Genomic DNA, 57,479 nt, shown 5'->3' on the forward strand with positions numbered 1-57,479 from the left:
CGGGCAACATTGGGGGTGACATCGAGATCGCATTTGGGATCCGGCTCGCGATAATTCGCGCTCGGCGGCACAACACCCTCTTGGATCGCCATCACACAGGCGATCATTTCGAGCGCGCTCGCTCCCCCGAGGCAGTGGCCGTGTGTGGACTTGGTGGAGGAGACGGACAGCGAGTTAGCATGGTCACCGAAGACGCGCCTGATCGCCGCCGTTTCGATTTCGTCGTTGGCCTTGGTGCCGGTGCCGTGCGCGTTTAGGTACTCCACATCCTCGGCATTCAGCCCGGCATCGGCAAGGCAGGCGCGCATCGCCGCTTCCGGTCCATGGACAGCCGGCGCGGCGATGTGGAAGGCATCGGCGGAAAGACCGATGCCTGCGATCTCGGCAAGGATCGTGGCGCCGCGCGCCGTGGCATGCTCATAGCTTTCCAGCACGGCCATGCCCGCACCCTCGCCCAGCACCAGGCCCCTCCTGTCGGCGGAGAAGGGCCGGCAAGTATCCGGAGCGAGGACGCGCATGGCGTCCCATGCCTTCAGCACAAAGAATACGAAGGGCGCGTCGGTGCCTCCGGCAAGCATCACGTCAGCCCGCCCGTACCTGATCTGGTCGACGGCCGAGGCGATCGCATGGTTGGCCGAGGCGCAGGCGGAGGTGGCGGCGAAGACCGGCCCGCGCAGGCCGAGGCTCATGCTGACATGGCAGGCAGCCGCGCTCGGCATCCCCTTTACCCCAGTCAAGAGATCCACGCGCGCCGCGCCGCCCAGAAGAAGGGCGCGGTAGGCCTTTTCACTCGCTTCCCAGCCACCGAAGCCGACGCCCACTGTGGCGCCGAAGCGATGAGCATTTCCTTCATCGCAGGAAAGTCCGGCCTGGCGCATGGCTTCCTGCGCCGCAAGCACGGCAAGCAGGCTGCAGCGGGCCATGGAGACGAGTTGCCTGGGGTCAATGTCGTGCTCAGGCAATGCTTTGATCTCGGCGCCGATTATGCCCTCCAGACCATGAAGTTCTGAATTGACAATCGGGCCGATGGCCGAGCGGCCTTCGCGCATGCCTGTCCAAATCGAGGCGGCATCGGTGCCTAGTCCGCACAGCCCGCCTATACCGGTGATGACAACGCGTCTGTCCATCAAGCGGCCTTGGCAAGCAAGCCGCGGATAGCTTCCACGATGCCGCCGACATTCTGGACACCCGACCAAGCCTCGGCCGAGTTCATTTCGATCTTGATGCCATAGGCCTGCTCCAGGTCCCAGAGCACGTCCGCTAACCCCAGTGAATCGATGCCGAGACCAGTCAGTTCCGTCGTAGTCGTTATTTCGCCGACGGATAGCTTGGGCCCCTCACCATTCTCTGACTCGACGCGTTTCTTTATTATGGCAATGATTTCCGTCGTGAGTTGATCACTCATTTCCGTTCCTTTCCATTTCAGCTATTTTGACGTGGGCGCGGCGCCATGCCTCTGCCAGCTGCGTCGCGAAAATCGTCCCTGACTTTGTGCCACTCACGAGCACCAATTGATTATAGAGTTTGGTCTGCGGCGTAGGGGTCGATGACGGAGAGCGTTGCCGCCACCCGATTTAGCGCCGGCACACCGAGCATCTCGGATGTGCAAAGTGGACCGTCGTCAAACGGCTCGGCCGCCTTTTACCGGGTTTGGGTGAAGACCCTAGTCAGTCCTAGTTCTCCGGAAGAAGTCGGAGAGGAAACGGTCGGCCAGCTACAACTCATTTCCCAGCACAACTTCCGTCGCACGTCTGAGCTCATGGATAGATTTTCCTTTCCGGCTCTTTTTTGCAGTCGTCACACGATAGTGGTAGCGGGTGATCAGTGTGTGTAAGGTGCTGTCGTCAGATGCGAGATTCCGGAGGATTGATAAAATCGTTTGTTTCGATGAGACGCATCTACGCCGTGGATACATTTCAGCGATCTGCCCTCTGGTTGGAGACAATGCTACAGACGCATACCGCATGGGCACTCCAGGCAAAAGCTCGGCACGTCTCGGGCGCTGCTACATGCTCGGCGCCTCACACTCGCTCTCCGATTTCGACGAAGCGCTGGCGGATAGCGCAAGGCCCAAAGGTCACCGATCCGCAGGGCGGGTTCATGCTGTGAGTCCGGCTTGCGAACACCATCGATCCTGTCGCTGTCTCAGACCTGCATCGCCAGGACATCGTGATCGCTGAAGGAAGATGTTCAGCGCTATCGGCGAGAAAGAGTTGCGACAAGCCGAAATTCCGACCGGCCAATCCCGCAGGCTGGAATTCGAAAACGGAGCCACGAAGATCGGGGACTTTGCCTTCTGTCGAACTCTGTCGGCGGCCCGCTTCACTTTCAGCGTCGAAAGAGGCCGCTGCCTAGCCTCAGGCACCTCCGCAAGTACTCGGCAGCGCCGCCAGATAGGGCCAACCCGTCGAACCGAAGATCCGCAGGCGCATTTCCCGCCCAGGCGAGACTAGACGCCTCTCTTGTTTCCCCAGAGCATAACGTGCAGCTGCGGCAACACGCGCGCTTCGAACCACCTGTCGCGTGTCACCTTTTCCACAAGCCACTCCATGCGTTTGATTATTCCGTCCAGGTCGACAGGTGCGTCTTCATTGCCAGGGCGCGGTGGCGTGTGATTGCCGGGCTGCAGATAGACCGGAAGGCGCGGAAATCGCGCGGCGGCGTCTTTGGCGTAGGCGTAGTCACTCTCGTCGAAAACAACGAGCTTGAGCACGATTTGCGGCTTCTCCTGCGCCGCTTCTATGCACGCCTCGAATGCGGCCCAATCCGTCCTCATCTCGCTTGACGGCGGCTTTGGGCTGAGAACCAGCACGTCAAGATCCGCAAACCAGTCCCTGGCCACCGAACCTTGCGTTTCCAGCGCAAAACGGTAGCCTTCACCATGGCCAAGCTTGAGCAGTGCACCGAACGGCTGAATGGCCGGATTGCCGCCCGACAGCGACACCATCACTGGCCGGCCATCGGAGAGCCCAACGACGCTTTGCCATACCGTATCGATTGGCATCATCTCCCATTTGTGACGGAATTGGTTATCCACCGCATGGAGGCTGTCGCACCAGGAACACCGGTAGTCACACCCGCCGGTTCTGATGAAGACTGTAGGCAAACCAATTAGCACTCCCTCGCCCTGCACCGTGGGCCCAAATATCTCGCTCACACGGATTGCGGGGCGCGTGTCCCTCACGGCCGGTATTCCGCCCAGGTTTTCGGGGTTTCGCTCACCCGCACGGCCGTGGTTTCCGGCAGACGTGCCTTGCACCATTCGTAGAAATGTCTGGCCAAGTATTCCGCCGTGACTTGCTCATGTTCCAACACTTCGTTGAGGTGCCTATGGTCGAGGCCCTCGTCGATATAGCGTTTGAGCGGCGCCAGATCGTGATAGTCACGCACGAAGCCGTGCGCGTCCAGGTCCTTCGCCGAAAGCTCCACTTCGACGATGTAGTTATGCCCGTGCAGGCGCGCACACTGATGATCGGGTGGCAAGGAGGTGAGCTGGTGCGAGGCCGAGAAGTGGAACTCCTTGGTAATGCGGAACATCAGGCGCTCCTCCTCCGCAGCGCCTCGAGCCAGAAGTCGGCGTCTTCGTAGTCGGTTGGATCAGCATGCCCCGCGAGATGAAACGCCTCGCGCCGCTCCACGCACGTCCCGCACCGTCCGCAGTGACGCTCGCCGCCCTTGTAACACGACCAGGTCTCCGCAAATGGGGTTCCGAGTCTTGCTCCATCCGCGACGATGTCACCCTTCGTAAGGTTGACGTAAGGGGTATGAAGGCGAATCTGCGCGAAGCCGTCGAGCGCGCGGTCTTGCATCACCTGGAAAGCTTCGATGAAGGCCGGACGGCAATCTGGATAGATGAAATGGTCCCCACCATGTACGGCCATCGCCACCGCTTCGGCCTTGTGCGCGGCGGCAAGACCGAAGGCGATTGCCAACATGATGGCGTTCCGGTTCGGCACCACCGTGATCCTCATGGTGTCTTCGGCGTAGTGTCCGTCCGGCACGTCGACATAATCGGTCAGCGCTGAACCGGAAAGGCCGCCCCCGATTTCGGGGATGTTGATGATCTGGTGCATAGTGTTCAGTCGCTCCGCGCACAGAGCGGCGAAGCTCAATTCTTTCCTGTGCCGTTGGCCGTAATCGAAAGACAGGAGGCCGGCGAGTTCGTGCTCCGCTGCCACGCTGTGAGCAAGGGCAACGGAGTCCAATCCGCCGGAGCAGATGACGAGAGTCTTCATTTTGGTATCCTTGTTTTGACCGGGTAAGGCTGCGACCGGAGATTTCTCTGCGCTCCTCCTACCTGAGCGAGTCAGCGTTGTGAACCCTTTGGGAGTCTTATGCGCTGACGTGTCGTGGTGCAGAAGGTATGCATCTGTGGGTTTTTGCATCCACCTGGGCGTCCGAGCAACTGGCATCCAGGATCTGTAGCGCGCGGATGTGTCACGGCCAGGGAGAGCGCGACGATCACGTTCCGGCGCACGGCCGCTTCCCAGTGAACTTCTTCATCTTGCAGGGATTGGCGCGAAAGTGTTCCGCCGATGCGACTGCTTGGCGGTCAGAGCGCGAGAGCCGGAAAGCGCAATCGGCGCCTGCCCGAACTCTGCACAGAGACACGCCTCAACGCGCTTGCCGCCGTTTTAGAGCGGCTCGTTGATTATCGAACTTGGAGGTCGAGTGCTCGCGCAGCTCCACGGGCAAGGCGGGCGCTTCGGTGAAAGCGCCAATGCCGTTGCCGCCCCGTCGTCTAAAATCGACGTATCAGCGATGATAACTTGGATGATGCGGTTGCCGGTGATTCCGTTCTTTGATCATCCTGTCGGCAGCGGAACACCAATTCAGTTGATTCGTCCGCGACCTGCTCCCCGATAGACCCAACGGGCAACGAGCCTTCCCCCTGATCAGGCCGCGTCCAATATGTCCGCCTCAAGAATTCCCACGGGCAGGGACAGCGATTTCGCGATCCGATCTCGATAACCCTTGTTGTATCTCAGACCGGACTCAATGTTCAGAATTTCCTCAGCGGCTAACCCGCAGGCCACCGCCAGGTCGTCGACGGAGTATCCAAGGTGCTCACGATATGCACGGATGATGTGGGTTCCCTCCAACATAGCCTTCAAGACTGGCTCGGGAATGCGCGAATCTTTCATATACCACCTCGAAGGAGAGCAAAGGCGCCTGACAGCACGGGAGAGTTCCCCGCGAGTTGGCGCTCGTAGCAAGTCGAATAAATGGACATTGACCGGTTCGGTCTCGTCCATGGGCAACCTGACTGGCGGCCGGACCGCTATATGGCGGTTCAACTGCTTCTGATCAAGTCCGAAGAACCTGCCTGTCCAAGATGGCCATCGATGCGGCTGAGCAGCTCAGCAATCTCGCCCACTTGTGCGAGCGGTAGATGCGTAACCCTGTGGCCTGTTGTCATCTCTCCAGTTGTTGGATCATTTGGATTGTAGGCGCTGATAGAAATTCCTGGAATACTCGACCGAAACCAGCTGCTTCGGCTTGATGCCTCTTCCCAGGATCGCCTTGGTGATGACGCCGGTTCCTGCATCGAGCTCAAGAACTGGCATCCTGGACGCCGCGTTAATGACACTTGCCATACGGCGTGCGGCATGAGCAGACGTTGGCATGAGCGCGCCCACTCTTCTTTTAACCTTTTTCCAGCCTCTGAAGAATTGAACCTCTTCTTCGAATTTCCTGCCGAGGCGCTGCTTCAACTGAAACACACGTCTCATCGGCTCCCTCTCCTCATCCACAAGCCACCACCGGTCAGTCCAAGTCGACCAAGGCTCTCCCAATCAGATTGCCTTCAGATATGACTAACTTTCTCTGGGCAGCCTGCCTGAGACGCTCCAGCATGCCGCCGCTCCGCTGAACACGGGGCTGCGCGGCGGACACGCGAACGTGACTGCTGAAGCAACCACGACCAGCTATTGGCCGCGGGTGGACATCACTGCGAGCTCTACGATCTCAACTACGCCTCGTTCGACGACATTCGCGACGAGTTGCTGGGTGCCTGTCCACCCTGGCTCCCAGACCTGACGTGTTGCCGGCTATCTGTGGTGCTGTCTGTGATGGACGCATGTTAAGGAGCGCTGCCGCACCGGGGTTAGCCAACTCGAGCCATAATTGCGGATTGAATCGCGGTTGCGGTATATAGGGAAGCATCTAACGACAGATTCCCAAACGCCGGTTGACAAAGGAGGTAGTTTGCACCTGCCGCTTCCAGCTGATCAAGAAGAGCTTGTCCCGCAGAAGCTGCCGTTCCTACTACGCACAGTTCCTTCTCGATTGCTGCATCGAAGGTCAGCGGCAGGTTTGGTGGAGTGGGCATGCCATTGAGATCGTAAAGGAATTTAAAGCTCTTGAGCCACCGTTCGTAAGCTGGTGCGGCGAGTGAACGTGCATCTGTTTCAGAACGCCCAATCACGACCATTCGGAGCAATCCAAGAAATGGCGCTTGGTCGTCCGCCTCACCGGTGTGCGCTCGACCGGCGCGGAAGGCATCAGTGATTGTGCGAACAGAAGAGGAAGGTCCCACGCACGCGATGTTCACGCCATTCGCAGCGGCCCAGGCTGCTGACTCCGGTCGATTCGTGGCGATCCAAGTCGGCGGATGTGGACGCTGATGAGTTCTTAGCGTCAACGGAACGCTGTTCAACTCAAAATGGCGGCCTTGATAGGATAGCGTGCCGCCTTTCAGCGCATTGATAAGAATTTCGCTGGCTTCCGCATAGTGGTCTGGCGCCGCGTCCGAGCCAATCCCAAAGTAGCCCAATTCAATCGGGAGCGAGCCGCGACCTATCCCAAGTTCGAGCCTGCCACCGCTCAATTGGTCCAGCATACAGATCTCTTCGAACGCGCGTAGCGGATGATAGAGGGCAAGCAGCATTACCAACGGGCCGACACGAAGGCGCCGGGTTCGCTGGGCTACGCTCGACAAGAACAGATTCGGTGATGGACCTCTCCCATGTGGGGTACAGTGGTGCTCTGCGAGATGATATGCATAGAACCCAAGGTGATCGCACGCTTCCGCTAACATCAGGCGATCTTCGTACTGTCGGGCGATATCGAGGCCGTCCTCGTCCAGATGATCGAAAATGCCGACAGCCAGGTCTGAAGGAAAGGCCTTATCCATGATATTGTCTCCAACTTTCGACGCAAAAAGTCCAATTGCTCGCGTATTCAAGCAATTCAAGAACCTATCGGTTGTGTAATTGTGCGTATTGTCGCCTGCGCAATGCTATACGCAGATCCTTATGCTATCTAACGCGCCGATCTTGACATATTAACTATTCTACTAATAGGTCTAGCGGCACAAAGAAATGCATCCATCTGCTCTTTTGTACCGATGCTGACGCGGATGTCATTTTCCAAACCTTTATCGGGAAAGACGGCAACAAGTATTTTTTTCCTTGCAAAGGCTGATTGCCACCATGAGCCGTCCTGTCCCGTTGGCACGCGGGCTAGCAAGAAGTTGGCGTGAGAAGGGATTACGGAAAATCCAAGTTGCGACAGCGCGCGCGTCACTCGCTGTCGTTCTTGCTTGATGTGTCTGTGGTTGTCTAGATAGGCGGCGCGGTGCGCAAGGACGCTGATACCAACCGCATGCCCGACCACATTCATGTTGAAGACGTTCTGGATGTTGCGTAGCCTGCCAATAACTTCAGGGTGACCGAAACCGAAACCGACGCGAATGCCGGCGGCAGCATAGCTTTTGGAAAATGTTCTTAAGACCAGAAGGTTCGAATAGCGATTGATGAGGCATAGAGCATTCTCGGGTGCAAAGTCGACGTAGGCCTCATCCAGCACGATCAAGCGGTCCGATTTCGCTACCAGGCATTCGATATCGGCCACCGGAACGAACGTTCCGGTCGGATTGTTCGGATTGGCCAACAGAATGAACTTGGCGTCCTTTGCAGGACCGAGGAGCAATTGCTCGATAGGCAAGGAATGGTCTTCACTAAATTCGATTTCGACAAATTGAGCACCCTGCAAAGTGGCAAGTTTGCGGTTGAGCGAAAAACCTGGCGACATCATCGCCACGCTATCCCCCGGGGCAAGGAAAGCTCTGTAGACAAGTCCAAGCAGTTCAGATGATCCGTTGCCGGCGATTACCTGATCCATGGAGACATGGTAGGCATCGGCGGCTGCTTGCCTCAGGCTAATGTTATCGTCTTCCGGATACAAATACTGACTTTCGAAAGCTGAAATCGCACTTTTCATTATGATTTCCGGAAGCGGGAATGGGTTCTCATTCTTGTTTAGTTTTACCCAACTTGAATCTGGTGCTGGCCCATCGGATGGCAGAGCATCTAACTGTCTCGCCACTTGCGAAAGAGACGAAAGCACACTCTGAAGTTTTGCATCGGCCATGTTTTTCTCCGTTTCAGTCGTAGAGGGAATCCGGATGAGCTGATGGTCTAGAGCACATGGCCGACCGACGGTGCGTTCACACCGCCTTTGTCAGCACATTGATCTCGTGAGGTGGGGCGGCCTGTCCTCCCGGGTCGAATTGGCCCGACGCTCCGCATCCACTCGTCACCGCGCCAAGGCTGCGCCAAGCCACCAAAGCTTGATTTGTCCCTGATATTTTTGCCTCGGTCGTCCTTTCACGGACGCTTGATTTGATGCGGTATTTCCTCAGCGTGTATCCAATCTGGCGCGGCGTCAGTCCAAGCAGGCTCCGCCTTTGCCTGCACCGAGCCACAACTCTCCAGGGCCGCGATGACACGCTCGCGATTTGACATACTCGCACCTTTAAAGAGGCTGTGCTGGCAGGCGCCAGCAGTGCCTGATCGCTGACGACGGACGGGACCGTAGCGGCCGCCCAAGGAGCAGCATCATTCGGCTGCGTGGCCGGCCTGGCTGGCATCATCGGCCCCAGTTGCAGCACCATTTTGCCCGGTCCGCTCTTCCACGGCGCCGCGGAAGAAACACTGTCCGTGGCAGCAGTCAAAGTCGTTTCTGCCGATTGACGCTCCCGCTGCCTGGAACAGGCGATGCAGCTTCACTATCTGCCCAACCAGATTGGCGATTGTGGTAGGGAGGCGGAGGTCGTAGTCGAGGAGGGAACCTGATTTATTGTCCAGGATGCGGTCGATGGTCAGCGTGCCCACGACGTTCGCATCGACGCGAATGGGTACGCCGATGAACGACACTTTCATGTTGTCGGACGCCCCGAGCACGTCCTTGTCAGCGGCGTTGAACGCCGGATCCACCGTTTGGTTGCGGATTTTGAGGTTGTCACCCGGTCGGGGGGAAGCGCGAAAAACGCCATGGCCGTAAGTCGGGGCGCCGCGATGTCGTCGAGTGCACGGCGGGGCGATATCTGGCGCATGGGCTTCCTTTCATGAATCGCGACCATCGACTGACTTTTGCCCGCCGCAACCGCACGTTGATTCACGAGACCGGAATGGGGCGGGAGAGTCAATCGAGCTTTCTTTCATTCGCGAAAGGAAAATCGGCGCTCATGATAGAATTCCATCAGTTTCATGCATCTCCGGTGGATGATATCGAACGGCGAATGTCTGCCCCGGCGTCTCCGCGTTCCGATGCTGATGGCCGAGGACATCAGCGCAATCAGCTCCTGGCAAAGCTGGCGCAGTGGCGTGGCGACCGCCATCGCGCCATGTCATCTGCGAGCCGCGACTCCGGCGTGGTTTCATTCACAATCCCGACGAGGTCTTGACCTTTGCCCTCCTCGCGGAGCGCCTGATGGCCCCCTGCCCCGCGGACCATATAGAAGCGCGCGAGATCCAGGCTGCCGTCCATGAGATTCCAGCGTGGTCTCGTATGTGATCTGCCGCTTCCCGAGGTTCACGAGCGTATCAAGCACCTGGAAACTCGGCGCGTCGTCACGGAAAGGAGCGAAAGCCGATTTCGCGGTGCTCGTACCCTTGGAAGCGGTGGCTGCCGACGAGCTCGCGCCGATCCCCATCGGCTCAAACCAGCCCCCGCTTAAGGGTCAGTGCCGGATCGAACCACCTTGCATCGCGCTAGAAGGAAATCAGGCGCGACGCCCGCAAAGCAAAAACGGCGGGCATTAGAAGCAGCTGATCCGCTTCACTCCAACGACGACGGGATCCGGCCCGGTCAAAATGCTTTGGCCAATTTGCGGCGGGCTTGATCAGTTGAGAAGATCCATTTGATGCGGCCGCCGTGTTAGTTCGCAGGCCGCGACCTAGGTTTGAGGGAGGCGCGAGCTGGAGCATTGGTCAGGCTGAGAGGTGCTATGCCGACAGGCCGAGAACCGGTTGCCATAACACCGGTCCGTTCAGACGTCCCTTCCAGCGGATGCGCAAGAGGCTGGCGTGGGAAATCTCGAGAAATCCGGCGACGGCCTCTGTGTTGCCGACCGGCTTCGGCTGTCCGATGCGCGACAACGGCCACGTTGCGAGACGCAGGATCCGTTCCATGCGCGTATCGGTAACTGTCACAATCCGAGTGAGATTGTTCGCCAAGCCAAATTCGATCATGCCGGCGAAGAGCTCGTAGGTCGCTTGCGCCAGTCCACCAGCCTTAGGCGCCGATGGAGGCAGATCGAGTGCGAAACGACTGCTCTCCCAAATGTCGGCACTCGCGGGCGCGGCACTCTCACCCAGCAGCATCGGAAAGCTGTCGCGCAACATTGTCGGACCGGTAGTCGGCAGAAGACGGACGCAACCGCAAATTCGCCAGTCGGATCCCTTGAGAAGCAGATAGATGGGGTTCAGGCTGTCAAATGCGTCTGTTTCCATCTCGCTCTCGGTCTGGACTTCCCAATCCAGCCTTTCCTTGAAGACCCGATGCCTCAGCCCGTGCATTTCCTTGAGCTCGTTCGGAAACTCGCCGTAGAGTTCAGGTGTTATCAGCTGCATCATTTGTCGCCTCCGCGCAGGATGTGTTCCCGCCATCGAAGAGCAAAGCCGACATTGATGCAGCCTGTAGACCTTTACAGCTATCCGAAGAAGTCAGGCTCTCCACTGACGGGAAGCAGTCAGCCGCGCCACGCCCTGGTTGATGGTTCGCACGCCAAGCTTTGCCTTGGCGTTTTCCAGATGGAACGTCACGGTGCGTTTAGAGACGCCGAGGATCTGGCTGATATCCCAGGCCGACTTACCGCGCGCCGCCCATTTCAGCGATTCAAACTCCCGCGGCGTCAGCGTTATGCCATCCACCACGCGGTCTTCGGCTAGCCTACGCCGGGCATGTGTATGAAAGCTGATTGCGACCAGCTGCAATGCCTTTTCGTAACGTGTGAGTGACCTCAAAAGAGGCGGACGGGACTGGTCGGAAGCGAAGGTCAGCGCCGCAAACCGGCCGCGATGGTCATGCAGCGACATGGTCAATCCGCCGCGGATCCCAAAGTGAGCTGCTTTTTCCAGAATTTCTTGCTGCGAGGGCGGCAGACACCGGTGGGGTCGTTCCACGCCCCAATCAAAAGTATCCCAGCCTTGCAGCCCGCGAAGAATCACCGGATCGTGGCTGTGGTAGCGCAGTTGGAGATAGTGCGATGTCCAGGATGAAGGATAATTTGAAATCAATTGCGGCGTCTGGCCGGAGGCGGACGGGTAGCTGAAATAGGCGAAGAGCGGAAAATCGAATCCGGCTGCGGCGGACGCCATTGCCTCATGGAGATCGTCAGCATCGACACTTGCAGAGAGTTGCTCGACGAAGTTTTCAAACACTCGATACATCTGCCTTTTGCGCAACCTCCTCAAATGTTGCTCGATGACAGGCGGAGACCTGGCTCTAAACGACCCCGCACCGACGCGACGACTTCGCTATAATCGCCGGCATTACTTTGCTGTTTCCGGTTGAAGCAAACACCACTAACCTGGCCACTTGCCAACCGGGGATGTTGAGACGTTGTCGATGAGCCGTGTGTTGCCGAGCCAAGCCGCGACAAGCAAACGTCCCGGTCGGTCAAGCCTTTCTAGTGGCTGTAGGTCCGTTTCTGCGCGGAGTTCCAGGTACTCGACCTCGCGATAGCCCGCCGCCAGAATTGCTGCACGCCCTTCATCAAGCATGGGCAGGACAGGAGCGCCGCGCGCAAGCCGCTCAGCCGTATCGAGCAAGACCGAAGCCAGCTTTGGGGCGATGGCGCGTTCTGCTGGCGAGAGCCGGCCGTTACGCGACGATAGCGCAAGACCATCGGGTTCGCGGACTGTTGGACATGTGATCACGGCGATTGGAATATCGAGGTCCCGGACCATGCGCCTGACGAGCTGAAGCTGCTGGAAGTCCTTTTCGCCAAAGCAGGCGAAGTCAGCGCCGGTCTGCAGGAAGAGCTTGGCCACGACCGTCGCCACGCCATCGAAATGGCCGGGCCGGAAGGCGCCGCACAGGTCCTCACCGAGAGTGGACACCGAAACGGTCGTTGCAAAGCCCGCTGGATACATCTCGTCTGCATCGGGCACATAGAGCAAATGTGCGCCTGTCGGCACGAGCTTGGCAGCATCTTCGTTTTCCGTCCGGGGATAGGCGGCAAGGTCGGCGGCACTGTTGAACTGCTTAGGATTGACGAACAGCGTCACGACCGCCCGCTCAGCCTTTTGAAGCGCGGCACGCACGAGGCTCAGATGGCCTTCATGCAAGGCCCCCATGGTCGGCACAACGGCGACACGGGCGCCTGAGCGACGCCATCCCGCGGCAACAGCGCGGAGCTCGGCAACGGTTCGAACGATCGGCACGCTCATGTGACGTCTCCGGCCTTCGTCTCGTCGGCGTAGAGATGTTCGGCCGCCGGAAAGCGCCGTTCCCTCACGTCGGCGGCATAAGCCGCGATCGCCGCATCGGCCTGGTCGCCTAGTTCGGCGTAGCGCTTGACGAATTTCGGCCGGAAAGAGGTAAAGAGGCCGAGCATGTCGTCGCTCACCAGAATCTGGCCGTCGCAGGCTGGCGAGGCGCCGATGCCGATGGTGGGGATGGCGATTTCGGCGCTAATGCGGCGTGCGAGCGGCTCGGGGACTTTCTCCAACACCACTGAGAAAGCGCCGGCCTCCGTGACCGCAGCAGCGTCGCGCCTGATCCGCTCGGCATCGTCTCCCCGCCCCTGGACACGGTAGCCGCCGAAAATGTTGACTGCCTGCGGCGTCAAGCCGACATGGGCCATTACAGGCACGCCGCGGGCGGCGAGAAAGCGAATCGTATCGGCCATGGTCTGGCCGCCCTCGAGCTTCACCGCCGCACATCCGGTCTCTGCGATAAGGCGGGCTGCGTTGCGCAAGGCCTGCTGCGGCCCCTCTTCGTAGGAACCAAACGGCAGGTCGACGACCATCAGCGCCTGTTGCAGGCCGCGGCGCACGGCTTGGCCGTGCATGATCATCATCTCGAGGCTTACCCCCAGCGTCGAGGACAGCCCGTGCATTATCATGCCGACGCTGTCCCCGACGAGAACAATGTCGCAGTGTCGATCGGCCATCCTGGCGACCGGGGTTGTATAGGCAGTGAGGCAGACGAGTGGGGCCTGGCCTTTCCGCGAGCGGATATCCGGTGGCGTAATTGCCTTCGCCTCACCTGTCGCGCTCAATCCAGGCCTCCTTCCGTTGCGTCACCAACCGCCAGAGTCGCGTTTGGCATACTTTTGTGCAAGTGCGAAGAGATAAAAATTGCCGTCCAGCTGTGCGGTGTTGACGTGCGGGCAGTCACGCTTAAACTAAATCGATTAGAGCTCGCCGAGCTGGGGGCCGACCACGTTCGCGAATATGGAAGATCAACGAACACGAACCGGGAAAGACAGAGCCGACGATAGGGCCGACGAAGCCAAAGTGGACCTGATCGCGGTGGTCGTTGCCGTAAATCACGGCGAGCCCTGTCTTCTCACAATCGGTCAGGCGGACACCTTGCCCTCCGGACCATTTGCGCTCGAGCACCGATCGCCGCAATCCGGTTTGCGGGGGTGGGTCGAACAGCAAACCGGCCATCCCCTTGGGTACATCGAGCAACTCTACACGTTCGCCGATCGGGACCGTGTCGGCCCCGAGCGCCAGCAGCGCGTCATCTCGATCAGCTATCTCGCACTCACCCGGAAGGAACAGGCAACGGCCTCATCCACCTGCGGCTGGCAAAGCTGGTACGAATATTTTCCATGGGAGGACCACCGCTCCGGAACGCCGTCGGTGGGCCTGGATATTCTGCGAGCGCGCTTGATTGAATGGACAGACGGCGCCCGCGATCCGGCCAGGCAGCGCGAACGCCGGCATAGGGTGGCGATCGCCTTCGGCTTTGACGACCGCCATTGGAACGAGGAGCTCACGCTCCAACGCTATGAGTTGCTCTACGAAGCAGGATTGGTCGAAGAGGCCAGCGGCGGGAAAGCTGCGCCTCCGCCTGCGGCCGTCTCAGGCAAGGCGATGGTTGCTGACCATCGCCGCATCCTGGCGACAGGCGTTACGCGGCTGCGCTCCAAGATCAAATACCGGCCGGTCGTTTTCGAACTCATGAGACCGACTTTCACGCTGCTCCAGCTGCAGCGAACCGTGGAAGCATTGGCTGGCAGACTGATCGACAAGCCGAACTTCCGCAGGCTTGTTGAGCAGCAAGAGCTGGTCGAAGAGACTGGCGACACTTCAGTCGACACGGGTGGGCGGCCTGCAAAGCTCTATCGCTTCCGCCGTGCCGTGCTCGATGAAAGGGCTTTCGCCGGGACAAAATTGCCAATGTCTCGGGCTTGACATACCTTATAGTCAAGGTAGAAATATTCCCCTTATTGTCAGATCGAATATAATCGGAGGCGCTGATGACTGGGGCGTTACCTACGGCCGCGTCCCTATATGAGCGCGTCCGGCGGGTGATCCCGCCAGTCGCATGGTCGGCTCTGGCGGTCGAGCGCATGCTTTGGATATGAGCTGCGACATTCACGACACCGGCGGGGCACCGATCATCATAGGCGCTGGCGTGGCAGGCCTGATGACGGCGCTTCACTTGGCGCCGGAGCCGGTCGTGCTTTTGTCCAATGCGCCGCTCGGAACCGGAGCCTGCAGTGCGCTCGCCCAAGGCGGCCTAGCGGCAAGTCTCGGCGGCGAGGACGGCCCTGAACTTCATCTTTGCGACACACTTGGAGCCGGTGATGGGCTCTGCGACGAGGCGACGGTGCGGCGAGTTGTCCGAGCTGCGCCCAAAGCGATCAAGGCCCTCGAAGACTTCGGCGTCGCCTTCGACCGCTACTCTGACGGGCAGTTGCGGCTCGGGCTCGAGGCGGCGCACTCTCATCGGCGGATCGTTCATGCTGACGGGGACGCCACGGGTCGCGAGCTGGTCCGCGCGCTCATCGCCGCGGTGCGGTGCACAGCCTCGATCACCGTCCTGGAAAATTTGGAGGCTCGCCGGCTCGTCGTGGAAAACGGGGCAATCATCGCCGTGCTCGCAATGTCGCGCACCGGCACGATCGTCTTGCCCACACGCCGGGCGGTGCTGGCAACCGGCGGCATCGGCGGCCTGTTTTGCGATACCACGAATCCGCCTGGCTCATGCGGGCACGGGCTGGCACTCGCCGCCTGGGCCGGGGCGGAGTTCGCCGACTTGGAATTCGTGCAGTTCCACCCGACCGCGCTCGAGGGTCCGCGCCGACCGATGCCGCTAGTGAGCGAGGCGGTTCGCGGCGAAGGCGCAGTGCTCATCGACGAAGCAGGAGAACGCTTCCTGGCTGAAACGCCGGGCGGCGAGCTTGCACCTCGCGACGTGGTCGCGCGTGCGGTGTGGCAGCAGATAACTGGCGGGCACCGCGTGTTCCTGGACGCCCGGCAATGCCTAGGCCCGAGATTTGGCAGTCGCTTTCCGGCCATAGCCCGTTTGTGCCGCGAGGCAGACGTCGATCCCTCCGTCGATCCGATCCCAGTACGCCCGGCAGCCCATTATCACATGGGCGGCGTTGCTGTTGACGCGGCCGGCCGCAGCTCCGTCGAGGGATTGTGGGCATGCGGCGAGGTCGCATGCACCGGCCTGCACGGCGCTAACCGCCTCGCCAGCAATTCGCTCACCGAAGCTGTGGTCACCGCGAGCTGGGTTGCTGAAAGCGTTGCCGGCACATCTCACGCCAAACGGCGGCGCGTATGTTCCACGTTTGTGCCTGCGCGGCCAGATCCTTCCTGCATCCGCCCGATCGTCTCCACCGCACTGGGCATCATTCGGGACGGCGACTCCCTGCGCGAGGCGGTAGCGAACTTACTGCCGATCGCGGCTGGCAACGAGGCCGCATCCGAACCGGCGTTGGTCGCGCTCATGATCGCCATGGCGGCGGTGAGGCGCCAAGAGAGCCGTGGTTCGCACTTCCGCACTGATTTCCCCTGGCGCGATGCAGAGGCGTGCCCCGCCCGGCTGACACTGCGCGGCGCAATGCAGGGCGCGCTCGCACTTGGGTGGCAGGCACGGACACGGAGCACCTGACATGAAACCATTCGCACCCCTTCCCTCGACCGTTATTGAACCGATCGTGCGCGGTGCCCTGCTGGAAGACCTGGGCAGATGCGGCGACCTGACCAGCGATGCGGTGATCCCGGACGATTGCACGGCCACTTTGATGCTCAAGTCGCGTGAGACGGGAATCGTCGCCGGCCTCGATCTGGTTGCGTTCGCCCTGCTTCTCGTCGAGCCTGCGATCCAAATGCAAATCTGGCGCCCCGACGGCAGCGATATCGCGGCCGGCGAGATCATCGCCAAGGTGTGCGGACCGGCGCGTGGCCTGCTCACGGCCGAGCGCACCGCGCTTAACTTCCTTTGCCGCCTGAGCGGCATAGCGACGGCCACAGCCGCTATGGTCGAGGCTGTGCGTGGCCATAAGGCAAAGATCGTATGCACAAGAAAAACGACGCCCGGTTTGCGCGCCCTTGAGAAATACGCCGTACGTGTCGGCGGCGGCGCCAATCACCGTTTCGGGCTCGATGACGCCGTGCTGATCAAGGACAACCACATCGCCATCGCCGGCGACATTCGCACGGCAATAGAGCGAGCGCGCGCCGCCGCGGGCCATATGGTGAAAATCGAGGTTGAGGTCGATACGCTGGAGCAGCTCGATATAGCGCTCGCGCTGGGAATCGACGCAGTGCTGCTCGACAATATGTCGGTCGAAGATCTTGCGCGCGCCGTGGCGACGGTCGATGGCCGCGTCATCACCGAGGCTTCCGGTCGGGTGACACCGATCACGGCCCCGGCAATCGCGGCGACCGGAGTAGATCTCATCTCCGTCGGATGGCTGACACACAGCGCGCCGATTCTCGACATCGGCCTCGATATGCCGGCCCACGGGCACGGCTGCAACCTGAACTGATGGAAACGAAAAAGGAAGGGCTAGCAGCCTCGGAGCTGCAGGCGCAGACAAGGTGCTGCAAGAGTCTGCGCCCCGTTGGGCCCGCGCGCATTGCGCTGATCGATGGCTCATGTGGGAACAGGCTCGCCGGCCGACAGACTGCGGCATGCGTTCGTGGACGAGAAACAAAGAATTTTTGACGATGACGATTGGAAAGAAGTGGGGATGAACAAAGCCCTGGAACCGATGGACGGAGTGCTGGCGCGATGGAACCGCAAAGATGCCGAGGCCATCTACGGCATGCCATTCAACGATCTGCTCTTCCTGGCCCAGACCATCCATCGGCAGAACTTCGATCGAAACCGTGTGCAGCTCAGCCGGCTGCTGAGCATCAAGACCGGCGGCTGTCCGGAGGATTGCGGCTATTGCAGCCAGTCTGCGCATCACGGAACTGGCCTGAGAGCGTCGAAGCTGATGGAGGTCGAACGTGTCATCGCCGAGGCGGCCAAGGCGCGTGAGGCCGGCGCCACGCGCTACTGCATGGGCGCTGCCTGGCGAAACCCCAAGCCGCGCGACATGGACGCTGTCGTGGCGATGGTCGAGGGGGTCAAGGCGCTCGGTATGGAGACCTGCATGACTCTCGGCATGCTCGATCTTGAGCAGGCCACCCGTCTAAAACAGGCAGGCCTCGACTACTACAACCACAACATCGACACCTCCGAGCGCCATTACGGTGGGGTCGTCTCGACCAGGACCTTCGCCGACCGGCTGGAAACGCTTGAGCATGTGCGCGAGGCCGGCATGAAGGTCTGCTGTGGAGGCATTGTGGGGATGGGAGAGGAAAAGGCCGACCGCATCGACATGCTGATCACGCTCGCAAATCTGCCTGAGCCGCCCGAAAGCGTGCCGATCAACATGCTGATTCCGATCGATGGCACGCCGCTCGGCCAGTCCGAACCCATCGATCCGATCGAGTTCGTCCGTACCATTGCGCTGGCCCGCATCTTGATGCCGAAGTCCTATGTAAGGCTCTCCGCCGGTCGCACCGGTATGACCGACGAGACGCAGGCGCTGTGCTTTTTTGCCGGCGCCAACTCGATCTTCGTCGGGGACACGCTGTTGACCGCGGACAATCCCGGCGAGGACAAGGACAGGCTTCTATTTCAGCGTCTTGGTATCGAGCCGATGGAACTCGGCACGCAATGAACGAGGCACTTCTTGCCCGGTATGACGCATCCTTGCGTGGACTGGCGCGCAAGGACCGGCTCCGGACGCTTGCACCGCGCGCCGGGCTCGACTTCTCGTCGAACGACTATCTCGGACTTGCCGCCTCCAAGAGACTTGGCGATGCAGTCGCAGGGGCGATCGGACGGGGCACGCCGGTTGGCGCCACCGGCTCGCGGCTGTTGCGCGGCAATGCACCGGAACACGAGGCACTGGAGGCGGACGCGGCAGCATTCTTCGGCGCCGAACGCGCACTGTTCTTCGGCAGCGGCTACATTGCCAACTTCGCCCTGCTGACGGCGTTGCCGCAGAAGGGCGACCTGCTGGTCCTCGACGAACTCGCCCATGCCAGCATGCATGAGGGGGCACAGGCCGGACGCGCCGAGTTCAAGCTGGCTGCGCACAACGACGTTGGTGCTGTCGAGGACGCGATCACACGCTGGCGCGCCGAAGGCGGCGTGGGGCGCGTCTGGATCGCGGTCGAAAGCCTCTACAGCATGGATGGCGATTGCGCGCCGATGGAAAGCCTCGTCGCGCTTGCCGATCGGCACGAGGCATTCATCGTCGTCGACGAGGCGCATGCCACCGGCGTCTGGGGACCGGATGGTCGGGGGCTGGCTGCCGCTTTCGAGGGCCGCGACAACATCGTCGCGCTCCACACTTGCGGTAAGGCGCTTGGCGCCTCCGGCGCGCTCGTCACCGGGCCTGGAGTGCTGTGCGATTATCTCGTCAATCGTTGCCGGCCATTCATCTATGGCACCGCGCCATCGCCGCTGATGGCGGTCGCGGCGCGCCAAGCGCTGGTGATCGTATCCGAGGAGCCGATGCGCCGCGCTCAGTTGCACGAACGCGTTGCTTTCGCCGGCGAGCAATTGGCCGAGCGCTGCGGCGTGACGCCCAGCGGCTCGCAGATCCAGCCGTTTGTCATCGGCGACGTCGCCCGCACGATGGCGGTAGCGGCAGCCTTGCAAGGGCGCGGTTTCGACATCCGCGGCATTCGTCCGCCGACCGTGGCCGAGGGAACATCGCGCCTGCGCATTTCACTGACGCTCAATGTCGGCGAGGCCGAAATTTCGGCCATGGTCGAGGCCCTCCTCGAGGTGTTGGCGACGGTATGACCAAGCGCCTCGTCGTCACCGGAACAGGCACCCGAATAGGCAAGACGGTGTTTTCGGCGGGAATCGCCGGCTTGCTCGATGGCTACTACTGGAAGCCGGTGCAATCAGGCCTCGACGAGGAGACTGACAGCGAGGTCGTTGCCCGGCTTGCCGGCTTGCCGTCGGGGCGCGTCCTGCCGGAGGCCTATCGCCTAAAAAGCCCGCTCTCGCCGCATCGCTCCGCCGAGATCGATGGTGTTGCCATCGAAGCGGCGGATCTTGCCTTTCCGGTTTTACCGACACCGCTCGTAATCGAAGGCGCCGGCGGGCTGATGGTGCCGCTCAATCGACAGACATTGTTCATTGATATATTCGCACAGTGGCGGCTGCCGGTCATACTGTGCGCCGGCACCGGGCTCGGCACGATCAACCACACCTTGCTCTCGATAGAAGCGCTGCGGGCCCGTTCCATCCCGCTCCTCGGCATCGCCTTCATCGGCGAAGAGGTGGCCGATACCCAAAGGACAATCGTGGAGTTGGGCGGCGTGCAACAGCTCGGCAGGCTGCCAGACCTCGATCCACTCACGGGTGAAACGCTGCGAGACGCGATGGTTGCCGGCTTCGACCTTGCCCTGATCGCCGAAGGCCAATGATGCCCCAGTCTCGAGTCTGGCATCCGTTCACCCAGCACGCGCTCGAGCCCGCGATCCCCGAAATCGTGCTGACGGAAGGCGCCTATCTCCACAAGGCCGACGGCGCGCGCATTCTGGATGCCATTTCCTCTTGGTGGGTCGTGACCCATGGCCACCGTCATCCTCGCATAATGAAGGCCATCGAGACGACTGCGGCGAGCCTCGACCAGATCATCTTCGCCGGCTTCACCCATGAGCCGGCCGAACGCCTGGCCAGGGCGCTTGCCGGCCTCGCACCGGCCGGCCTCGACCGGGTGTTCTATTCCGACAGCGGCTCGACCGCCGTCGAGGTCGCGCTGAAGATGGCACTCGGCTATTTCCGCAACATCGGCGCGCCGCGCTCGCGCATCGTCGTCATGGAGCACAGCTATCATGGCGACACGATCGGCACGATGAGCGTCGGCGCCCGCGGCGTCTTCAACGTCGCCTACGAGCCCTTGCTGTTCGAGGTCGACACCATCCCCTTCCCGGCCGCCGGTCGCGAGCAGGAAACGCTGGATCGGTTCGAGGCTGTGATCCGCGACCGGCCCACCGCCGCCCTAATCGTGGAGCCGCTGGTACTCGGCGCCGGCGGCATGCTGATGTATCCAGCCTGGGTTTTGGCCGAATTGAAGAGGATCGCCGAAGCCTCAGGCACACTCTTGATCGCCGATGAGGTGATGACCGGCTGGGGGCGCACCGGAACCATGTTCGCCTGCGAGCAGGCGTCCATCTCTCCTGATATCCTGTGCACCTCGAAGGGCTTGACGGGTGGTGTCATCCCGCTGGCCGCCACCCTCGCCACCGACGCCATCTTTCAGGCTCACTATTCGACGGACCGGAAGAAGACCTTCTTTCACTCGAGCTCCTACACCGCCAATCCGATCGCCTGCGCGGCAGCACTTGCCAATGTCGAGATCTGGCGTGACGAGCCGGTGGATCAACGGATCGCGGCCTTGAGGGTGAAGCAGGCCGTTGGGCTGCAACGCTTCCGGCAAAATCCATATTTCATCGACTGCCGAGTGACCGGCACGATCGCGGCCCTCGATCTGCGCACCGGCTCTGCCGGCTATCTGGCCGAGATCGGGCCAAAACTGCGTGCATTCTTCCTGAAGCGCGGCATGCTCGTGCGCCCGCTCGGCAATGTCCTCTACCTGCTGCCGCCCTATTGCATCACCGGCAACGAGCTGGACGGGCTCTATGACGCCATCGAGGAGGCCGGCGAACGTTTCGGGGCGAGGCTATGAGCCGATCGTCGTGCCTTCTCGGGTTCGGTCACCATGCGCCCGCGCACAAGGTGGAGAATTCGGAAATCGAAGAACGTCTCGGGCTTGAACTCGGCTGGATCGAGCGGCGCACCGGGATACGATCGCGGTTCTGGGCAGCGGACGAAGACACGCTGTCGGGCCTTGCCGCCTCTGCCGGTGACATGGCGTTGGCGAATGCCGGCCTCGACCGCAGCGAAATCGGCCTGCTGTTGCTCGCCACCTCGACACCCGACCACCTCCTGCCACCAAGCGCGCCGCTGGTCGCACATCGGCTGAGGCTCAGCCGAGCCGGCGCGATCGACCTGACCGGCGCCTGCGCCGGCTTCATCTATGCGCTGATGTTCGCGGACGGCTTCACCCGCCTGCACGGCAAAGCGAGCCTTGTCATCGCCGCCAACATTCTCAGCCGCCGCATCAATCCTGCCGAGCGCGCCAGCGCCGTGCTGTTTGCCGATGCCGCCGGCGCCGTGGTGATCGGTCCTTGCGAGGACACGGACCAGGGCATTCTTGGCGCCTTGGTGAATTCCGACGGTTCGGGCTACGGGCTGATCCAGATTCCCGCCGGCGGAAGCAACACGCCGTTCCATGGCGGCCTCGATCTCGAGCAGACACGGATGACGATCACCGACGGCCGTGAAGTGTTCGCCAAGGCGGTGGAGATGATGACCGCATGCTCGCAGGACGCACTCACTGCTGCCCGAATGCGGCCGCAGGACATCGATTGGTTCGTGCCACATCAGGCCAACGCCCGCATTTTCGATGTGGTCGGGAGGAATCTCGGAATAGCGGATCAGGCAATCGTCAAGACGATCGCCGAGTACGGCAACTCTTCCGCCGCGACCATCCCGCTCTCGCTGTCGCTCGCCCACCGGACGCAGCCGTTTCGGGCACGCGAAAAGATCCTCCTTGCGGCGGCGGGCGCCGGTCTCACCGGAGGCGCCCTCATCCTCGGAATTTAGCGGTAGGACGGCAATGAACAGGATTGGCCACGAATGACACCAGCAACACGGGCCCAATGCGAAAAATTACTCGCCGGCAAGTTACATGCGCGCCGGCTCAGTGAACGAGAGCGATCACCTGCAGCCAATTCTTGTCGAGCAGGGATGATCGGCGAGGCTACTTTGCTGGGCGAGGAGTTGGTGGCGTCAGTCCAGGAGAGCGGAGTATCCGAGCTCATGCGTGCCCTCTTCATTGCGATGAAGTCATCCTAATCGATATGTCGGCCCTTCTGATCCATTGATCAACATCCTAACGGCAGTAGTGGCAGCCGTGAATTGAATAAGCGGCCCCTCGAAGGCGTAAATCGTCATGCAGTCCGAAAAAAATGCACATCTGCCTGTCTCAACAACGCTCGCCCCTTTTCGAAACCAGGTGTTTCGCTCGATCTGGACGGCCACACAAATATCCAGCCTCGGGTGGCTCGTGCAATCGGTCGCCATCAGTTGGCTGATGGCCACGATTTCCGCTTCGGATCTGATGGTTGCACTCGTACAGGCCGCATCGACCTTGCCGGTGTTCTTCCTCTCGATCTTAGCCGGAGCCATCGCCGACAACTTCAGCCGCCGATGGGTGATGTTTGCGGGGCACTGCCTGATAGCATTGGCGTCAACGACGCTGACGATTTCCGTGGGTCTGGGATTTGCCGGTCCCTGGCTAATTCTAGGATTAGGTTTCCTGGCCGGCTGCGGCTTTGCCTTGAATGATCCGGCCTGGCACGCTTCTGTTGGCGATATCCTTCACAAGCGCGACATCCCGGCTGCGGTGACGCTTATGTCTGTCGGATACAACATTGTGCGCAGCGTCGGTCCGGCTTTGGGGGGCGTGGTCTTGGCATTTTTTGGACCGCTGGCCGCTTTCGCGTTGGCAGCGCTGAGCGATCTGGCGCCGCTAACGGCAATATGGCGCACTAGATGGAATGTTCGCACGTCACCTCTCCCTCGTGAGCGAATGACGATGGCAATTCATGACGGAGTGCGCTTCACCGTCATGTCCTTGGAAATCAGGGCAGCGATTGCCCGGGCGACCCTTTTCGGGTTGGCAAGCATTTCCATCCTTGCGCTGCTCCCGCTAGTCGTCCGGGATCAGCTGAAAAGCGGCCCAATCATCTACGGCATCTTGCTGGCCGGTTTCGGCATGGGTGCTTTCATCGCTGGCATGAGCAACAGTTTTCTTAGGCGGATCACGTCTCAAGACAGGCTGGTGTCGTACGCCTCTGTTGCTTGTGCAGCATGTTGCCTTTCCCTTGCCCTCACATCGTCAGTCGCGGTGGCGGCCATTTCGCTGGCACTCGGTGGCGCGGGTTGGCTTATCACATGGACGGGCATTGACGTTTCGGTGCAGCTGGCAAGCCCAAGGTGGGTCGTTGGGCGCACACTGTCGATCTACTACGCCTTGAGCGCAGGCGGGATGGCGGCCGGCAGCTGGATCTGGGGTACTGTCGCACAGAACTACTCCTTAGGCTGGGCTTTGGAGGGTGCCGCGGGCGCTCTGTTGCTCGTTGCGGCGGCGGGAATACTGTTGCCGGTTCGTCCATGGGAAGAAACGGATCAGGAGAGTTCGGATTTTCACCCGCCGGAGCTGGCACTCGAGTTGAAGCCCAGGAGTGGCCCCATAGTGGTCAAGGTCGAGTACCTTATATCCGAGGAGAATATCGAGACCTTTCTGGGCTACATGCGCGCAAGGCGCCATGTTCAGAGCCGTGCCGGTGCGCGAAACTGGACACTCCAGCGCAATCTTCAAACGCCTTCGATTTGGACAGAGACATTCCGCACGCCAACCTGGATGGACTTTCTTCGCCTGAATCATCGGCTCACGGCAGCGGATAAGGAAGTCGGCCAGCGTCTCCTGGCGCTGCATGATGGAGAGCGTCCTCCGATCACAGTGCTTTCGATTGAACGAACGACCGAGGCAGCTCGTACCCATGCCTCAACAATCGTTTCTCGTCCTCCGAGGTGACGTGATCACGAAGGCAATCGCATCGTGCATTGGGACTTGCCGCGCCGGTCGACTTCAAGCGGCGCGAAGGCCGCATCGCCAGCAGGCGAGGCTAATGCGACTCCGCAGTGGCGCCAAGTGAGTCGCACGGGGTGTGAACAATTGCGCCGAGAATTCGTCTGTGCCGCTGCAAGACGGAACGGCCCGTGCTTGGCACTACCCGGATGTATGCGGCACCGGGCTCCCGCCTGACATACCGAGCGGCGGCGCCGAAGGTATCTCGACCCGAGGCTTCACAGCGAACAAATGCTGACGGTATCGAACCAAAGTGTCACATATCGAACATACGAAGCGGCCCGAAACGTCTGCTTTTCGTGCTCTGCCTGACCCCCAAAACAAAAAAGAAGAGAGCGCGACGAAGTTGCGCCGGGCATTTAGGTGTCGGCGCGAGCTACCTCTCTGTATGGCACGTCGCTTGCTGCTGTGCATCGAACGCCGACGCGCAACCCACAAATCGCAGAGATAAATAATGGCAATTCGTTCAGAAGTGCTGAATCCTAAATGAATGAGTTTGCTGGGCAATAAGCGTTTTGCCTTCCTCCGAGCCTGGCACAGGTCCATTATGCTCACCCGTTATACAGACAGTGAACGGCAAAGAACATCTGTTTATTGTATAAGCCTTTGAGCACATTCCTCTTTACACATAGAAACGTTCGACACTATCGCTTGAGGCGTTTCAACGTTACACGGGAACTCATCTTGATGATTCCGCCTTTCAAGCTTTGAATGGAGAGCCCGAATGAACGTAAGCAGCCTTCTTCGCTCAGTTGCGGCCCTGATCTCCGTTTCCGTCGCTCGCGCGGCGGACGAAGTCTCCGCACCGGACCCGACCGAATACGTCAAGATTTGCGACGTCTACGGTTCGGGCTACTTCCATATCCCCGACACCGAGACCTGCCTGCGCATCGGCGGCTACATCCGTTATGATGTCGGCCTCGGCGATGTCCGATCGTATGACGGGGCAAGGACCACCGATGTGAGAACTGGCGAGGCTCAGGGCACCTGGCGAAACAACACGCGTTTCACGTTCAAAACTTGGACGCGCCAAGAGACCGAACTCGGCGCACTGAAGACCTATACTGAAAACCGCGTGAATTTCGGCAACCGCAACGCTTATTCGGGTCCGGACAGTCCTCAGAACTATGGCTTCAACAGCGGCGTCAAGTTGACTTCCGCCTGGATCCAGCTTGGTGGCCTCCGAGTTGGTAAGGACGGGTCGGCCTTCGACACGTTTACAGGCTACGCCGGGAACGTCCTCAATAACGCCCTCGTTCCATACGGCGACTTCGATACCAACGTGGCCCAGTATTACTTCGATGCCGGTAATGGCTTTTCGGCTCTGGTTTCACTTGAACAAGGGGCGGGTGTAGTCGGTACTATCGACAGCCATGTTCCGCACGTCGTCTTCGGCGTAAAACAGACGCAGGGCTGGGGCGCGATCACCGGCGTAATCGCTCGTGACAGCAACTACGATGCTTTAGCCGGCAAGGTCCGCGTCGATATCAATGTCACAGATGACCTGTCGCTATTCGGAATGTTGGGCTATGGCTCCATTGGCATCCCCAACGATGACCCAACCAATGCAATCGCCGCTCACAGTCGCGGCTTCTACAAAACTTGGAGCGGCAACTGGGCTTTCTGGGCCGGCTCCACTTACACACTCGACGAGAAAACTTCATTCAACCTTCAGGTCTCGGGCGGTCAGTTCAAGAACTATGGTGTGGCCGCAAACGTCGTCTACACGCTCGTTGCCGGTTTCACGGCGACGGCCGAAATCGACTACGACCACTACGACAATTTCGGCATCGGCATGGTCGACCCTTCGAACGTGAATTCGACGAAGGCTGACAAAAAAGACAGCGTCGGCGGCATCCTCAGTTTCCAACGCTCATTCTAATGGATGAAAATCTCTCGGTGGTCGATTGCTTGACCAGTCCCGATCATCAACCGAGGTGCCGAGCGCAATCTGTCACCGTTTTGCTCACGGTTGTTCGGTCATGACTGAAATGGCCAACCTGCAGGAGCGGCTATAGAGCGCAATCCTCTTCACTTCGCTTGACAAGATAGGGCCCGCCCGTCCAATCTGAGGCATTCACCAGGGGAGTCCCGGCAAGGGGCTGAGATACTGCTGGCTTTCGCGGCGCAGTGACCCGTTGAACCTGATCCAGTTCATACTGGCGTAGGGACGGTGCAAGCGCTTTGCGGGAGTCTATGCCCGAGGTCCTGTTTCGGCAGGGCGACCAAAGCGTCTTTTCATCCTTCCGGCACAGAACTGGGTCTCCAATGCATGAGCAAAGGAGCCTCAAGATGAATGCCCTTACCCCAACCGTGTCGACGGAACCGCTGCCCGCCTCACGCAAGATCCACAAGCAAGGCAGTGTCCACCCGCAAATCAGGGTGCCGATGCGCGAGATCTCCGTCCATCCGACGGCCGGCGAGCCGCCCGTCACCGTTTACGATCCGTCCGGCCCCTACACCGACCCGGCTGTTGAAACCTGCATCGAAATGGGCCTTGCCCGCCTACGCCAGGAATGGATCCTGGCTCGCGGCGACGTCGAGGCCTATGACCGCCGTCACGTGCGGCCGGAAGACAACGGCTTTGCGACCGGCGAGCGGCTGACGCCGGAATTTCCGATCCGCAACCGGCCGCTGCGAGCGAAGTCCGGCAAGGCCGTGACGCAGCTTGCCTATGCGCGCGCCGGCATCATCACGCCTGAAATGGAGTTCGTCGCCATCCGCGAAAACCTCGGCCGCGAAATGCTGAGCGGCAAGCTCGAGCGCGATGGCGAGGCCTTCGGCGCCGCGATCCCCGACTTCGTCACCCCGGAATTCGTGCGTGACGAGGTGGCGCGCGGACGGGCCATCATTCCAGCCAACATCAACCACCCGGAAAGCGAGCCGATGATCATCGGCCGCAATTTCCTGGTGAAGATCAACGCCAATATCGGCAATTCCGCCGTCACGTCGTCGATGGCCGAGGAGGTCGAGAAGATGGTGTGGGCGATTCGCTGGGGCGCCGACACGGTGATGGACCTCTCGACCGGGCGCAACATCCACAACATCCGTGAATGGATCGTGCGCAATTCGCCGGTTCCGATCGGCACGGTGCCGATCTACCAGGCGCTGGAGAAGGTCGGCGGCGTAGCCGAGGAACTGACCTGGGAGGTGTTCCGCGACACCCTCATCGAGCAGGCCGAGCAGGGCGTGGACTATTTCACCATCCATGCCGGCGTGCGCCTGCCCTATATCCCGCTCACCGTCGACCGCGTCACCGGGATCGTGTCGCGCGGCGGCTCGATCATGGCCAAGTGGTGCTTGCATCACCACAAGGAGAGTTTTCTCTACGAGCATTTCGAGGAGATCTGCGACATCGCCCGGGCCTATGACGTGGCGTTCTCGCTCGGCGACGGCCTTCGCCCCGGCTCGATCGCCGATGCCAATGACGCGGCCCAGTTCGCCGAACTGGAAACGCTCGGAGAGCTCACCAAGATCGCCTGGGCCAAGGACTGCCAGGTGATGATCGAAGGGCCCGGCCACGTGCCGATGCACAAGATCAAGCAGAACATGGACAAGCAGCTCGCGGTTTGTGGCGAGGCGCCGTTCTACACGCTTGGGCCGCTCACCACCGACATCGCGCCCGGCTATGACCACATCACATCGGGCATCGGCGCGGCGATGATCGGCTGGTTCGGAACGGCGATGCTCTGCTACGTCACGCCGAAGGAGCATCTCGGCCTGCCCGACCGCGATGACGTCAAGACGGGCGTCATCACCTACAAGATCGCCGCGCATGCCGCCGACCTCGCCAAGGGCCATCCGGCCGCCCAGGTCAGGGACGACGCGCTGTCGAGGGCTCGTTTCGAGTTCCGGTGGGAGGACCAGTTCAACCTCTCGCTCGATCCCGAGACGGCGCGCGCGTTCCACGACGAGACCTTGCCCAAGGAAGCGCATAAGGTGGCGCATTTCTGCTCGATGTGCGGGCCGAAATTCTGCTCCATGCGCATCTCCCACGACATCCGCGCCGAGGCACAGAAAGAGGGCATGGCGGCGATGGCGGCGAAATATCGCGAGGGCGGCGATCTCTATGTGCCGGCGGGCGAGGCCGGCGCACCGCTCATGCCGGAGGCGCATGAGCCATCATGAGGGTGCTGGTCAAAGGGGCCGGCGTCGCCGGCCTCACCGCAGCCTTCGAGCTCGCCACGCGCGGCGCGGCGGTGACGGTTGCCGAGACAAGACATGCCCTCGGCGGCAATGCGTCGTGGTTCGCCGGCGGCATGCTGGCGCCATGGTGCGAGCGCGAAAGCGCCGAGCAGGCGGTGCTCGATCTCGGACGCGATGCCGCCGACTGGTGGGATACGGCGACGCCAGGCCAGGTGACGCGGGCCGGAACGCTGGTCGTGGCCGCACCGCGCGATGCGGGCGAATTCGACCGGTTCGCCAGCCGCACGTCGGGTCATCGGCGCTTCGATCAAGACGAGATCGCGTTGCTGGAGCCCGACCTCGCTGGCCGCTTTCGCCGCGGATTGCTCTTCCCCGATGAAGCCCATCTCGACCCGCGCCAAACGATGGCGGCACTTCATGACAGGCTCGCGGCGATGGGCGTCCAATTTCGCTTCGGCGCCGATGCCCGGCACATTTCCGGTTTCGATCGCCGGATCGCCTGCACGGGAATGGCGACGGACGACGACCGGCTGCGTGGCGTTCGTGGCGAGATGCTGATCCTGCGCACGTCTGATGTCTCGCTGTCACGCCCAGTCCGGCTGCTTCATCCGCGCTTTCCGCTCTACGTCGTGCCGCGCGCCGACCACCATTTCAAGGTTGGCGCGACGATGATCGAGTGCCAGTCCGGGGGACCCATCACGGTCCGTTCGACGATGGAGTTGCTCGGCGCGGCCTGCGCGCTCCATCCGGCGTTTGGCGAGGCCGAGATCCTTCAAACCGGTGTCGGGGTCCGACCGGCTTTTCCCGACAATCTGCCGCGCGTCGAAACGAGCGGAGGCACCGTCACGATCAACGGGCTTTATCGCCATGGCTTTCTCCTTGCGCCCGCCATGGCGCGGCAAGCAGCCGAATTTCTCTTCAGTCACGACGAACCCGTGGAGTTTACACATGAAACTGATCGTCAACGGCGAAGCGCTCGAGATTACGGCGACAACCCTGGCGGCGCTGCTTGAGGCGCTCGACTATGAGGGCGATTGGCTCGCAACGGCCGTCAACAGCGACCTCGTGCACAAAGCCCATCGGGTGGAATTCCATTTAAGCGACGGCGACCGGATCGAAATCCTCTCGCCCATGCAGGGAGGCTAGCGATGCTGGAGCTTTTCGGGACGACGCTTACCTCTCGCCTGCTTCTCGGAACGGCGCAATATCCGTCGCCAGCCATCCTTGCCGATGCGGTCAAGGCGTCGGGCACATCGGTGGTGACCGTCTCCTTGCGGCGGGAGATGGCGGGCGGCAAGGCCGGCGAGAAATTCTGGGCGCTGATCAGCGCGCTTGGCACGAAAATCTTGCCCAACACCGCCGGCTGCCATTCCGTCAAGGAAGCGGTCACGACCGCGAAGATGGCACGCGAAGTGTTCGGCACGAACTGGATCAAGCTCGAAGTGATCGGCAACCACGACACGCTGCAGCCGGATGTGTTCGGCCTGGTCGAGGCGGCGCGCATCCTCAATGAGGACGGCTTTTCGGTATTCCCCTACACCACCGACGACCTCGTCGTCGCCGAACGGCTGCTTGAGGCGGGCTGCAAGGTCCTGATGCCGTGGTGCGCGCCCATCGGTTCGGCGCTGGGGCCAGTCAACATCCCGGCGCTGCGCTCGATGCGCGGGCATTTCCCCGACGCTCCATTGATCGTCGACGCGGGATTGGGCCGGCCATCACATGCCGTGACCGTGATGGAACTCGGCTTCGATGCGGTGCTGCTCAATACGGCGGTCGCCAAGGCTGCCGACCCGGTCGGCATGGCGCGCGCATTCGGCAAGGCGGTGGAAGCCGGCCATGAGGCGTTCCGCACGGGAATGCTCGAGCCGCGCGAGGTCGCTATGCCATCGACGCCGACATTCGGCAGGGCTGTTTTCTCATGAAGCTCGATCCCTTCTACCTGATCGTCGACAGCGCCGCCTGGATCGGGCGCCTGGTGCCGCTCGGCGTCAGGCTGGTGCAGCTCCGCATCAAGGACGTGGACGAGGACAGGCTGCGTGTGGAAATCCGCAACGCAAAAGCCTTGTGCGCCCGACACGATTGCCAGCTCATCGTCAACGACCATTGGCGGCTGGCGATCGAGGAGGGCTGCGACTTCGTCCATCTCGGTCAGGAGGACCTGCACAGCGCCGACCTCTTGGCGATACGCGCAGCCGGCATTAGGCTCGGGCTCAGTACGCATGATCATGCCGAACTGGAAACGGCGATGGCCGCCGGGCCCGACTATGTTGCGCTAGGCCCCGTCTACCCCACCATCCTGAAGGCAATGATATGGGCACCGCAAGGCCTTGAACGGATCGGCGAATGGAAGCGCCAGGTCGCGCCGATCCCCCTGATCGCCATCGGCGGCCTCAATGCTGACCGGCTCGACGGTGTTTTTGCAGCTGGCGCCGATAGCGCCGCGGTGGTCACCGACATAACTTTGAATTCCGATCCCGAGACGCGGACACGGGAATGGATCGCAAGGACGGAGCGATGGCGCTGAGACGGGAACCGCACGTCCTTGTCGTTGCTGGATCGGACCCAAGCGGGGGTGCCGGACTTGCCCGGGATATCGAGACGATCTGTTCCATTGGCGTGCGCACCTGCCTGGCCGTCACCGCGCTGACGGTGCAGACGCACGAGGGCGTTGCGGAGATACACTGTTCGTCGCCAAGCCTGGTGGCCGGCCAGATGCGCGCCGCGCTGCAGGCCAACCACGTGGCGGCCGTCAAGATCGGCATGCTGGCGACGGGCGGGACAGTGGCTGCCGTAGCCGCCGTGCTGCGCGAGAATCATCACGTGCCGGCGGTGCTCGACCCGGTGCTGGCCTCGACCTCGGGCCGGGCGCTGCTGGACGCCAATGCCATCAGCGTCATGGAGCGTGATCTGATGCCGCTTTGCCGCCTGGTCACCCCCAACCTCATCGAGCTGGCGCTGCTTGTTGGCACCGAACCGGCAGCGGGCGAGGACGGCGTGCTGGAACAAGGACAAAGACTGCTGGCCGCCAAGCCCCAGGCCGTGCTGATCAAGGGCGGCCACGCTTTCGGACCGCGATCAACTGACATTTTGTTGCGCTCCGATCAGGAACCAATCCGTTTCGACGCACCGCGCCTTGTCGCGTCGATGCGGGGAACAGGGTGCATGCTGGCCAGCGCGGTGGCGGCGCATCTGGCGAAGGCGAAGCCGCTTGAAGATAGTGTGCGCGAAGGCAAGCTGTTTGTTTTCGAGAAGCTGCAGACGAGGGCGGCCACCGTGCCAGCTAGGGTCAGGACTCATTGATCCAGAAGATGAAGGCTGCAGCGAAGGCGATCGCCGACAGGAAGGTGTGAGCACATCGCTCGTATCTGGTGCGGATGAGTCGCCAGTCTTTGAGGCGTGCGAACATGTTCTCGACCCTGTGGCGTTGTCGGTATAGGACAGGATCGTAGCTGTGCTGAACACGATGCTTGGCATGGGGTGGGATACAAGGCGTGATGCCGCGCTCGACGAGCGCCTGGCGGAAGGCCGCTGAACTGTAGGCCCGATCGGCCAGCAGGACGTTGGCGCCGGGCAAATCCTCGATCACTGCTGCCGCAGTCTTGTGATCATTGGCCTGACCTTCGCTCAGATGCAGCAGCCGGGGACGTCCGTTGCCGTCACAGGCGGCAGCGCGATGCACTTTGAGATGGGTGGCATCGATCATCAGATTGTCCGTTTTGCCACCCTGCGCGGCCAGTTCCGCCAGGATGCGGTTGAACACACCCAGCCGACTCCAGCAGATGAAGCGGTTGTAGATGGTCTTGTGCGGACCATAGTCGGAAGGGACATCTCGCCAGCGAAGGCCATTGCGGATCACGAACAGTATGCCGCTCAGCACCCGGCGGTCATCTACACGCGGCACACCGTGCGACAAAGGAAAATAGGGCTCGATCCGGCGCATCTGCTCCGGCGTCAACATCAGCAAATCACTCAAGGCAGCACCTCCTGCCACCTTGAATCACCCAACAGATATCAAAACAACAAATTAATGGGTCCTGACCCTAACGAGCAGCTCTGACCAGCCTCTCAGCAAGTCTTGTCTTTTGAGCTATGATCTCTGATCCTTCAGAGGAAAGGTGGCCGCTGTCTCGGTAGAGGGATTTGCCGTCAATCTCGGTTCTGCATTTTGTGTCGTCGCACAGAAAGTCGTGGTAAGAGACAACCTCTACGTCCGATTTCACAGCCACTTGGTTCAAGAGTTCAAGAGTGCGAGATCGCATCCGGCGATAATCAGTGACATAGATTTGGCAATCACTGTGCCGCCCCAGCAAAAGATTTCCTCTCCCCTTTCGCTCAAGGCAGTCGCCGATATCGAAGCCTGCGACTGGCGGGGGAGCAAGTACGACCACTCGCCTGCCCAAAGCGCGAACGGCCTCAATGAGAGACTTGATACCGTCAACGGCTCCATCTACCGAAGTGTCAACTTCCGTGAATGTCTGGTCACGCCTCTTAAGCAGCATGAAGTCTTTGGAGTCCGGGGCGTCAAATGGGCTCGAAATGACAACGGTCTTTATCTCCGGCCGCTTTTTCAGGATACCCAAAACACTGTCATTGAAGCGAATACAGTCCTCGGCGAAGGAGGGAGACGCTATGCGCTTGAACGCAGCAACGCCGATGGCGGGGAAGCACCCGCTCATTGTGAGTTGAGCCAGGCCGGCCTCTCCGATCGTCTTGGCCAAGCCGGGAACCAGCGCCATGGCAAATGAATCGCCCCAGACCAGCAATTCGGGCCTGTCCGTCGTCTGGCAGGCCCCTGGAATGGCCTGGGGAGGCGATCCAGATGTGAAATCACATTCCCTTGCCAGGCCGTAATTGATCCGTCGGCTCTCGGAAAAGCCAACCCCACTTTCAGCTGCGCCAATGCCGACTGACGATGCGAAGCCGAGAAGAACCGTTGCGGCAAGGAGTCCTGACGCCATCCGTCCACGAGATGCGAAGAATCCCTGCCGAAACGGCTTTTCCACGAAACGGTGAAGAACCAAGCTTGCTACAACTGAGAAGGCAACCGCCGCATAGATCGCAAGCGGGGGAGGCTCTGCCAGCCAAGCAGCCCGCACATATACAAGCACCGGCCAATGGACCAGATAGAGCGAGTACGAAATATCCCCGATCCTCGCCATGCTTCGAACCGCCACATTATCCCTACTGGGCGACAGCAGGAGGATCAGGGTTGCCAGGCAAACCAAAGCGGCATCCACGATCGGATTCTGCGAACCAAGTCCAATGGGAATAAGGAGGATAAGCACGAGCGCCGGGAGGCGCAGCGCCGCAAACTTGGTCGCCACGCGAGAGCTGGCGGGAAGCAATGCCCCGAGCGAACCAATCGCTATTTCCCAAAAGCGGGTCGGCATAAGATAGAATGCAGCGTATGGGTGACGAATTGCCACGTAGAGACACAGGGCGAGGCTGGCAACTAGGAGCAAACTAATCGCTGTGAGCCGCCATCTCTTGGGAGCCAAGGCCAAAAAAGCGGGAAGTAGCAGATAATACTGTTCTTCGACAGCGAGCGACCAGAAATGCAGGAGAGGCTTCGTTTCGGCGGATTCGCCGAAATAGGCCGCCTGATTCCAGAGAACGATATTGCCGGTGAATGTGAGCGCCCCGAGGACTTGACTTCGGAAGTCTCCCAGACCCACATCTGATAGGAAGAAGGGTGCAGCGATCGCCGTGAGCGCAATGACCACATAGGCCGCAGGCAACAGGCGCTTCGCACGACGATAATAGAATTCCCAAAAGCTGAACCGTGACTGCTCAAGCTGGGTCGCGATGAGGCCGGTGATCAGAAAGCCCGAAATTACGAAGAAAATATCCACGCCGAGATAACCAAACGGCGCGATCTGGGTATGAAAAAGAACAACCAGCAGGACAGATAGACCCCGCAAGGCCTGGACATCGGCTCGAGAGTCTCGCGGCATAGAAAACCTGATGAAATTCAATTTGCCTTGTACAATCATTCGCTGGATCGATTTCGGCAGATCTGCCGGCACTCGCCCATAATATAACTAAGAAGGTTGCCGGCTGCAGGTGTCGGCGATACTTGCGTTCCGTTATTGTTGTCTTTCTAATGGAGCATGCCCGCCAATTCGTATAATCGATTGTTTGAATGCCATACATCCAGGCTCTGGATCGCTCGGTCCCTTTGGCTCGACCCTTTGACGGAGGGTAAAATTAAGGTGATGCAACACTCGGCAACCTCCCCAACGGCAAGAATGCGCCGACCTTGTCGCGCGCAAGCCGTGCTGGGTCATCGGATAGGGCTGCCCGCCGTGACGCAGTTGATCGCCTTTAGCCGGCCGACAGTCAGAAACAGCACCGGAGATTGGCGCCGCCAGACCGGCCCCGCCTGCCACAGGAACTCCAGTCCTTGCGCACCCTGCAGCGAAACCAGACATCGACAAGCTCATACTACCGTGCCCATGCCGAGAGCAGCGGCCGGAAGCGGCGAGGGCAGGCATCGGCTGCATCAAACACCACGGCAGGCGCGTCACCTCTCGACCGGAGGCAGACGAGCGACTGATACAGTCACATGAACGATGCTTTCCGAAGGCCATCTTCGACACTCTCGACTGATCTCGCCCCAGCACGAGCTTAGACGCCTAAACCACGCTGCATGAACGGCCATGTCCGGAACCTTACGCGCGGTGGTGTGGGAGGAGGGAGACCGCAAGGCTCCCAGCCGAGGCTGGCTCTCAAGGTTGAGCTGGACCTGCGCCTGAGTGGACTGACGCGAGGATGGCAGGGTGCTTGCGTGATCCGGTCACGGTTGGCCGCATCAAGACTCGACGGCAACTGCTTCTGGGGCGGCCCTGAGCTGCTTGAGGAGGCGAACGCTAATAGCAAGCCCGCAGAAGTGGGGCGTCCTCAGCAGTACCGCGGATTGTGCGTGAATGCATCCAAAACGTGAATGTTGTCAATTGAAGCAATCGATTTTTCTAGTCGACGGAGGATGGATATGAAAGCGTCACGAGAACGAGGGTGCGATCTGGGATACCCAGGGCAATCGGTTGTCGTGGAGGTAACGACCACGTATTCGGCGCAGATAGCTCCGACCATCTATCCGGTGAGAATGGCCGCTACAAACCGCATACCGTCGGTGAGGACAATGACAAGCTCAGCGACAGTCCCGACGAGGATGTCGCCCTATGCGCCGACGTGAAGCCCTGCGCGACGCCCTGGTCGTATGCCGAGTTGTTCGGCCTAGTTGCCATCATGTTGCCAGATCACGGTTGGGACCGCAGTTCCCGCCTTGCCCCAACCGCAAATGATAAACTCAGTTCACGTCAGGAGCGAAAACAATATGCATCGTCGTAATCTGATCAAAGGGTTCGTTGCACTCGGCGCGTGTCCCATTTGCGCTGATGCCGTGGCGGCGGCGAGCACCCATTGGGGATATGCCGGCTCGGCCGGGCCTGAACACTGGGGCGATCTGGATAAGACAAATTTCGCCTGCTCGGCGGGCACACAGCAATCGCCGGTCGACATCAAGGGCGCGGTCAAAGCGGATATTCCGCACATCGCCGTAGGTTGGCACAGGGGCGGCGGCAGGATGGTGAACAACGGCCACACTATTCAGATCAACCTGCCGCAAGGCAGCACGCTCACTCGAGGGGATCGTGTCTATGAGCTGCTCCAGTTCCATTTCCATGCGCCAAGCGAGCACCACGTCGCGGGCAAGAGCTTCCCGATGGAAGCGCATTTTGTCCATAAGGACACCGACAGCGACACTCTGGGTGTGCTGGGCGTGTTTCTAGCGCCAGGCGCCACAAATGCCAGCTTTGCCAGGCTTGCTGCAGTATTTCCCGCGACATCAGGCGAAGAGGCAGACGTCGACGGGGTCGACCCCAACGGGCTTCTGCCGGCTTCGCTTGGCTATTGGACATATGAAGGATCTTTGACGACGCCGCCATGCACCGAAAACGTCGACTGGATGGTGGCGACGGAACCGGTTGAGGTCGACCCAGCGGACATCAAGCGCTTTACCTCGCTCTATCCACGGAACGCGCGCCCTATCCGTTCAGCCAATCGGCGTTTCATCCTGGGCCTCCGCTGAGGCCCCTGCCGCCGTGAGGGGTCGAAGCGCCGCCTGCGCGGGTATTCATCTGCTTCCAAGATCGTAAGGATGTGCTCCGGGTCGCGGAGGTGCCTCTTGGGCGCTCATTCTGGTCCTCGAAGCGGGCCAAGACCAAATTCGGCAACGGTGTTTAAGCCGTCCAAAGGAGAGGGGTAGGCGTGGCTTTCCTGTTCCAGCAGCATCCGGCCGCATACCGAACCCAGGTGGCGCTGGAATTCACGTCGGACCCTCGCCAGGCGTGCACCACGGATCAAACGCCGTTTCCTTGGGAAACATGGCTCAGTTCCGACAAGGCAATTCTAATTGCCCTAGCCGCCTCGATTGCGCTCTTGGTCGGGACGCAGTGGCAGGCTCCCAAGATCAACGACGCTGTCTTAAGCCAGCTGCGAACCATTCAGATCAACGATGCATTGCTCAAGCGGGACGTCGCCCGCGCACGAACCGATATGGCATTGGACTTCCGTTCGGTTGCGTCAACCGGACAGGCGCTGCAAAGGAACGTCGAAAACTTGCAACACCATCTCGAGATTTCGCCCTATGAGAGCCCCGGGGAATCCGCATTGCTCGCGCAGCTTAAAAACTCGATCAAAAACACTGAGGCTGCCATCTCAGCTTGGGTCAAGCAAAATCAGCTCATGAAAAGCTCTGTCGCAGACCTTGCTCGCTCGATTTTTTTCCCTGGAGAGGCACCGGCGGGCAGGCTTGAACTGTCCAAGCTAGTGCTGTGGCTCAACCTCGCATCACACATGGACCAGCCTCTCGAGCGATTTGCCAGGCAGGCCCGGGCTGCCGCGGATGTTGTGGGCAAGGCCGGCGCTGCCTTGTCTTCCTTATGGAGGTTGGACCAAGCTGCCAATCAGATCGCATCCCTCGACACGTCCTCCAAGGCGGCCGAACTGGAGCGAGAGCATCTGAAAGGCTACAGCCTGGCCAGCGCGCAAGCGCAGCGTGCGCGACTTTTCTTTGGCTCGCTGTCCCTATGCTTCTGCTTGTTTGCGATCATTCGATCCTCCAGACAGCATCTGCGGACGAACCGACTGAAAAGGCGGTTGGAGCTTGAAGAGGCGATGAGCGAGATCGAAGCTCGCTTCAACGACAGTAGAACAAAGAACGACGAGGCACGCTTTTCCACCGAAGGAGCGCTTAGAATCGTTCAACACGTTTTCGATGCGGATCAATGCGCGCTTGCTCTGGTTGATCCGAGCCTCAGCAGGCATACTGAGTGCTTTGTGGCAAACACGTGCATACCCGTCTGGAACGTCGCCCTTATTGATGAAGTCGTTTCACTTATCCGCGCCGGACGGCCAGTATTTCGCGTAGTCCCTGCTGCCGAAGTGGTTCGGACCGCCATAGGCACTTCCGGTGTTTGTCAAATTGTTGCTTGCAGGGCCTCCGCTCAGCAGGCTGCGGTTTGCATCCTTGTTTTTGAACGAGATCGCTCACTCCCCTCCGCTGACGACCTTCGGGTTCTTGGCAGTGCTATCGTGCGTTTGAGCCACCATCTTGAGATGCAACGTGTAAATGCCGAACGCGACCTTCTGGTGAGTCGATGGGAGCATTTGGAAAGGCTAAGGACCGTCGGTACGATCGCAAGCGGCGCCACACATGAGTTCAACAATATTTTAGGCGCAATAATCGGATATTCAGAGATCGCCCAAGGTCTTGTACGTCGTCCGTCTAGAATTCGAAACCACATCGACCAAATCATCTTAGCTGGACACAGAGCCAAGCTGATTGTTGACCAGATCTTGTCACTTAGCCGAAATCGAAGGCGCGTGGCAGTGCCTATCAGCGTCTCCGAGATTGTTATGGATCTTGCGCCATTGCTGCGGGTTACAGTTCGTGCGGGTGTTCGGTTGAACTTCAAGATCAACGGGTGGCAAACGGTGGTCGAGGGCAGCCCAACCGAGATACAGCAGATCCTTATGAATCTGTGCAAAAACGCGTCGGAGGCTGTCCTGAACCAGGGCCGTGTCGAGATCAGCGTTTCTCGCGCCCAGGTGTGCCAAACAAAGCCTCTGGCTCGGGGCACCTTGAGACCTGGAGACTACGTTCTCCTCTCCATCAGCGACGATGGCCCAGGAATTGCAAGTTCGATACTTCCGCATGTCTTTGAGCCCTTCTTTACCACCCGCTCTCGCCTCGGCGGGACCGGGCTGGGCCTTGCTGCGGTTGACAGGCACGTGAGCGCGCTCGCAGGATGCCTCGACGTCACCTCGGCTGTTGGCCGAGGTACCCGCTTCGATATCTACTTGCCGGCCTCCGAGGAGGAGCCAGTCAGCGCTGACATCGCTGTCGGCCCATACGACGGATCACTTGGCAACGGAGAAATCATTGCAGTCGTGGAGCCCGATCCAGCAGAGTTGGAGACCTACAAGAAGAAAATCGCCGCGCTGGGTTATAAGCCGGTGGGCTTCGCGACCTTCGAAAGCCTTTGCGGCTGGATCGAGAGTGGAAAGGCAGCCGACCTGCTGATTTTGGGTAAAGCGCCTTTCCTCGAGCGAGGACAGGCCGAACCCATATGCTCCACCCTCATGGCGGTGCCTGTCATAGTCGTCGGTGAGATCGACTCCATGCCGGTCACATTTGATAATCAGGCCTTCGTCTTTTGGCTATCGAAGCCGGTCTCGTCCCGGACAATGGAGCATGCGGTTCGTGCCATGATGATGGCATGATGCTGCCGACTCGCTCAGGCTACCCAAGCGATCTAACAAGCCCGTCAAAAAAGCTATCGACGCAGAACAAAATGACTCGTCACCGACTTATGGATCCCGAGACGTTATTCCAGCCTTAGTGCTTGTTGAGAAGATCGGCCACTGTCTCTCCCCGTCGCCGGGCATCGGCGGCGAGCCATACCTCTTCCACCTCATACACGTCGCCTTGGGTACGGAACGGTACAATGACGTCAATGGCAGCCGACAGCATGTCAAGAAGCGTGCGGTCTTCCACGGCGGCCCCTTGCGCGCTGCTCTTGACAAGTGAAAAGAGCTTTTTAAAACCTTGGACCGGATCAGCCCCATGAATCGTTGATATCGATCCCGCATGGCCGGAGACGACTTCGCTAAGGTAGGCCCAAGCCGCATCATCGCGAATCTCGCCAAGCAATATTCGATCAGGGCGCATGCGCAAGCTGGCTTGCAACAGCTGCTCGGCTGTCACCGTACCAACGCCTGCTCGGTCCTTCGGATAGAGTAACCGGACATGGTTCTCGTGCGGGATTGCAAGTTCGAGCGTGTCCTCGATACTGATCAACCTCTCTTGCGGGGGTATGGCGTCGATCAAAGTCTTGCTCATTGTCGTTTTGCCGCTTCCAGTAGGTCCGCAAAGCAGCATCGTGAGCCGACCGCAAACGCAGGCCCGCAGAAATTGCTCCAAGTCACCATGGTCGTAATGCTGAAGAATCGTTTCGTCCTGCCGCTCCTGGCGCTCTTTTCTTGACCGCCATTGATTCCAACGCGAGTATTCGTAACGAGAAGAAACTTCCTTGAGTTCGGTCACACGACTTGAGGGACGCCGTATCGTCAGGCTTATTGTTCCTGAGGGTACAGCGGGCGGCAAACAGATCTGCAGCCGCTCTCCGTTCGGCAACTCAGTCGCACACAGGGGGCTTTTCGGTCCGACATCTTGCTTGCGCAACGCTCCAGCGAGTATCGCGATGTCCTCCAGATCGTCATAAGATAGGGGTAGCGGATGCTTCGTGAAAAGGCCGGCCTGTCGGACAAAGGCTTCCCCAGGCCGGTTGATAGCGACCTCTTCGGTTCTTGGCTCCTCAAGCCATTTTAGAATGGGCTCGAGAAGCAAACGCAACTGAGGATCAGCCTCCGATAGCATTGTGGTCTCTCCTGCGTTCGCGATGTTGGGGGCTTGGCGCCGCGGCAGTCGCTCTAAGATCGTATACATCTGAGAAATCGAGGTCCCGAGCCACAAAGATGGATACAGCATCTCCCTGGTTTTTCTTTAGGGTTGGCGGAATGTTGACCGTCGCTCCCAGTGTCGTCTCGACCGCTTGTCCACCATTAGTCTGGAAGCTGTTGATGCCGCTTCCTCCCGCAGAGCTGGCCGCGTATTGACCGGCCGCCTGAAACGCGCCTTGGATGACGCTCATGAGAACCGCGCCGCCGAAGCGTTGCCGGAAGTGGTTGTCCACCGTGCCAGGCATTCCGGCGCGGCCGAGCTCGTCAGCGCCCGGCGATGCTATCGAAACGAGGGCATGGTCAGGTGTTTCGATGCGCGTCCACAGCACGAAGACACGCGCATCCCCCTGCTCGAGACCGCGCTGGATTTCGCCAATCACGGTCGTCCCGCGGTCCAAGAGCACGACATTGTTGGTTGTGCCGCGGACGTCTTTAGGTAAGACGCACTTCACATAGCCGGGCAGATTTGTGTCGACTGCCGTCTGCAAAATGCAGGGAATGATCGCTCCTTGAGTAATCACGAGATCAGGGTGCGGCAAAAGTGTGGCCCGGCTCGGCTCCTGTATATCGGGCTTCAATCGGCCCGACAGGTCGCCATCGATTGAAACCTGATCCTGTGTGGTGGGAGCATCCTTATGGTTGTCTTCGCTCCGCTGATCGTCATTGGGCATTTGACTGCTGCTAGTGTAGGCGAAAATTGGAGTTTCTTCCGGCGGCGCATCAGCTGGCGCCGTTGGGGGCGGCGTGGATGGCACAGGATCTGCCGGCTGCGCCGCCGGCGCGGGTGCTGGAGGTTCGGGAGCAATCTCAATTGGCACGGGGCGGAATGGCTCGGGGTTGGCCACAATTGGCGGTTTTGGCTGAGATAGCTCGTCTTGTGTGCTGGAACGACCTCCGAGCCAGATGAGCGATAGAGATGAGATGAGAACAAGAGCAGCGACGGCCAACTTCTGCGATCCCGAAACATGCCGGCGGGTCGGCTCCGAGACCATCGATCCGGATGCATGGACATCATGTTCCGCCTGTGGGCCGGTTTCATTCATCGGGCCGAGCCTTTCAAAACGCGCCACACGTCGGGTGTCACTGTACCGGTCCTTGGCGCTCGTCCCAAAGGATCATAAGCCCTGTTGAAAATGGACAAGACCGTATTGCCATCTCTCAGACGCCATTCCCGGGCGACTGCGGATACTTCAACATAGTCCCCTTTGACCGTGTAATTGGCAGCGGCTTCCTTGCCGTCGGGATTGATAATGTAGAGGGAGGGTATGCGGGAATTGCTTGCGAAGCCAAATACGGTCGTAAAGCCATTATCGAAAACTTCCAGCGGCGCCAGCGATCGATCGCCCTTTGCGACGTAGTGAAAATTGCTTTCGTCCGGATTGGCCGTTGCCGCAGGTCGATTCAACAAATCCTGAACTCTCTGTTGTTGCAGCACTTTCGCGCGGGCCTGACCAAGAATCGAGCGCCTTTCTGCTTCTCTTCTCTGAGCAGCAGCCTCATCCTCAGGATAGGTGAACTGCACACTGTAGTATAGGTCAGGTTGCTTCTCGTCGAGTTTTGGCATCGCTCTCGTTGAAATACTGAAGACGTATCTCCGCGTACCCTTCTCACTCTCGGCCAGCACGATGACCGGCTGCGGCGCGAGCATCCGGCTGGCCTTAAAGAAGAGGTAGTTGGCACGTGGGAGCGCAGCCAGGTCTTTGCTATTGGACACGGCCACGGCTACGACCGTCTCGTTGGCCGCGAATGTGACAACCAGCGTTGCCCCCACTGCGGTCGACAGGTGCACCACTTCGTCGGGGCGGTAGGTAAGGTAGCGCATCCGCGCATCATGCTTGCCGGCAAGTGGTGTGTCTTCCGCGCACGCCTCCATCGTCAGGAAGAGTGAACAAGCCAGCGCGAGAAATGCTCCTTTTGTCATGGCTGCACGTAACCCAGGTTCGATACGGTATCTTCCGAGGCTTGATAGGACGTGACGAGTAGACCTCCCGGATTGGTGAGCCTCGATTGGCCAGGCAGACCCGTCAGGCGCTCGTAGCGGATGGTAGCTGTCCAGGTGGTCACTATCGGCGTCTGCCCATCGACAACAAGCATACGTTTGTATCGGATCTGTTGAACGTCGGGACTGATGTCGTTTGAGGAAATATGCCCGACCTCGAGCTTGCCGCGCTTGCCGACCGTGACTTGCGGCGAGGTGGGATTCGGATAGTTGAAGAAGTCTTGATATTGCTGTCGCACAGCCGGTGCGCTGAAACTGGATACTAGATCATAGGCGTATTGAGCCGTATCTGCTGTGTAGCCCTCACGCAGGCGTACATATTCCCACAGCGAAGCATTTATGACGGCTCGGTCTTGGGTTGCGGGCAGTCGTGAGATTGACACTTCGCTGTCTACGGTCCCGTCCGGCCGTACCCAGAGGAACACAGGTACGAGCTTGGCCAACGGGACCATGGCAGCGATGGTAAATGCCTGGGCAACATTTCCCAGGACCGCCACCGCCGCAAAGGCTATAAGGGCCTTTGACAGGCGCCGCGCAGACTTCGCTCGTGTGGTTTGAAACGCTTCCACCTTCTTGTAGTGAGCGGCTAGCGTTTCTCTCTCCACCAGAAGGGCATGTTCAGGAAATTTCACTTGGGCTCTTCCGTACACTCGACCTGAAGATCCTCAGGGGTGGTTTCCCATTGTCCCGCGTTCAGTTGGAATGGCGTACCCGTGCAGGTCGCAAGCCCATCGGTTGTCTTGCAGGCCGCCAAAGCGAGGATCGACAAAAGTAGATAGCGTTTCATGTTTTTGGCACCGCGCTTGTTGATTTGATTAACGACCCGCCGTTTTGGCAAAGTAGCGATTGAGGTTGTTTAGAGGTCGGTTCGCCCCAGCCAAAGAGCCGCCGGCGATGCTGCTGGCGATCGTCGGAAGTGCGACGATCAGAGCGTCGCCAGCCAGGAAAAGCATGTCGAGCTCGTAAAGCCCAATGATCTTGGCTGCTGTCGTGCCCGTGTATCTGATCATCGCAAGCATGACCACCAGCGAGGCTGCTTCTGCCGCGATAACTATCGTCGCAACGATGTTGAGAAGGAGAAGCAGCAGCCCATACGAGAGCAGTTGGCCGATCCATCTGGTAGCCATGTCTCGAGTGTGATCAAAAAGGTAGCCTACAAGAACCAGGGGGCCGATCGCCAGGAGCACCTTCGTCAAAATTCCAACGGCATCATATATTTCGAATGCTGTCCACAGCGACCCGTAGAAAATCCATTGGGCTCCCTCGAAAGCAATTATGTCCTGGCTGTTCATAGGCCCAATTTCGGAAGCAATCATCTGAAAGGCATACTGAGTTGAAGCAAACATCCAGTCGAGCTTGCGGGGAATATCGATGAACGGCAAGTCGCTGCTACTCATCTGGTGAGCAAGTCTTGGAATCGTGTCGTCAAAGACCGTTTCAATATATTTCTGGTAGTTGGCCTGCCCTAAGATAAGGCCGACGACAATCGACACCATGATTACGCGTGAGATACCTCCACGCGCATCGACTTGACCACGCATGACCAGACAGCCTTGGATTATTATCCAAAGCGTCACACACGCAACCAGAGGCGCGCTGATCGCCTCTTGGATTTTTTCAAGCACGTTGTGCAGCCCTGACGTAAAGGCCACATGAAAGATCGTGTGTATGGCGGTGAATGGCGCCGGAATCTTGAAATTCATGGCGTGAGCCTGATTTGTCCCTGATCAGCGGAGCTGAGCCGGATGAACTCTGCGTGGTTCACGGCAGGCTGAAGATCTTGGCGGTGTCCTGGCGTTCCCGACGCTGCGTGGCGGCCTCCTCTGCGGCGTGAAGGCTGCCTTGGGCAGTGGCCATCGTCAGCAGACTCGTGGCCTGGACATTTTGGATCATCGCATCGTGAATCTGCTTTAGGACCAGACCGTTGGTCACGGTGGCCTGCACAATATTTCTCGAGCTGGAAAGCTGACCAAGCGTGTTGTCGTTAGCCTTAAGGCGCTTGTCCATTACGGCCAGAGTGTCGGCTGCAAGAGCTGCGGTATTGGCGGCACCAGCGATTTGTCCCTCTAACAGTTTTCCTTCTGCATCCGTGCCGGTGACTATCCGAGTTGGGTCCTGCGCAATGTTACGCGCCATGGTCGAAACTGGGGCCCGAGCATCAAACATCTGCCCCTCCAGCTTATTGCTCGACGGGTAGTGATTTCCTTGGTTCAGTGCGCCCAGCAGTCCCGTGACAGCAAATGACGACTTCAGCATCTCCACCATTTCGATCGTGGTAGCGAGCGTCTCGGCTGACTTTATAAGGATCGCCGCAGTGGAAGCCGCTGTTAAGGTCGATTGTGTTTCTGTTACTGGGTCGCTAACAACAAATTGCGACCGGGCCTGTGTGCTAAGCAGAAAAGAAGCAGCGACCGTGGTCACTGCAAGCTTGGCAAATCTCATGAATATATCTCCGTCAGTCTTGAACTTCGTGGTAACGAGCCATGAACTTGTCGAGCCACCCGCTTGGGGCATCTCCGTGCTGGTCACGAAGCTGGTCGGCAAAGCGGACCGTGTTGGCCCGCCCCGATAGTACGGCTACGTACTCGCGCATCTGGCCAAGGTCGAATTCGCAAACAACACTCCCGCTGTCGCGCTTGAGCAAAAACTTGCGGCTGCCAATTGACATCCCCTGGCGGATTGCCTCGAACTCCTGCGTGGTGCACTTCAAGCCATCGACATACGCAGCCCGGTCCGCCGTCGGTGATGGGTAGAAAATCTTCGTCATGCATTGTGCAACGAGACTAGCTCCCAGGGGCGATTCCAGCACGTGTTCAGGCTGCTGCGTTGCGAGTATCAACATCCCGTTGTTCTTGCGGACAGTGAGCAAGAACTTGTCGATAACAGCCGAGAACTGGGGGTTGAGCAGATAGAAGCGAAATTCGTCGCAGCTCATGACGAACCGACGGCCATCGACAACAGCGCCGACCCGATGCAGAAGATACGCGGCGGCCGGCGCGCAGACCTCCTCAAATTCCAAGAGTTGCGTCATGTCGAACCCTGTAATGGAGGCATCCAGCTTTACTTCATCGACATCGCCATCAAAGGCCCACCCAAGCGCATTCCCTCGACACCACCTCTGCAGCCGCGCGCCAGCGCCCTCGGAGGGGCCGTGCAGCAGGAATTCGCGCAGGCCCGCAATTGAGCGCATGACGGGTTCGAACGAAAGTTGACGAACAATGCCACGTTCCAGTCGACGGCTTTCCTCCGGCGAGATCGGGCCACGGCCGTCACTCTCGATTAGAGCAATCAACCATTCGCGCAGAAAGTCCAAGGAGGCGGAGGTATTGTTCAGTCCACGCAGAGGGGCCAAGCCGCTCGGAGCGCCTCTGCGCAACGCTAGATATGTCCCTCCGGTGGCTCGCACCAGCAGTTCACCACCCCGGTCCTTATCGAAAAAGACGATGGCACCATCGCGATCGACCACGCTTTGCTCAAGCATCGCGAGGAGAAAGGTCATCAGCGTCGTCTTGCCTTTGCCGACGGGCCCGAATATCGCCGTCATGCCGACGTCATTCTCATGGGGTATGTAGTCGAAAGAAGTTCCACCGTTCGTGCGAAAGCGTGCAACAGCTTTGCCCCAGTGGCCGGAAGCGGAGCCACTTGGGAAGTTCTCAAAAGAGACAAGCCCGGCAAAATTGTGCGAGGTGATCGCCCCGGGGCGTGTTCGCCACCTGTTGTTTCCCGGAAGTTGGGACCAGTACGCGGCCTCCATGCCGATCCCCTCCTGGACGATAACGGCGCCCGCATCGGCCAGCCTTGCGCGCGCATTTGCTGCACGATCTGCAAGGCTGTTCAGGCTGTCGGCATGGACGCACAGGCTCAGATGATGCGAACCCATGACGAACTCGTTGCTTGCCAGTGCGTCCTCTGCCTCGGCAAGCTCATTGATCTGGGTGAGAGCCTTGTCGCCGGCGCTCGTCATCTGGCTGGACTTAAGGCTAAGCTTCGCATGAGCTTGTGGCCGAGTGAGGAAGGAAAAGCTCTGACTGAGAACAAGCGGGAAGTTGGCGGACAGCAAGGGATTTAGCATGCCTGGCCGCGTGGTCGCCGGATATTCACGGAATGAAAACAATGATCCCACGGAGCTGCCCCCCGGCCGTCGAATCTCAAGAGCCCGCTTCCCGCAGATGACCTGGTCAGTGTAGATCGAGGCGCCAAGTGAGCCGGTAACCATCGGAACCGGAAGAAACCGGCACGTCATTATCAGCCGAAGCGCCTCACCGATTTCCGTGAAGAGCACGTTGCCTTTCTCACGAATACCCAACCGGCGCAGACCGTAGCCGCCCAGTGAGCCAGCAATGATCTGCCAGAGGTCCTCCAGGCTTCGAATTTGTACGGCCAGATCGTTGTCATTGCGCCTGGGGGATTTGGCAACGCGCCAGCCGATCTTGCCGATTGCGGTGCGAGGGAACACGACGACAGTCAGGAAGTGATCGTTGCGAAAGAGCTTGCCCGACAGCACACGGCTCTCATAGGCCTCGCTCAGACTGCCAGCGAATGCACTTTGAAACTGGCGCGATGCCGGCTCCGGCACATCGTTGTCTCGCACAAGATGAGCGTACAGCGTGACATTGTCATCGGCGATGTTGCGCAAGAGAGTGTTGAACGCGCGGCAGCGCGAGTTGCGCATCTCAGCGTCTTCCAAATCAAACGGCAGCCCGTTGACGTGTGCCATAGCCATGATCGACCCATCTTCCAGAAGGACAACCTGATCGCTTAGATGTCCGACATACGGCAAATAGATCTCGCCAGATCTCTCGGTCCGGCCACTGGCGCCAAGCATTATACCATTCCTCTTCCGCGTTTCGGCACTCTGATCGGATTGGCGCTGACGCTCGCGCCGCCCCAGATCGGCCCGTCCACGCTTCTGCCGGCAGTCTGCAAATAGAGGAACGCGACGCTTGCGGCGTTATAGTCTCGCTCAACAATCAGCCGTGCTCCGAACCAGAGAGGCACGAGCACGACTTCATAAAGTGGGTTCTTGAGGATAATGATGACGAGCCCCGCCAACATCATGAGCAATCCGGCCAGCGTCAGCGGCACCCCCAGAAACAATGCGGGGCGTGTCGCCGCCACATAGAGGGTGCTCACTTCCAACCTGTCGCTCATCAGCCACCGCCTATGAGCGCCTTGCCCAGGAAGCCGGCGCCAAACATGATGACGATTCCCCCAACGACGCCCGCAACCAGGCCAAGTGAAGCACGACCGAACATCCAGGAGATACCGATGGCCACGAGTCCGAGCACGGCCAGCGATTGTCCGAAGGGGCCAAGTATGAAGGTGCTGATATTCTGGATCATCTTGGCAGGATCCGTCCCTCCGGTCACTTGGGCCGCGGCTGGCCCGCCGGAGAAGACCGTCCAGGCCGCGCCTGCAGCAGCGGCCGGTGCATATTCAGCCGCCATGCGCAGCATGGCAAAAGGCGAACGAACACGCCTTGTGAGCATATGAAATATCTTGAGTGGCTTCATCATTGCATCTCCATGTTCAATCGAATATGAGTTCATTCGGGTTTGAGGGTTCGCGCTCTTTCGTATCTTGGCTGCTTGGCGAGTCGGATGGATCTACCCCCGAGCGGTTTCGCTGATAGGAGCCCCAGACGTCCCACGAATCTTGTGTGGGCTGCTTTTCATTTGTCTGTTGGCTCTGTTCGAGCAGAGGTGGCACGGCTTTCCGCCCGGGTGCCTCAAGGTGTCGCACGTCTCGAGCAGTCGGCTCCGGCCTTCGCTCAAGAAGCCTTGAGATATCCTTTGCGGCCGACTCGACCTTGCGCACATAACCGTTGGCGAAGCCCCGCGAGACGTCGCCCGTGTTATAGGCCGAGATGGCACGGCGAAGCGCCAGTTGCTGTGCCACAGCAGTCATGCCGCCGGCATACCGGCTTTCAAGTAAGTGAGCGGCAGCCGAAAGGGAGGCGCAGGGCTGCAAGGCCCTTTCCGGCGTCAGATTGAGCATAGCGAAGTTCTTGCTGTTTATCTGCATCAATCCAACGTCGATGGAATGTTGTGCTGCGAGGCGGTCCTTGATGCCACGCGTGGCTTGCAGGTGATCTGTCCAGTGAAGCTGCTCACCCGTGGTATTGTCATGTGCCACAAGCGTATCAAACCCACTTTCAATTTTGGCAATCGCGGCGAGCGTAGACGGCGCAACCCAGTGAGCGCATTTGCGCGATAGGCGGTCGAACTCACGGAGGGAAAGTGGCGCGGGCTCGCCCGGGAGGGACGTGGAGGTCAACAAGATGATGGCCAGTGGCCAAGCTGCAATAAACATTCCCGATGACCTACCTCTCTAAGCCGCCGGACGGTTTGGCCCTGTCCGGCACGCGCTTATCGGGGAGGTTTGTTACTCCATGATGTTCAAATGCGGCTTTTTCGGTTTCAATTGAAGCAAAAAGACATTTGTTGGCATGAGCGTGCGTGAAGCACCTTGCGCATGCCGTGGCGTACCGCCGGCCCGATCAGCCAGCGACAAATCCGGAGCCTCTTGGTACGATCGCTCCTGCCGGTGACGTCACAGGCTCAAAGTGACGTCTTGCATAAAGTGAGAATGTTGGGTCGGACGGTAACCGTCACCGGACCAGCCGACGCCCGAAAGGATTAACGCCGGCCACCTCGGCTTGGCACGAGACATACTATTTGGCACAAGCCACTAATGGTGAATCACATTCGTCCTTCCGCCGCGCCTCAACCACGTCCGACCCATGAGCCGGAGGATGTCGAGATGATTCAGGTCCGCAAGCGCCAGATAAGGTGACGATGACTCAAGGAAATGGCAGGCAACTCGGCATCTATGCGGTTGAACGAGTGGTATGAGCAGGCCCTAAACAAACTGACAAAACGGGGAAGCTCGATGCGAAAAAGCGAAAGACCACACGGCAGGTCATGCCGGCGCTTGAAACCGTCTGGTGGCCACTGCTGCATGGATGCGGCATTCGCGATCGCTAAGGCCCCAGCTTTTACCAGTCTGGACGAGCAAGGCCCTCGTTACTGGCCGGCCCGCAGCGGCGAGTGGGCCAAGGGGCAGCTGTTCTACATCGGTGCCGTAGGGTTGCTCGGCAAAAGCTTAGACAAGGCGATTCGAGATTGAAGGTGAGCCGTTGAAACATGTTCTTGTCATCGATGATGATGCCGCAATGCGACGCCTCATCGCCGAGTATCTCACGATGCATGCTTTGAAGGTAACTGCGGTCCACGATGGCAAGCAGTTTTACCATGTTCTTTCACATGAGCCAGTCGATCTCGTTGTTGTTGACCTTAACCTAGACCGGGAGGATGGACTTGCGATCGTCCGCAATCTGGCGACAAAATCGGATGTTCCCATTATAGTGATTAGCGGCGATCGGCTTGATGAGGCGGAAAAAGTGGTTGCCCTGGAGCTCGGCGCAACCGATTTCATTCCCAAGCCTCTCGGGATGCGCGAATTCTTGGCCCGCATTCGAGTGGCGTTACGCCAGCGCATTCCGCGAACCAGAGATCAGCGCTCATTTCGCTTTGGGGCCTGGAAGCTCAGCGTCAAGCAGCGGCGACTGATTTGTGAGGAACGTGGCGAGGTCAAGCTTACCGCATGTGAGTTCAATGTCTTAATCGCGTTCCTGGAGAACCCACGCAACGTGTTATCCAGAGAACGGCTTTTGCTCGCGAGCCGTGTGCGTGGAGAAGAGGTCTATGATCGAAGTATCGATGTCCTAATCATGCGCTTGCGCCGAAAGCTGGAGGCCGATGCGACCAATCCTCGCTTGGTCAAAACATCCCGTGGTGCAGGGTACTTCTTCAACGCTGACGTGGATGTTAGCTACGGAGGCAGCTTGACCGCTTGAAAGGGAGCGATGCTGGAGTTTAGGTGATGATGCTGATCATGCGACGCTCTGCGGCTTCATCGTCGCCGCGTCCTGTCCGCCGCATGAGTCGTGTGCCGATATCCGGCTAAAGTTTTCTGATGCGCGGCGTATGGTGACCATCCGAGACAGGCACCGCGGGCACTAAGGTGCGAGCAGGCCGATGCACACCTGAGCTGTGAGCTCGTGTTGGTAGCTGGCCTCGGGTGTCGTCAGCGGCTCGATCTTCTGGGGTTTTATGGCCTCGGGCGGCATCTCCGCCCTGTTGACCAGATATGCCCAGGCACCGCTCTTCTGCAGATTTTCGGGGCCTCTCGCCAGTTCGTACAAGGGCTCGAAAACCACCGACGAGCAGACCGGATAGGACCTGCTTGAAAACTTGCGCAGGATCAGATGGCATCTCTGGTATCGGTATCGTAACGTCTATTGTGCCCGTGGCGAAATTGCCGACCTGCAGTTCGACCCGGAAGGTCCCGAAACAGGCTTAGCCGAACATGCGCAAGTTCCTGACCGCCGTCGGCGGGTTCCAAGCTACATCGCCTTCCCAACAGTGCCAGCCTGCTGAATTTCGGCAACAGCCACGGTCTGGAGATCGCATCAGCGTCTCTGTCGTCAAAAGAGCTGTTCTGCTTGCCCCAGACATAGAGTTCAACGCCCCGCGTCGGAGCGCTCTCTGCTTCTGAAGCTAGCCATCAGGTCCGCTCGGGCTTGATCGGAGTCTTGCCTGACGGACGACGTGTTTGCTTCGCTTAGCTGCCACCCCATGGCGAGGCTCTGCGGATTCTCAGTCCTCTGCCTCTTCGCCGGTGTCAACAGCGCTGTGTAGCGTTCAGTGTTTATGATGACGCGCCCGCTGTTCACGCGGTTGGTCCTGTCAGCTGTACTCGTCAGCTCGTCCTGGGCCTCGCGCGACTTGCCCAAGTGCGGTTCAAACGGCGGTGGCGCGACTTGTCGGGCTTGCTGCTCTTGCAAGACGGCGTGTTGCACCTGCGACCCGGCTGCTCCAAAAGCTTCCGCGGGGATTGCGGCAAGCTCGTGCGGCAAGCGGCCCTGCCTCAGTCGGTTTTGCAGCGCCTGCCGATCGGGGACGAGGTAGTTGAGGTGCAGCGGCAGCTGCGGGACTGGCCGTTCTGCCAATCGAAGAACCAGCTCGCGCGTGCCGTCCACCACGAAGACGCCGCAATCAACAGCGTTGTTTTGTCGGGCCATGGCGGGTGTCACCACGGTGGTCGCGCCCAGCGTTGTTGCGAGCTCTCGTGCAGGCTCGTCATTGTATCCCAGTCCGTCGCGCTGATGAATTGAGTCGTAGTGATAGGCGACCGCTCTTTCCGGGTCGCGGCGATCAACGAGCAGCAGCGACCAATGCTCGTTGCCTCCCACAGTCACCACCGTAGCCAGGGGATCGCCACTGTTCACTGGCAGGAACACGAAGTCGGCTGCGACGTCGTTGTGATGATAGATTGACAGCAATGTAAGTTGCGGGTCCCGGTCGCGACGGCGCAGTTGCTGGGAGACCAAGGGATCCACCAGCCGCGTTCGGGCGGCGAGCGCTGGGTGGGCCTCCTGCAGGCTCTGCTCCAGCAACCGGTAATCCCTGTGGATATGGGCGTCGCTCAGCAGGTCGGCGCCGAGCACCGCCCCCTGGGGGAGGTTGGACGAGCCTGACGGAAAAGCTCCGATCTGAGCATCGGAGGAGGTGGTCACATCGACCAACGGAACACCGCGATAGGTGTCTGAAAGCCTGGCGGTCGCTTGCGAGGCGGGTCCTAGAGACCTTGCCGGCAGTGCTGCCGCTGCAGCTTCACTCACCGGACCGCGATGGACGAGCCAAAAGTCGTTGCGCCCTTCTGGCCTCACAGCGGTGTAGCCGTGACCTTTAATCTCGTAGTTCCATTCCGGCTTTTCCGCATCCGGCAAGAGGCCATGGTGGTCCAAGGAAGAGAGCATCGCGTCTGGGACAGGTTGAGTCCCATGAGAGAAGTCTTTGGGGACGGCGAACGAGACGTTTATAGAATCCTCGATTGCAGCGGAGGGCTTCTCAGACGTTGCGGAGGGCGCGGCCTCCGCATGCAGCCTTCCGATGTGTTCGGACCCTGTCCCTTGAACGGGTACCCCTTCCAATGGAAATTCACCCAACTGCTGCATGGGGGGCTGCATCGGCACGCGGCCGCCCGAATTGCCGATTTCGCTCAGCGGCTGCTGAATGGCGGCGGCTCGCGGCGTATCCAGGGCCCTCTGCTTCTCGGCTGGCCGCAATAGCGCTGTGGAATGTTCATTGTTGATGATGACCCGCTCGGGTGGCAGCTGGTTGCCCTGATCAACCGCCTCCGGCGAGGGCCGGATCTGCTGTTGGCTGGCTGCTAACGCTGGCGGGGCGGCGGCCTCAACTCCGGCGTGCCCAGAGCCGGCCGCTGCGAAAGCGTCCGCCACGATGCTGTCTGAGGCGGGCTCCGCATCGCGAACCCGTTCCAGCGCCAAGCGGAGATAGTGGTTGCCTGGAAACAACGTCTCGGCGAATTCGATCCGCGAATCATGATCCAGCCCAGAGATTGTCTGGCCCAGACCCTCAAGCGCCTCAGAAAATCTGCGAAGATGGCGACCATAGACAACACGGGTGCTTGAGGCCAATGTGCTGTCACTGGTCACTTGTTCCAAGACATGCGCGTCTGCCTTTGAGGGCACCGTCACTGGCCACCGGCCAGTCGCTGAATAGCCCGGCTCATGATACGCACGGAGGACGTTCAACGCCGGCTTTATATCCTTAATATCATTGTTTCCCGGAAAGAACGTATCGAGGTGATCGAGCAGGGATTGGTGATCTTTTAGATCAGTCGCTTGGCCACGAGCGCCGAGATCATTCGCCAATCGGCGAAGTGCAGACGAGTATATTCGGAGCGTCGGCGCGCGAAGGTGTTGCTGAGCCGCAGCCTGGGCGATCGCCTTATCAATAACGTCCCGGTGTTCGTCGGACAGATGGGGATAGCGGGTATCAGGGGCGCCAGCAGTAGCTGAATAGCCCGGCTCATGATACGCACGCAGGACGTTCAACGCCCTCTTCATATCATCGTTTTTCGGAAAGAAAGCATCGACATGATCGACCAGGGATTGGTGATTTTTTAGATCAGTTGCTTGGCTACGAGCGCCGAGATCATTCGCAAATCGGCGAAGTACATTCCTGTATTTTCGTACCGTGTTCTCGCTATATTTTTGCTGAACCGCAGCGTGGGCGATCGCCTTATCAATAAGGTCCCGGTGTTCGTCGGACAGATGGGGATAGCGGGTACCACGGGCGCCACTCGCGACAGGATCGGCTCGGCGCGGCTCGGCCACGTGCTGCTCAAAGCCCGCCTGCCGCGCCTGGCCCGCATCCGGCAAGGACCCATGGTGGTCCAAGGAAGAGAGCATCGCGTCTGGGACGGGTTGAGTCCCGTGGGAGAAGCCTTTGGGGAGGGAGAATGAGACGTTTATAGAGCTCTCAATCGCAGCGGGGGGCTTCTCAGACCTTGCGGAGGGCGCGGCCTCCGCATGCAGCCTTCCCATGTGTTCGGCCCCTGTCCCTTGAACGGGTACCCCTTCCAATGGCAATTCACCCAACTGCTGCATGGGGGGCTGCATCGGCACGCGGCCGCCTGAAGTGCCGATTTCGCTCAGCGGCTGCTGAATGGCGGCGGCTTGCGGCGTATCCAGGGCCGTCTGCCTCTCCGCTGGCCGCAACAGCGCTGTGGAATGTTCATTGTTGATGATGACCCACCCGGGTGGCAGCTGGTTGCCCTGATCAACCGCCTCCGGCGAGGGCCGGATCTGCTGTTGGCTGGCTGCTAGCACTGGCGGGGCGGCGGCCTCAACTCCGGCGTGCCCAGAGCCGGCCGCTGCGAAAGCGTCCGCCATGATGCTGTTGTGGTCGCCCGGTCCAGCGGACATCCCCGGGTCGCTGAAAAACAACGAGGCGGCTTGATCATCCTGCCGTCGCTGAAGCACTTCGCTCAACTTCTGTTCCAGTCGAAGAAGCTCCTCTGGATTGGTTGGCGGCTCGTCAGCTTGATCGAACAGCCTCCGGGCCTCGGCAAGGTGCTGCTCAACGCCCACTTGCCGGGCCTGGCCATCATCCTGCCGTCGCTGAAGCACTTCGCTCAACTCCTGTTCCAGTCGAAGAAGCTCCCCTGGATTGGTTGGCGGCTCGTCAGCTTGATCGAACAGCCTCCGGGCCCCGGCAAGGTGGTGCTCAACGCCCACTTGCCGGGCCTGGCCCGCTTGCCCCTCTTCCAAGCCGGCGTCCTGCACCTGCGACGAAGCTGTAACACGGGATGGATTACTATTTGGCGGGTTCATATTAGCCTCACATCAAACTGTATCGTCAAAGTCCTGCGCCATTCCCACGCAGCGGGTCATCGAGTTGAGATTCTGCAGAGATCCCCTCGTCTGCTATCGTCAAGGGTACCGGCTCCGGGAGGGCGCCTGTCTGGTTTTCAAAGATGCGTTTCAGAATGCGATCCGAAAAATATCGCACCTTCCTCAAAAGCAATGGTGGCAGACCTTTGACGAACACGATCTCGTACTCGTCATCGAGCAGCCGCACCTGTTCGGGACGCAACAGCGGTGCACCCTGATGTGAATTCTGGATGTTCCAATCGAATGTTCGCGCCTGACTGTAGGAAATCGATTGGGCTTGAAATGTATATTCACCGATAGCTTTGGAAATGTAGTTCGGAGTCTCGTCGTCGGCAGTGGCCATGAACACTTGCAGGCCGGTATTGCTGAGAAAATTCTGCTTGCCAGCCTCGCCATAGGCCCCCGTCAGTGCCGAGAGGCTCTGGATGATGAGCATGAAGCGACCCTTGTAGCCCGCGATGGTCGTAATTGCGGTCTCGATCGCCTCCAGCTTACCCAAGTGCTTGAACTCATCGAGCAGAAACAGAACTTCGTATTTTTCATCCCGGCGAGGCAGCGACCGCTGTAGAATTGAAACGATTTGCTGAAAGAACAGGCGTATCAAAGGCGCGACCACCTCAAGATCGTTCGGACTAACGCAAAGGTAGATGCACGTTTTGCGACGGCGAAGATCATAGACTGAAAAGTCTGAGCGACTTGTCGCCGCCTTTACAGCGGGATCCGCCCACAAATTGAGCCCGCCATCGCCAAGGACGGACGTGTAGGAGGTCAGGATTTTTGTATCGTTCCCGGCCATGTCGTCGAAGATGCGTTGTGCCTCTTTGTTCCGGGTCTCCATGGCGAGTCGCGCGAAGAGCTTAAACTTCTCACCCGGCTGGGCGAACAGATCATAGACAGCGCCGATTGTTGGCGTGCCCCGCTCGATGCAGGCGAGGATGCCCGCGACAAAGAGATCTCGCGCACCGTTGACGAAACCTTCCGCGCCCTCCCCCTTCGCCGTAATTAGGTTTGCCGCCAAGCGGCGGGCTTCGGTGAATTGCTGCTGTGGAGACAGCGCTATAAGGTCCAACAGCGGATTATAGCAATTCGTGCGCCGCTCCGAATCCAGCGGCGCAAATTTGAACACCTCGGCGCCGGCGGCCTGCCGCGCCCTCGAGGTAAGCTCAAAGAGCTCCCCCTTGACGTCGAGAGCTATCACCGAGCCTTGGAATGTAAGGAGCGTTGGAATGACTATGCCGACGCCCTTACCAGCACGGGTCGGTGCAACGATAAGGCTGTGAGGCTGCTCGCCATTGGTCAGGTAGTAGCCAGGCCAGAAAGGGCGACTCGTCTTCCCAAATACCGGGCCTGTCACGCCACGGTATCGTCGTAGATAACCCGTGCGTCGCATTTCATCCACTCGCGCCCACCGCGCCGTCCCGTGATGTTCGAGTTTGCGCCGTAATACGATCTGCTGAATCAGCAAGATGACCGCGGACGTTGCGAGCACGATAGCTACGCCCCCATAGAAGACGGGGGTTACGAAACCGCGATAGAAGGGCGTCTCAAACCAAAAGGCACGGACGTCAAACGTCATCAAAGCCTCGCTGCTACCCCCATGGCGGAACGTTGCATACAGACTTGCCGCGCAGAAGCCCAAGGCGAGTGAGCACGCGATGCTAATGGCTATGTTGGGAGGCGTCGGTTTTGTTGAAGACATTGTTCCATTGCCGGATCAGCCGTAGCTAATGCTGCGCTTTGCTTCAGACACCGGACCGACGTCGCGCGATGTCGCCGCTCGACAGATCGATGCCGGAGCGGGTGGTGCGATGCTTGCATCGCACCACCCGGCGGACGTGGTTGTTGAACGCTACCCTAAAGCAGGCACGTCAACGGCCAGCGAATTGGAAATGGCAAGGCCGTGAACGGAATTCGGGGAGAAAGCGTCACCTACTATGGCCGAGACCTCAACGGCCGGAGCGTTCTCTGCTTCTGGAGGCAGCCATTAGATCCTCTCGGGCGTGATTGTAGGCGTGGCTTATGGACTGCCCGACTTGACCACCCCGCCGCAGCTGTTCATAGGAGGTTTGCGGGCCGACCGTATCACGGACTGAAGCCGTAATACCTGCTATGTGGCCATCCAAATTCGCACTCCGTTCCTCTGCTGCATGCTGCGGCGGAGGCATGTTCTGCAACAGGCCATGCAGGTCGGGAAGTGAGTTAGCTTGCGCTTTTTGATTTGCGTCTAGCTGGTGATACGCGGTCACAATGGCATTTTGGGCGGTCACCTTGACCATGTGGTGCTGATGAGGGTCAGCAGCCAATTCAATGGCCTGCTCAAAAATGCGAGATTTATTTTGGTCATTAAACTTACCGAAGTTTTGCGCCACAAACATAACCCCTAGAGCTTGCTCCATTGGGTCCATGTTGCCAATGCGATTAACAAGTGCAGTCTGCTTCTGGGGCCCTAAAAAATGGCCTACATTACTCGCCGCTTGGACTTGGAACAATGCTACATCATCCGAGTTGAACCCCAATCCGGCCGTCAATCTGTCGACCAGATCGTTGGCTGA

Annotated in this window: 52 protein-coding genes, 2 pseudogenes and 1 riboswitch (1 of these 55 running past the window's edge); of the genes and pseudogenes, 23 read left to right on the forward strand and 31 right to left on the reverse strand. The window is 59.6% G+C overall.

The window, feature by feature from the left end:
- The 10 genes from A9K71_RS28510 to A9K71_RS32760 all read right to left on the reverse strand — a co-directional run.
- The coding region (locus A9K71_RS28510) for a beta-ketoacyl-[acyl-carrier-protein] synthase family protein (RefSeq protein WP_067003770.1) at positions 1-1,127 on the reverse strand (1,127 nt) is incomplete at its 3' end.
- Positions 1,127-1,405, reverse strand: coding sequence for an acyl carrier protein (locus A9K71_RS28515; RefSeq protein ID WP_067003772.1), 279 nt, complete (start codon positions 1,403-1,405; stop codon positions 1,127-1,129). The genes A9K71_RS28510 and A9K71_RS28515, both read right to left, overlap by 1 nt.
- 1,044 nt (positions 1,406-2,449) lie before the next feature.
- Positions 2,450-3,184, reverse strand: coding sequence for a 7-carboxy-7-deazaguanine synthase QueE (gene queE, locus A9K71_RS28520; RefSeq protein ID WP_067003773.1), 735 nt, complete (start codon positions 3,182-3,184; stop codon positions 2,450-2,452).
- Positions 3,181-3,537, reverse strand: a complete 357-nt coding sequence (gene queD, locus A9K71_RS28525) for a 6-carboxytetrahydropterin synthase QueD (protein WP_067003775.1) — start codon at positions 3,535-3,537, stop codon at positions 3,181-3,183. Before queD ends, queE begins: the two co-directional genes overlap by 4 nt.
- A complete protein-coding gene (gene queC, locus A9K71_RS28530; protein WP_067003777.1) occupies positions 3,537-4,235 on the reverse strand; it encodes a 7-cyano-7-deazaguanine synthase QueC in 699 nt (232 codons plus the stop codon). Before queC ends, queD begins: the two co-directional genes overlap by 1 nt.
- A 660-nt stretch (positions 4,236-4,895) precedes the next feature.
- The gene (locus A9K71_RS28535) at positions 4,896-5,144 is read right to left on the reverse strand and encodes a helix-turn-helix transcriptional regulator (RefSeq protein WP_067003779.1); all 249 of its coding nucleotides are present in this window, start codon (positions 5,142-5,144) and stop codon (positions 4,896-4,898) included.
- A 291-nt stretch (positions 5,145-5,435) separates the two neighbouring features.
- A complete protein-coding gene (locus tag A9K71_RS28540; protein WP_197092109.1) occupies positions 5,436-5,732 on the reverse strand; it encodes an rRNA adenine N-6-methyltransferase family protein in 297 nt (98 codons plus the stop codon).
- A 374-nt stretch (positions 5,733-6,106) separates the two neighbouring features.
- Positions 6,107-7,135: an LLM class flavin-dependent oxidoreductase gene (locus tag A9K71_RS28545; RefSeq protein ID WP_067003781.1), complete on the reverse strand. Its 1,029-nt coding sequence runs from the start codon at positions 7,133-7,135 to the stop codon at positions 6,107-6,109.
- Positions 7,136-7,263: 128 nt separating this feature from the next.
- On the reverse strand, positions 7,264-8,373 hold the full coding sequence (hisC, locus tag A9K71_RS28550) for a histidinol-phosphate transaminase (RefSeq protein ID WP_067003783.1): 1,110 nt from the start codon (positions 8,371-8,373) through the stop codon (positions 7,264-7,266).
- 467 nt (positions 8,374-8,840) lie between these two features.
- Positions 8,841-9,326 carry a GAF domain-containing protein gene (locus A9K71_RS32760; RefSeq protein ID WP_348627042.1) on the reverse strand — a complete coding sequence of 162 codons (486 nt, stop codon included), beginning with the start codon at positions 9,324-9,326 and terminating at the stop codon, positions 8,841-8,843.
- 23 nt (positions 9,327-9,349) lie between these two features.
- On the opposite strand from A9K71_RS32760, the gene A9K71_RS31835 reads away from it, so the two are divergent.
- Complete coding sequence (locus A9K71_RS31835; RefSeq protein ID WP_156319959.1) at positions 9,350-9,688, forward strand: hypothetical protein; 339 nt, start codon at positions 9,350-9,352, stop codon at positions 9,686-9,688.
- A gap of 541 nt (positions 9,689-10,229) precedes the next feature.
- Here A9K71_RS31835 and A9K71_RS28565 read toward each other — a convergent pair.
- The 4 genes from A9K71_RS28565 to panB form a co-directional block, all read right to left on the reverse strand.
- On the reverse strand, positions 10,230-10,859 hold the full coding sequence (locus A9K71_RS28565) for an acyl-homoserine-lactone synthase (protein ID WP_067003789.1): 630 nt from the start codon (positions 10,857-10,859) through the stop codon (positions 10,230-10,232).
- A gap of 90 nt (positions 10,860-10,949) precedes the next feature.
- The gene (locus A9K71_RS28570) at positions 10,950-11,675 is read right to left on the reverse strand and encodes a LuxR family transcriptional regulator (RefSeq protein ID WP_067003791.1); all 726 of its coding nucleotides are present in this window, start codon (positions 11,673-11,675) and stop codon (positions 10,950-10,952) included.
- A 135-nt stretch (positions 11,676-11,810) separates the two neighbouring features.
- Positions 11,811-12,677 carry a pantoate--beta-alanine ligase gene (panC, locus tag A9K71_RS28575; protein ID WP_067003793.1) on the reverse strand — a complete coding sequence of 289 codons (867 nt, stop codon included), beginning with the start codon at positions 12,675-12,677 and terminating at the stop codon, positions 11,811-11,813.
- Complete coding sequence (panB, locus tag A9K71_RS28580; RefSeq protein ID WP_067003795.1) at positions 12,674-13,510, reverse strand: 3-methyl-2-oxobutanoate hydroxymethyltransferase; 837 nt, start codon at positions 13,508-13,510, stop codon at positions 12,674-12,676. Before panB ends, panC begins: the two co-directional genes overlap by 4 nt.
- Positions 13,511-13,685: 175 nt before the next feature.
- Here panB and A9K71_RS28585 point away from each other — a divergent pair, with 175 nt between their 5' ends.
- From A9K71_RS28585 to A9K71_RS28660, 16 genes are all read left to right on the forward strand, one after another.
- Positions 13,686-14,654, forward strand: coding sequence for a hypothetical protein (locus A9K71_RS28585; RefSeq protein ID WP_067003797.1), 969 nt, complete (start codon positions 13,686-13,688; stop codon positions 14,652-14,654).
- A 169-nt stretch (positions 14,655-14,823) separates the two neighbouring features.
- Positions 14,824-16,365 carry an L-aspartate oxidase gene (locus A9K71_RS28590; RefSeq protein ID WP_067003799.1) on the forward strand — a complete coding sequence of 514 codons (1,542 nt, stop codon included), beginning with the start codon at positions 14,824-14,826 and terminating at the stop codon, positions 16,363-16,365.
- A gap of 1 nt (position 16,366) precedes the next feature.
- Positions 16,367-17,245 carry a carboxylating nicotinate-nucleotide diphosphorylase gene (gene nadC / locus A9K71_RS28595; RefSeq protein WP_067003801.1) on the forward strand — a complete coding sequence of 293 codons (879 nt, stop codon included), beginning with the start codon at positions 16,367-16,369 and terminating at the stop codon, positions 17,243-17,245.
- A 204-nt stretch (positions 17,246-17,449) separates the two neighbouring features.
- Complete coding sequence (bioB, locus tag A9K71_RS28600; RefSeq protein WP_067003803.1) at positions 17,450-18,430, forward strand: biotin synthase BioB; 981 nt, start codon at positions 17,450-17,452, stop codon at positions 18,428-18,430.
- Positions 18,427-19,566, forward strand: coding sequence for an 8-amino-7-oxononanoate synthase (locus tag A9K71_RS28605; RefSeq protein WP_067003805.1), 1,140 nt, complete (start codon positions 18,427-18,429; stop codon positions 19,564-19,566). Before bioB ends, A9K71_RS28605 begins: the two co-directional genes overlap by 4 nt.
- Entirely contained in the window at positions 19,563-20,198 is a 636-nt protein-coding gene (gene bioD, locus A9K71_RS28610) for a dethiobiotin synthase (protein WP_067003807.1), read from the forward strand. The genes A9K71_RS28605 and bioD overlap by 4 nt, the downstream gene beginning before the upstream one ends.
- Positions 20,198-21,463, forward strand: a complete 1,266-nt coding sequence (locus A9K71_RS28615; RefSeq protein ID WP_067004164.1) for an adenosylmethionine--8-amino-7-oxononanoate transaminase — start codon at positions 20,198-20,200, stop codon at positions 21,461-21,463. The genes bioD and A9K71_RS28615 overlap by 1 nt, the downstream gene beginning before the upstream one ends.
- Positions 21,460-22,443 (forward strand): beta-ketoacyl-ACP synthase III, encoded by a 984-nt coding sequence (locus tag A9K71_RS28620; protein ID WP_067003809.1) that lies wholly within the window; start codon positions 21,460-21,462, stop codon positions 22,441-22,443. Before A9K71_RS28615 ends, A9K71_RS28620 begins: the two co-directional genes overlap by 4 nt.
- 349 nt (positions 22,444-22,792) lie before the next feature.
- Positions 22,793-24,439 carry an MFS transporter gene (locus A9K71_RS28625; RefSeq protein ID WP_067003811.1) on the forward strand — a complete coding sequence of 549 codons (1,647 nt, stop codon included), beginning with the start codon at positions 22,793-22,795 and terminating at the stop codon, positions 24,437-24,439.
- A gap of 778 nt (positions 24,440-25,217) precedes the next feature.
- On the forward strand, positions 25,218-26,375 hold the full coding sequence (locus A9K71_RS28630; protein WP_067003813.1) for a porin: 1,158 nt from the start codon (positions 25,218-25,220) through the stop codon (positions 26,373-26,375).
- Between the two features lie 190 nt (positions 26,376-26,565).
- Positions 26,566-26,682, forward strand: a riboswitch (TPP riboswitch).
- Positions 26,683-26,785: 103 nt separating this feature from the next.
- Entirely contained in the window at positions 26,786-28,621 is a 1,836-nt protein-coding gene (thiC, locus tag A9K71_RS28635) for a phosphomethylpyrimidine synthase ThiC (protein ID WP_067004166.1), read from the forward strand.
- The gene (gene thiO, locus A9K71_RS28640) at positions 28,618-29,652 is read left to right on the forward strand and encodes a glycine oxidase ThiO (RefSeq protein WP_067003815.1); all 1,035 of its coding nucleotides are present in this window, start codon (positions 28,618-28,620) and stop codon (positions 29,650-29,652) included. The genes thiC and thiO overlap by 4 nt, the downstream gene beginning before the upstream one ends.
- Positions 29,588-29,785 carry a sulfur carrier protein ThiS gene (gene thiS / locus A9K71_RS28645; RefSeq protein ID WP_067003817.1) on the forward strand — a complete coding sequence of 66 codons (198 nt, stop codon included), beginning with the start codon at positions 29,588-29,590 and terminating at the stop codon, positions 29,783-29,785. Before thiO ends, thiS begins: the two co-directional genes overlap by 65 nt.
- Positions 29,786-29,787: 2 nt before the next feature.
- Positions 29,788-30,561 carry a thiazole synthase gene (locus tag A9K71_RS28650; RefSeq protein ID WP_067003818.1) on the forward strand — a complete coding sequence of 258 codons (774 nt, stop codon included), beginning with the start codon at positions 29,788-29,790 and terminating at the stop codon, positions 30,559-30,561.
- Positions 30,558-31,163, forward strand: coding sequence for a thiamine phosphate synthase (locus A9K71_RS28655; protein ID WP_067003820.1), 606 nt, complete (start codon positions 30,558-30,560; stop codon positions 31,161-31,163). Before A9K71_RS28650 ends, A9K71_RS28655 begins: the two co-directional genes overlap by 4 nt.
- Positions 31,154-31,939 carry a hydroxymethylpyrimidine/phosphomethylpyrimidine kinase gene (locus A9K71_RS28660; protein ID WP_067004168.1) on the forward strand — a complete coding sequence of 262 codons (786 nt, stop codon included), beginning with the start codon at positions 31,154-31,156 and terminating at the stop codon, positions 31,937-31,939. Before A9K71_RS28655 ends, A9K71_RS28660 begins: the two co-directional genes overlap by 10 nt.
- Here A9K71_RS28660 and A9K71_RS28665 read toward each other — a convergent pair.
- From A9K71_RS28665 to A9K71_RS32765, 3 genes and pseudogenes are all read right to left on the reverse strand, one after another.
- Positions 31,926-32,612: an IS5 family transposase gene (locus A9K71_RS28665; RefSeq protein WP_082980757.1), complete on the reverse strand. Its 687-nt coding sequence runs from the start codon at positions 32,610-32,612 to the stop codon at positions 31,926-31,928. The genes A9K71_RS28660 and A9K71_RS28665 overlap by 14 nt on opposite strands.
- Positions 32,613-32,679: 67 nt before the next feature.
- The gene (locus A9K71_RS28670; RefSeq protein ID WP_280940584.1) at positions 32,680-34,632 is read right to left on the reverse strand and encodes an acyltransferase family protein; all 1,953 of its coding nucleotides are present in this window, start codon (positions 34,630-34,632) and stop codon (positions 32,680-32,682) included.
- Between the two features lie 279 nt (positions 34,633-34,911).
- A pseudogene (locus A9K71_RS32765) lies at positions 34,912-35,066 on the reverse strand (aldose 1-epimerase family protein); the annotation flags it as partial.
- A gap of 909 nt (positions 35,067-35,975) precedes the next feature.
- Here A9K71_RS32765 and A9K71_RS28675 point away from each other — a divergent pair.
- Positions 35,976-36,728: a carbonic anhydrase gene (locus A9K71_RS28675; RefSeq protein ID WP_067003824.1), complete on the forward strand. Its 753-nt coding sequence runs from the start codon at positions 35,976-35,978 to the stop codon at positions 36,726-36,728.
- 179 nt (positions 36,729-36,907) lie between these two features.
- Positions 36,908-39,424, forward strand: a complete 2,517-nt coding sequence (locus tag A9K71_RS28680) for a two-component system VirA-like sensor kinase (RefSeq protein ID WP_067003826.1) — start codon at positions 36,908-36,910, stop codon at positions 39,422-39,424.
- A 115-nt stretch (positions 39,425-39,539) separates the two neighbouring features.
- Here the strand turns inward: A9K71_RS28680 and virB11 are convergent, their stop codons facing one another.
- From virB11 to A9K71_RS28730, 11 genes are read right to left on the reverse strand one after another with little or no spacing between them, the layout of a single operon-like run.
- Positions 39,540-40,580 (reverse strand): P-type DNA transfer ATPase VirB11, encoded by a 1,041-nt coding sequence (virB11, locus tag A9K71_RS28685; protein WP_067003828.1) that lies wholly within the window; start codon positions 40,578-40,580, stop codon positions 39,540-39,542.
- Positions 40,564-41,706, reverse strand: coding sequence for a type IV secretion system protein VirB10 (gene virB10, locus A9K71_RS28690; protein WP_067003830.1), 1,143 nt, complete (start codon positions 41,704-41,706; stop codon positions 40,564-40,566). Before virB10 ends, virB11 begins: the two co-directional genes overlap by 17 nt.
- Positions 41,703-42,584: a TrbG/VirB9 family P-type conjugative transfer protein gene (locus A9K71_RS28695; RefSeq protein WP_067003832.1), complete on the reverse strand. Its 882-nt coding sequence runs from the start codon at positions 42,582-42,584 to the stop codon at positions 41,703-41,705. The genes virB10 and A9K71_RS28695 overlap by 4 nt, the downstream gene beginning before the upstream one ends.
- Positions 42,581-43,294 carry a type IV secretion system protein VirB8 gene (locus tag A9K71_RS28700; protein ID WP_067003834.1) on the reverse strand — a complete coding sequence of 238 codons (714 nt, stop codon included), beginning with the start codon at positions 43,292-43,294 and terminating at the stop codon, positions 42,581-42,583. Before A9K71_RS28700 ends, A9K71_RS28695 begins: the two co-directional genes overlap by 4 nt.
- Positions 43,291-43,449 (reverse strand): type IV secretion system lipoprotein VirB7, encoded by a 159-nt coding sequence (locus A9K71_RS31000; RefSeq protein ID WP_082980758.1) that lies wholly within the window; start codon positions 43,447-43,449, stop codon positions 43,291-43,293. The genes A9K71_RS28700 and A9K71_RS31000 overlap by 4 nt, the downstream gene beginning before the upstream one ends.
- A gap of 28 nt (positions 43,450-43,477) precedes the next feature.
- Complete coding sequence (locus tag A9K71_RS28705; protein WP_067003836.1) at positions 43,478-44,365, reverse strand: type IV secretion system protein; 888 nt, start codon at positions 44,363-44,365, stop codon at positions 43,478-43,480.
- Between the two features lie 58 nt (positions 44,366-44,423).
- Complete coding sequence (locus A9K71_RS28710) at positions 44,424-45,104, reverse strand: type IV secretion system protein VirB5 (protein ID WP_067003838.1); 681 nt, start codon at positions 45,102-45,104, stop codon at positions 44,424-44,426.
- 13 nt (positions 45,105-45,117) lie between these two features.
- On the reverse strand, positions 45,118-47,487 hold the full coding sequence (locus A9K71_RS28715; protein WP_067003840.1) for a VirB4 family type IV secretion/conjugal transfer ATPase: 2,370 nt from the start codon (positions 47,485-47,487) through the stop codon (positions 45,118-45,120).
- On the reverse strand, positions 47,487-47,813 hold the full coding sequence (locus A9K71_RS28720) for a type IV secretion system protein VirB3 (RefSeq protein WP_067003842.1): 327 nt from the start codon (positions 47,811-47,813) through the stop codon (positions 47,487-47,489). The genes A9K71_RS28715 and A9K71_RS28720 overlap by 1 nt, the downstream gene beginning before the upstream one ends.
- Entirely contained in the window at positions 47,813-48,178 is a 366-nt protein-coding gene (gene virB2, locus A9K71_RS28725) for a pilin major subunit VirB2 (RefSeq protein WP_067003844.1), read from the reverse strand. The genes A9K71_RS28720 and virB2 overlap by 1 nt, the downstream gene beginning before the upstream one ends.
- Before the next feature lie 13 nt (positions 48,179-48,191).
- A complete protein-coding gene (locus tag A9K71_RS28730; RefSeq protein WP_067003846.1) occupies positions 48,192-48,974 on the reverse strand; it encodes a type IV secretion system lytic transglycosylase VirB1 in 783 nt (260 codons plus the stop codon).
- Positions 48,975-49,622: 648 nt separating this feature from the next.
- Here A9K71_RS28730 and A9K71_RS31840 point away from each other — a divergent pair.
- The 3 genes and pseudogenes from A9K71_RS31840 to A9K71_RS32770 all read left to right on the forward strand — a co-directional run.
- Complete coding sequence (locus A9K71_RS31840; RefSeq protein WP_156319957.1) at positions 49,623-49,790, forward strand: hypothetical protein; 168 nt, start codon at positions 49,623-49,625, stop codon at positions 49,788-49,790.
- A gap of 10 nt (positions 49,791-49,800) precedes the next feature.
- Positions 49,801-50,520: a response regulator gene (locus A9K71_RS28735; protein WP_082980759.1), complete on the forward strand. Its 720-nt coding sequence runs from the start codon at positions 49,801-49,803 to the stop codon at positions 50,518-50,520.
- Positions 50,521-50,734: 214 nt separating this feature from the next.
- Positions 50,735-50,824 (forward strand): annotated as a pseudogene (locus tag A9K71_RS32770) (LysE family translocator); the annotation flags it as partial.
- Positions 50,825-51,186: 362 nt separating this feature from the next.
- Here A9K71_RS32770 and A9K71_RS28745 read toward each other — a convergent pair.
- A complete protein-coding gene (locus A9K71_RS28745) occupies positions 51,187-54,804 on the reverse strand; it encodes a Ulp1 family isopeptidase (protein ID WP_245299820.1) in 3,618 nt (1,205 codons plus the stop codon).
- Positions 54,805-54,892: 88 nt separating this feature from the next.
- Positions 54,893-56,626 carry a type IV secretion system ATPase VirD4 gene (gene virD4, locus A9K71_RS28750; protein ID WP_067003851.1) on the reverse strand — a complete coding sequence of 578 codons (1,734 nt, stop codon included), beginning with the start codon at positions 56,624-56,626 and terminating at the stop codon, positions 54,893-54,895.
- Between the two features lie 28 nt (positions 56,627-56,654).
- Here virD4 and A9K71_RS31845 point away from each other — a divergent pair, with 28 nt between their 5' ends.
- Complete coding sequence (locus A9K71_RS31845; RefSeq protein ID WP_156752777.1) at positions 56,655-56,831, forward strand: hypothetical protein; 177 nt, start codon at positions 56,655-56,657, stop codon at positions 56,829-56,831.
- Positions 56,832-56,873: 42 nt separating this feature from the next.
- On the opposite strand, the gene A9K71_RS28755 is transcribed toward A9K71_RS31845, so the two are convergent.
- Positions 56,874-57,479, reverse strand: the 3' portion of a protein-coding gene (locus A9K71_RS28755) for a hypothetical protein (protein WP_245299822.1). Its footprint extends 84 nt past the window's final position; 606 of the gene's 690 nt are visible here — the last part of the coding sequence; its start codon lies beyond the right edge, outside the window; its stop codon occupies positions 56,874-56,876.

The sequence above is a fragment of the Mesorhizobium sp. WSM3873 genome, assembly GCF_001672445.1.
GTDB lineage: Bacteria > Pseudomonadota > Alphaproteobacteria > Rhizobiales > Rhizobiaceae > Mesorhizobium.

Excerpts from the sequence above, each read along its gene's own strand:
- A9K71_RS28515 (WP_067003772.1), bottom strand. The coding sequence starts at position 1,405 with ATGAGTGATCAACTCACGACGGAAATCATTGCCATAATAAAGAAACGC.
- queD (WP_067003775.1), bottom strand. The coding sequence starts at position 3,537 with ATGTTCCGCATTACCAAGGAGTTCCACTTCTCGGCCTCGCACCAGCTC.
- queC (WP_067003777.1), bottom strand. The coding sequence starts at position 4,235 with ATGAAGACTCTCGTCATCTGCTCCGGCGGATTGGACTCCGTTGCCCTT.
- A9K71_RS28535 (WP_067003779.1), bottom strand. The coding sequence starts at position 5,144 with ATGAAAGATTCGCGCATTCCCGAGCCAGTCTTGAAGGCTATGTTGGAG.
- A9K71_RS28540 (WP_197092109.1), bottom strand. The coding sequence starts at position 5,732 with ATGAGACGTGTGTTTCAGTTGAAGCAGCGCCTCGGCAGGAAATTCGAA.
- A9K71_RS28545 (WP_067003781.1), bottom strand. The coding sequence starts at position 7,135 with ATGGATAAGGCCTTTCCTTCAGACCTGGCTGTCGGCATTTTCGATCAT.
- hisC (WP_067003783.1), bottom strand. The coding sequence starts at position 8,373 with ATGGCCGATGCAAAACTTCAGAGTGTGCTTTCGTCTCTTTCGCAAGTG.
- A9K71_RS31835 (WP_156319959.1), top strand. The coding sequence starts at position 9,350 with ATGAATCGCGACCATCGACTGACTTTTGCCCGCCGCAACCGCACGTTG.
- A9K71_RS28565 (WP_067003789.1), bottom strand. The coding sequence starts at position 10,859 with ATGATGCAGCTGATAACACCTGAACTCTACGGCGAGTTTCCGAACGAG.
- A9K71_RS28570 (WP_067003791.1), bottom strand. The coding sequence starts at position 11,675 with ATGTATCGAGTGTTTGAAAACTTCGTCGAGCAACTCTCTGCAAGTGTC.
- panC (WP_067003793.1), bottom strand. The coding sequence starts at position 12,677 with ATGAGCGTGCCGATCGTTCGAACCGTTGCCGAGCTCCGCGCTGTTGCC.
- A9K71_RS28585 (WP_067003797.1), top strand. The coding sequence starts at position 13,686 with ATGGAAGATCAACGAACACGAACCGGGAAAGACAGAGCCGACGATAGG.
- A9K71_RS28590 (WP_067003799.1), top strand. The coding sequence starts at position 14,824 with ATGAGCTGCGACATTCACGACACCGGCGGGGCACCGATCATCATAGGC.
- nadC (WP_067003801.1), top strand. The coding sequence starts at position 16,367 with ATGAAACCATTCGCACCCCTTCCCTCGACCGTTATTGAACCGATCGTG.
- bioB (WP_067003803.1), top strand. The coding sequence starts at position 17,450 with ATGAACAAAGCCCTGGAACCGATGGACGGAGTGCTGGCGCGATGGAAC.
- A9K71_RS28605 (WP_067003805.1), top strand. The coding sequence starts at position 18,427 with ATGAACGAGGCACTTCTTGCCCGGTATGACGCATCCTTGCGTGGACTG.
- bioD (WP_067003807.1), top strand. The coding sequence starts at position 19,563 with ATGACCAAGCGCCTCGTCGTCACCGGAACAGGCACCCGAATAGGCAAG.
- A9K71_RS28615 (WP_067004164.1), top strand. The coding sequence starts at position 20,198 with ATGCCCCAGTCTCGAGTCTGGCATCCGTTCACCCAGCACGCGCTCGAG.
- A9K71_RS28620 (WP_067003809.1), top strand. The coding sequence starts at position 21,460 with ATGAGCCGATCGTCGTGCCTTCTCGGGTTCGGTCACCATGCGCCCGCG.
- A9K71_RS28625 (WP_067003811.1), top strand. The coding sequence starts at position 22,793 with ATGCAGTCCGAAAAAAATGCACATCTGCCTGTCTCAACAACGCTCGCC.
- A9K71_RS28630 (WP_067003813.1), top strand. The coding sequence starts at position 25,218 with ATGAACGTAAGCAGCCTTCTTCGCTCAGTTGCGGCCCTGATCTCCGTT.
- thiC (WP_067004166.1), top strand. The coding sequence starts at position 26,786 with ATGAATGCCCTTACCCCAACCGTGTCGACGGAACCGCTGCCCGCCTCA.
- thiO (WP_067003815.1), top strand. The coding sequence starts at position 28,618 with ATGAGGGTGCTGGTCAAAGGGGCCGGCGTCGCCGGCCTCACCGCAGCC.
- thiS (WP_067003817.1), top strand. The coding sequence starts at position 29,588 with ATGAAACTGATCGTCAACGGCGAAGCGCTCGAGATTACGGCGACAACC.
- A9K71_RS28650 (WP_067003818.1), top strand. The coding sequence starts at position 29,788 with ATGCTGGAGCTTTTCGGGACGACGCTTACCTCTCGCCTGCTTCTCGGA.
- A9K71_RS28655 (WP_067003820.1), top strand. The coding sequence starts at position 30,558 with ATGAAGCTCGATCCCTTCTACCTGATCGTCGACAGCGCCGCCTGGATC.
- A9K71_RS28660 (WP_067004168.1), top strand. The coding sequence starts at position 31,154 with ATGGCGCTGAGACGGGAACCGCACGTCCTTGTCGTTGCTGGATCGGAC.
- A9K71_RS28670 (WP_280940584.1), bottom strand. The coding sequence starts at position 34,632 with ATGATTGTACAAGGCAAATTGAATTTCATCAGGTTTTCTATGCCGCGA.
- A9K71_RS28675 (WP_067003824.1), top strand. The coding sequence starts at position 35,976 with ATGCATCGTCGTAATCTGATCAAAGGGTTCGTTGCACTCGGCGCGTGT.
- virB11 (WP_067003828.1), bottom strand. The coding sequence starts at position 40,580 with ATGCTATCGGAGGCTGATCCTCAGTTGCGTTTGCTTCTCGAGCCCATT.
- virB10 (WP_067003830.1), bottom strand. The coding sequence starts at position 41,706 with ATGAATGAAACCGGCCCACAGGCGGAACATGATGTCCATGCATCCGGA.
- A9K71_RS28695 (WP_067003832.1), bottom strand. The coding sequence starts at position 42,584 with ATGACAAAAGGAGCATTTCTCGCGCTGGCTTGTTCACTCTTCCTGACG.
- A9K71_RS31000 (WP_082980758.1), bottom strand. The coding sequence starts at position 43,449 with ATGAAACGCTATCTACTTTTGTCGATCCTCGCTTTGGCGGCCTGCAAG.
- A9K71_RS28705 (WP_067003836.1), bottom strand. The coding sequence starts at position 44,365 with ATGAATTTCAAGATTCCGGCGCCATTCACCGCCATACACACGATCTTT.
- A9K71_RS28710 (WP_067003838.1), bottom strand. The coding sequence starts at position 45,104 with ATGAGATTTGCCAAGCTTGCAGTGACCACGGTCGCTGCTTCTTTTCTG.
- A9K71_RS28715 (WP_067003840.1), bottom strand. The coding sequence starts at position 47,487 with ATGCTTGGCGCCAGTGGCCGGACCGAGAGATCTGGCGAGATCTATTTG.
- A9K71_RS28720 (WP_067003842.1), bottom strand. The coding sequence starts at position 47,813 with ATGAGCGACAGGTTGGAAGTGAGCACCCTCTATGTGGCGGCGACACGC.
- virB2 (WP_067003844.1), bottom strand. The coding sequence starts at position 48,178 with ATGATGAAGCCACTCAAGATATTTCATATGCTCACAAGGCGTGTTCGT.
- A9K71_RS28730 (WP_067003846.1), bottom strand. The coding sequence starts at position 48,974 with ATGTTTATTGCAGCTTGGCCACTGGCCATCATCTTGTTGACCTCCACG.
- A9K71_RS31840 (WP_156319957.1), top strand. The coding sequence starts at position 49,623 with ATGGATGCGGCATTCGCGATCGCTAAGGCCCCAGCTTTTACCAGTCTG.
- virD4 (WP_067003851.1), bottom strand. The coding sequence starts at position 56,626 with ATGTCTTCAACAAAACCGACGCCTCCCAACATAGCCATTAGCATCGCG.
- A9K71_RS31845 (WP_156752777.1), top strand. The coding sequence starts at position 56,655 with ATGCTGCGCTTTGCTTCAGACACCGGACCGACGTCGCGCGATGTCGCC.